Source organism: Ruegeria sp. CE9, assembly GCF_056537425.1.
This window is the reverse complement of the sequence record NZ_JBQFRO010000002.1, coordinates 442631-499234: the sequence shown is the minus strand read 5'-3', so window position 1 is coordinate 499234 and position 56604 is coordinate 442631. Positions and strand designations below refer to the sequence as shown.

The window sequence follows — 56604 nt, the reverse complement described above, 5'->3', positions numbered from 1 at the left end:
TCGGCTGTGGATTTCACGATCGACAGGCCAAGCCCGGTGTTGTCTTCACCTGATCCAGCGGTGCGGTTGAACCGGTCGCCCAACTGATCGGCGATGTTGGTGTCTGGCCCGGACCCGCAGTCGCGCACCCAAAGGATTGCACGGGCGTGGACGCGTTCCGCCCCGATGACGACAGGCGGTTTCCCGTGGCGAAGTGCGTTGCGCAGCAGGTTCTTGGCCGCCTCGCTGATCGAGAAACTATCCGCCAGCACCAGAACTGGGTCTTCGCCAATTTCCAGACGCACCTCGATCCCAGGCGCGATCAGCTCATGATCCCGCTCTTCCAGGATTTCCAGGGCGACCTCGCGCAGGTCGACCGGCAGGCGTGGGGCGCTGTCGATGCGGTGGATCACCATTGCGCGCGACAGAAGCTGATCCAGCAGCGTGCCCAGCGACCGGGTGCGTCCCAATAACCGGTCCAGCGCTCGTTTGCGTGCAGGCGCATCGGGGTCATCCTGCGCAATCTCGGCCTGCACACGAATGGCGGCAACCGGGGTGCGCAATTGATGCGCGGTATCTGCGATCAGGTTGCGCATGGTGTCCACCTGCCGGTCGAGCCGCCCCATAAATCGGTTCATCGCACCCAGCATCACCTGTAACTCTCGTGGTAGCCCATCGCTAGGCATTGGCGTCAGGTCATAGGGGTCGCGCCCTGTCAGATCGTCCGACAGCGCCTCAAGCGGGCGCAGGGCTGATCGGGTGACAATCCAGGACATGATCATCAGCAGGACGCCCGCGGCTGCCATGGGTAGCAAGGCATCCCGCATCAGACCGGCTGTCATCGATTGTCGCGCGCGCAGGGTCTGACCCACAAGGATCTCAACCTCGCCCGAGAAATCACGCTCGGCAAACAGGCGGGTGACACGCACGAAACGCGCAGTTTCCCCATTCAGATCGGCGGCAAAATACTGGGCCCCCGTCCCGCTTGGCTCGGGCAGCGGGATTATGGTTTCGCGATCCAACCCGGTAATGAATGGTCCACCCGGAACCTGTACAGCATAGTAGATGCGATCATCTGGCGCTTGTGCCAGCAGTTGAAAGGCCGAAACCGGTAGATCCACCACCGGCGCGCCATCCTGAATACGCACCGATTCCGCGATATCGCTGGCAGCACCCAGCAGCAACCTGTCATAGGCCTCGCGCGCGGCCAGACGTCCGTTGACCCAGATTGACAGGGCCACCAGCAACCCGCCTAACACCAGGATCAGGATCACCGCGCTCAGAACGCGGGCCGTCAGGCTGTGGGGCAGGTGCAGCCTAGCCATCCAGACCAATCCGATATCCGACACCGCGCTGCGTGGTGATATTGACGGCACTGTCCGAGAATCTTTTGCGCAGCCGAGCGATATACAGCTCGATCGCGTTCTCGCCAACATCGGCATCTTCGAAGCCGTATAGCGAGTTATAGAGTCTGGTTTTCGACATGTATTGCCCCTCATGCCGGATCAGTTCGTCCAACACAGCAGCCTCGCGCGCGGTCAGGTTCAGGCGTTTGCCGCTCAGCGTGGCGCTGCGATCCTTGGGGGCGTAGATCAGCGGGCCCAGCGTGATTTGCTCACTCTTACGGTCGGCATCGCGGCGCACCAGCGCGCGCAACCGGGCCTCAAGCTCGCGCTGATCAAAAGGTTTGCCCAAATAATCGTCCGCACCCTTGTCCAGCGCCGCCACGCGATCTTCGACCGATGTCAGCGCCGTCAGCATCAGCACCGGGGTGCGATCACCAGAGGCACGGATTTTACCGAGGAAGTTCAACCCCGACCCGTCCGGCAGGTTGATGTCCAGCAGCATGGCGTCATAGCTTTGCACCGCGCGGAAATCCTGGGCGGATTCGACCGTGGTCGCCAGATCACAAACCACACCGGACCGGGCGAGATGGGTCACAACGCCCTCGGCCAGATCCTCGGCATCTTCGATCATCAGTACCCGCATTGCCCCCACCCCCCCGTGACAGGTTCGTGACAGCATTATTCGGTAAAGACATTCAACCTGCAAGAAAAGGCCGCGTGCCCAAGACTTGCGGGGAACGGTTCCGGCTGCGCGCGTGCGGCCCAAAAAGACCTTGGAGGAGGAAGAAATGAAACTGTTCGGAACAGGCGGCGCAATTGCCGCTGCCGTCTTTGCCCTGTCTGGCGTCGCGGCCAGCGCTCAGGAATGTATTGCCCCGGCGAACCCCGGTGGCGGATGGGATTTTACTTGCCGTCAGGTCGGTAAGTCGCTGCAGGATCTGGGCCTGATTGACCAGACGATGCAAGTTGTGAACCTTGCCGGTGGCGGCGGCGGCGTGGCCTTTGCCGAGGTTGTGAACAAGCGCGGCGAAGACAATGAGTTGATCGTTGCTGCCAGCGCGGCCACCGCAACCCGTCTGGCACAAGGTGCCTATCCGGGCAACACTATGGATCAGGTTCGCTGGCTGGCCGCGATCGGCGCGGATTATGGCGTGATCGCCGTTGCCGCCGACAGCCCGGTTAACACGCTGCCCGAACTGCTGGACCAGATCAAAGCCGACCCGACTGCGGTATCGGTCGCTGGTGGGTCTGCTGTGGGCGGCTGGGACCACCTGAAGGTGCTGATTGCCGCAAACGCCTATGGCATCGAGGATGTCCGTTCGGTCAAATACATCGCCTTTGATGGCGGCGGCGAAGCGGTAACCCAACTGCTGGCCGGTTCGGTTCAGGCCTTCACCGGTGACATCTCGGAAGCCAAAGGCTTTGTTGACTCAGGCGATATCAAGGTGATCGCGGTTCTTGCGCCCGAGCGCCTGCCCGGTGAATTCGCCGATTTCCCAACCGCCAAGGAACAGGGCATCGACGCGATTGGCGCCAACTGGCGCGGGTTCTACGCACCCGGCGGCATGACCGATGAGGCCTATGGCGATTGGGTCGGCAAGATTGGTGATCTCTACGCCTCTGACGAGTGGAAAGAGGTCATGGCCGCGAATGGATTGGCCCCGCTGGACCTGCAGGGCGCAGATTTCCAGAACTTTGTCGCAGAATCAGTAGGCCAGATTCAAACCATCTCGAAAGAGATCGGAATCATCAAGTAATCGGCTCTAATGCAGGGTGTTTCGCTTGCGCGGAACACCCGACCCGTATTCAGAAGAATAGGAGACACCGATGAGTGACCGTATCTTCGGGGTCGTCGGACTGCTTCTCGCCATCGGATTTGCCTTTTCCGCACTGGCGATCGAAGAAAGCTTTTTGTCTGATGCCGTCGGACCCAAAGCCTTCCCGCTGATCATCGCCGCCATTTTGGGCCTGTCGAGCATCGTCATCGCCCTCCGCCCTGACGCCGAACCCGAATGGCCCGCCCTGGGCCGGTTTGTCGAGGTCGGCGCCGCTGTGGTCGTCATGATCCTCTACGCCGAATTCCTGCCAATAGCGGGCTTCGTCATCGCCACCGCATTCGCTGCCGCCTATCTGGCGTGGCGGCTGGGCTCTGGCCCGATCGAAAGCGTTATCGTTGGCGTTGGCACCTCACTGGGCATCTACGTTATTTTCCATCTGGTACTGGGCCTGTCACTGGCCCGCGGACCTTTGGGTTTCTGAGGAGCGAACATGGAAACTCTTGCCTCCCTCGGAGACGGCTTTGCCATCGCGCTGACATGGCAAAACCTGATGCTGGCCCTGCTGGGCTGTTTTCTGGGCACGATCATGGGTGCGTTGCCCGGTCTTGGCCCATCGAACGGTGTTGCAATTCTGATCCCGCTGGCCTTTACGCTGGGGCTGGGCGCGACACCCTCGCTGATCCTTTTGACCAGTGTCTATTACGGGGCAATGTATGGGGGACGCATCTCGTCCATCCTGCTGAACATTCCCGGAGACGAACCCGCCATGATGACCTGTCTCGACGGACATCCCATGGCCAAAAAGGGTTTTGCGGGTGAGGCATTGTCGCTCTCCGGTATCGCATCCTTTGTTGGCGCGTTTCTGGCTACATGGGGCCTGATCTTCCTTGCGCCTCAGCTGGTGAAGATCGCGCTGTTGTTTGGACCGGCTGAATATTTTGCCCTATTCGCCCTGGCCTTCATGACGCTGGGCGGTGTGTCGTCTACCAATCAGGCGAAATCCGCCTTTGCTGCAGCACTTGGCCTTGGTCTGGCAACGATTGGCGTCGATACCCAAACCGGTGTACCGCGTTTCACCTTTGGTGAAGTGCATCTCTATGACGGGCTCGACTTTCTTGTGGCCATCGTCGGCCTGTTCGCACTGTCCGAGGTGTTCATCTTCCTCGAACACCGTCACGGCGGGTCTGATGCCGAAGGCCGTAAGCTGAATATCGGGCGTCTTTATCCCCCGATATCAATGGTCAAGAAATGTACGCCCACCATGTTGCGGACATCCTTCCTTGGCTTCATCGCGGGGGTTCTGCCAGGTGCAGGGGCTTCGCTGGGCTCGTTCATCTCGTATTCGATGGAGAAACGGCTGGTCGACAAGGAAAACACCTTTGGCACCGGTGATCCGCGCGGCGTTGCGGCGCCCGAGGCCGGGAATAACGCAGCCGCTGGTGGGGCCCTTGTGCCGATGCTGGCGCTGGGCGTGCCGGGGTCTGGGACAACCGCCGTGCTGTTGGCCGTTCTGCTGGCGCTGAACATCACCCCGGGGCCTTTGTTGTTCACGCAGAACCCGGATGTGGTCTGGGGGCTGATTGCGGCTCTATTCATAGCCAATTTCATGCTTTTGGCGATGAATATTCCGATGGTTGGCCTGTTCACACGGGTGCTGATGGTGCCCTCGCGCATCCTGATGCCCATCGTGGCGATGGTCAGCTTCGTGGGCATTTACGGCATCTCGGGCTCTAGCTTTGATTTGCTGGTGATGATCGGATTTGGTGTCATGGGCTGGGTGCTGCGCAAGCTGGACGTTCCCTTGGTGCCGATCATCCTCGGCACGTTGCTGGGCAACTCGATGGAGAACAACCTGCGCCGTGCAGTTACCATCGACAATGGCAACTGGTGGACCCTGATCGACAGCCCGCTATCCATCGCTCTGTGGGCAATCGCCATTATCGGCTTCGTCCTGCCGCTGATCATTGGCGCGCGCGTCAAGGCCAAGATGCACCAGCGCCGCGACGAAGAAGGCGCGATCAGCGACTAAAGTCATTGGATGCCGCCGTCGGTTGTCGGTGGCATCTACACCTTGGACGACTAAACCGACCCTGGCGGGTTTGGGACGTCCAGATAGCGCTCGGCTGGAATCTTCACGAGACCTTTGAGACCCAAAGTCGCCCGATCCTCAGCACCCAGCTGGGCAATTGCCTGTTCAACCGCCGCAAACATCACGCCCGGATCATTGCCCTTTGCGGTGATCAGCGGCAGGCCGGGGGTCGGCTCCGTCCACGTCACCACCCTCAGAGACGTGGCGAACGCTTCGTGCTCTGCCATCAAACGCCACGAGACCGCATCCAGCGCGGCAATATCAGCGCGGCCTTCGGAGACCGCCTGCGCTGAATTCAAATGCCCATGGGTTTGCACCCGGTTTTCGAACCAGAATCCGCGCGGCTTCAGATGCCAATAAGGCGCGGCATAACCGGATTGCGAGAATGTTTGATTATAGGCAAACACCGCATCCTGAAACGCCACCAGATCGCTGCGCCGATCGTCGGCGCGCACCACCAATGCGCTGCGGTAATAGCCGGGCGGGCACCCGTCGAGGCCATAGTCGGGCGTGCCGACCAACGTGACCTGTTCATGCAGCCATGTTCGGTAGGGCATACCGCAGGTCTGGCTTAGCACCAATTCCGGATGCCGCCAGACCGCGAATTCCTCGGCGTCCTGCGACAGATTTTCGGGGGCGTTGATCCCTGCATCTCTCAGACTTGCGCGGATCAGGGCCCAGTATCGCTGATGCGCCTCATCTAGCTGTGGGCGCGCATACATCATCAGGTTTGCGATCATTGCATCTGCCCAAACAGTTCATACAGCTCAATCGTTGTTTTTACCCCAACCTTCTGCTGAATACGCCCGCGATGAATTTCCACGGTGCGGGGGCTGATGCCCAGTGCGGCGGCGATCTCTTTGCTGGAGGTACGCGACGGATGGGTCAGGATATGCTGCAACACCTGCTCCTCACGTTCTGTTAGAAGCCTGCGTTTGTCCGCAAGCATTTTGCGCCGTGACTTTTCGGTACGAAGCCCGGTGCCGATGTCAAATGCCGCCCGTATCCGTTCGATTAGTACGCTCAGGTCAAAGGGTTTTTCAAGAAAATCGATCGCGCCAGCCTTGGTCGCCCTTACAGATTCCGGAATGCCGCCATGCCCCGAGATAAAGACGATCGGAATGGTCGATTCGCGCCGGTTCAGATGATCCTGCAGCTCCAGCCCGTCCATTCCCGGCATGCCATAGTCCAGGATCAGGCAGCCATTGGCGTCCTCATGCACCTGGTTCAAGAAGGTCTGCGCATCGCCAAAATGTTCGACCCGCATGCCGCGTTTGCTGAGCGATCGCGACAGGGCGATGCGCACATCTTCGTCGTCATCGACAATATAGACGACCTGCGGCTCAAGGATCATGCGCGTTCTTCTCCTGACTGGTCGCGGCGTAACGTGAAACAGAAACGCGCGCCGCTCGCTTTGGTCGGCTCGTACCAGATCGTGCCTTCATTGGCTTTGACGATGGTTCTGCAGATGGACAGGCCCAACCCCATCCCATCAGATTTCTGAGTGTCAAATGTGTTGAACAAGGTGACATCGTCGCTGACCCCCGGACCGTTATCTTCCACGCGCACTTCGACCAGCTCATCGCTGATCACAGTGGTGATGGTGACTTGGCCCGTGCCATTCGGCTGGCGGGCCAGCGCGTCAATCGCGTTGCGCAACAGGTTGACCAGTACCTGCGCGATCTGTGTCCGATTTCCGATGACCGGGGGAATTTCGGTTTCTTCATATAGCAGCCTGATATTGTGCAGCTTTGCCTCGGACTCCATCAGGCTGACGGTTTGCCGGATCAGCCCGTTCAATTCAAACGGAGTCTGACGGCCACGGTCCTTGCGCACCACCTCGCGCAATGCTCGGATGATGTCGCCTGCGCGGCGTGACTGGCGGTCGATATCCGATAAGATCTCGGTCAGTTCAGGATCGGGTTCACCAATTTCATTCAGTGTCAGCTTGGCGGCGTCGACGTTATAGGAAATTGCGCTCAGGGGCTGGTTGAGTTCATGCGCCAGCCCGGATGCCATCTCGCCCATTAGGTTGACCCGCGCCACATGCGCTAGATCGCGGTTGAGACGGCTGGCCTCATCCTCGGCCTGTTTGCGGTCGCTCACGTTATCGATGATGGCAACCGAGTGGTCAGGCTTGCCGCTTTCGTCGCGGATCAGGATCGCGTTGACCCGTAGCCAGATCAGTGATCCGTCTTTTCGAACAAACTGGTTCTCGGCAATGAATTCGGAATCCTGCAACAGGGTTTCGCGGAATATGACCGCAATCTGCTGACCGTCTTCCGGTAGTATATCAGCCAGCGTCATCGTCTCCAGTTCATCCCGCTGATATCCCATGATGTCACACAACTGGTCGTTGGTGCGTAGAAACTGACCCGTCTCGGGCGAGAATTGCGCCATCCCGCGTGAAGCCAGATCGAAGGTGCGACCATAGGCTGTTTCGAACCGCTGCCGTTGCCGGACCTCCTGCGTCAGCGTCGCGCCGGTATCTTCCAACTCACGATAGGGGCTATGCAGGCCTTCTTCGGGGGTGATCTCTCCGCTGGACAGCTGTTGGCTCTGGCTGGCAAAGGTGCGGACTGGGGCGTAAATCCGGTCGGCCAGGGCGAGCCCGATTGCGCCGGTCAGAATGGCGATGGCCAACGCGATCCAGACGCCCTGGGTTCGGTTCTTCTTGATCTCGCCGATAAAATTGTCCTCGGCCGCATATAGCCCGATCAGCCAACGCAAACCTGGTTCCGAGACCTCGATCAGCATCGCCACGTAGTCCTGACCGTTCAACTGGAAATCGGTATGAACCGGACCCTGCGCATTGCTCAGACCGGTTTGCACCATATCTCCGAACGCCTTTTGCGCGATGGGGTCCGCGATCTGGTCCACAAGTGTCAACTCGGGCGCTTCCATATGCGCTTCCTGCCGGATCAACACGAGTGTTGGATGCGCCAATACCGCACCATTTTCATTCAGAACCAGCGCCGCCCCGCGCCGTTCCGACCAGATGTCCAGCAGGAACCCCGACAGGGCGTCAATCTGAATATCGACACCCAAAATGGCGCGGATATCTCCGTCATCATCCAATATCGGAACACTATAAGTGATACCCGGCTGGCGTGTGGTGAAGAAGATATAAGGCTCGGTCCATATCGGCGCTTTAGCCTCACTCACCATCCGGAACCAGGGCCGGTTACGCGCCTCATACGTATCGGTCTCGGTGGTGTCTGTCTCAAGCAGCGTGAACTGATCATTGCGCCATTGGAAATCGGCAGGATGCTCGGCAGTGCCCCGTGGGAAGGGCGGAACGTATTTGGTGCGATAGCGACCGGGCTCTTCCGCGCGCATGACATAGACAAACCTGCCCGTATCATCAGCCAGATACATGCCAGCAAGCTGCGGTGCGACCTGTAGCTGCTGGAAGAAATGGCTTTCCAGAATGTCAGGATTGCTGATATCCAGCACATCATTTTCAGCAAGCCGTCGGGTTGCATCCAAGGCCTGCCGCGCTGGATTCAGAAAGCTTTTGACCTGACCGATGACATTGACGCTGACCTCATTCAGCGATGTCCGCGATTGTCGCAGCAACGCGTTTTCCGAGCTGACGAAGGTAGACAGGATCACCGACAAGATCGCAATGAACTGCAACCCGCCAAGACACAAGGCCAACGTCGCACGCAGCGACCGGCGCCTGCGGGCAGGTTCGGCCTGTTCCTGGCGGAGTTCTTGTTGCCCTGCGTAGTTCAATTCCTGTCCAAACGACCTTTTGTCAGGGTCGGTGCCACAGCCCTGAACCGTGACCACTTACCCTCATTCCCCTATCTTTGAATCCAAGCCTATACGTAATCAACCGTATAGACACCTGCTGTTTGGTTTCGCTTTTCTCTTATTCATCGGGGGGCCTGATTCCAGTGCGATTTTTTCTGTTGTGTTCTGAACGGTTTCAGGCGCCCCAACAGATCAAAAAAAGACTGACAGCAGGAGTGTCAAAGTGTTCAAGAAAACTTCAATCACCGCATTTGCCGCGGCGGCCCTGATGGCACCAGCGGTATATGCAGAAGAGTTTATTACGATCGGAACTGGCGGCGTTACGGGTGTCTATTACCCGACGGGTGGAGCGATCTGCCGTCTGGTCAACAAGGGCCGGAAAGAGCACGGGGTCCGGTGTTCGGTGGAGTCGACTGGGGGGTCGGTTTACAACATCAACACCATTCGCGAAGGCGAGCTTGAGTTTGGTGTGGCACAGTCGGACTGGCAGTACCACGCGTTCAACGGCAGCTCGAAATTCGAAGAAGCCGGCCCGTTTGAGAACCTGCGTGCCGTGTTCTCGGTACACCCAGAGCCGTTCACGGTTGTGGCGCGTGCCGACGCGGGTATCTCGAATTTCGAAGACCTGAAGGGCAAGCGCGTCAATATCGGCAACCCCGGCTCCGGCCAGCGCGGCACCATGGAAGTGCTACTGGGCGAAATGGGCTGGACCACCGATGATTTCGAACTGGCGACAGAACTGAAAGCGGCTGAACAGTCCGCTGCTCTGTGCGACAACCAGATCGATGCGATGGTTTACACCGTTGGTCACCCCTCGGGTTCGATCCAGGAAGCCACCACCGCTTGCGACTCGGTTCTGGTGAATGTCAGCGGCGACGCGGTTGACAAGCTGGTGGGTGACAACTCGTTCTACCGTACTGCAACTATCCCTGGTGGCATGTACCGTGGCTCAGATGGTGACACATCTACCTTTGGTGTAGGCGCGACCTTCGTGACCTCAGCAGACGTTTCGGAAGATGCGGTTTACGCGGTTGTCAGCTCAGTCTTCGAGAACTTCGATGACTTCAAAAAGCTGCACCCGGCATTTGCCAACCTGAAACCGGAAGAGATGATTGCAGACGGTCTGTCGGCACCGCTGCATCCGGGCGCTGAGAAATACTACAAAGAAAAAGGCTGGATTCAGTAACCAGACCTGACGCGGGGCGCCTTTCGGGGCGCCCCGGCTCATATCCGGGCTAAACCGGAGACAAGACGGCCGCAAAAACCAAGGCCGAAGGACAGGGAGATACCAACATGAGTTCCGACACACAGGGCAATCGCCCTCTTTCCGAAGAAGAGCTTCAGGAACTGGTTGCCTCATCTGATGCAGGCGCGCGTGATCCGGCGGGAAATGTCGGGCTGTTTCTGGCGATCGTTGCGGTCTTGTGGTCGGTGTTTCAGGTCGTTCTGGCCTCTCCCTTGTCGAATTATCTGCTGCCGGGCAGCGTGGTGAACAACTCGCGCCAAATCCATCTGGCCTTTGCGATGTTCCTGGCCTTCTCGGCCTATCCGGCGCTTAAATCCAGCCCGCGGGACTACATTCCGATCCAAGATTGGGTCATGGGCATCGTCGGCGCGTTTCTGGCGCTGTACGGTTATTTCTTCTACCAAAAGATCGTCGATGCGGGCGGCCTGGCAGACGACACAGACAAGTGGTTTGCCCTTGTCGGCCTGTTGCTGCTGTTCGAAGCCGCGCGCCGCGCGCTTGGTCCGGCCATGGCGATCATTGCGACAATTTTCCTGGCTTATGTGTTCTTCGGTTCCTCCGAATGGGTGCCCGAAGTAATCCGCTGGAAGGGCGCAAGCCTGCAAAAGGCGATGAGCCATATGTGGATCACGTCCGAAGGCGTCTTTGGCATCGCGCTGGGCGTCTCAACAAAGTTTGTCTTCCTGTTCGTGCTGTTCGGTGCGCTTTTGGATAAGGCGGGCGCGGGCAACTACTTCATCAAGATGGCCTTTGGCGCGCTGGGCCACCTGCGTGGCGGTCCGGCCAAAGCGGCGGTTGTTGGTTCAGCAGCGACAGGCCTGATCTCGGGGTCATCCATCGCTAACGTTGTCACCACCGGTACGTTCACCATCCCGCTGATGAAGCGGGTAGGCTTCTCCAGTGAACAAGCCGGTTCGGTCGAGGTTGCCTCATCCGTGAACGGCCAGATCATGCCCCCGGTGATGGGCGCTGCGGCCTTCCTGATGGTGGAATATGTGGGCATTTCCTATGTCGAGGTGATCACTCACGCCTTCCTGCCCGCCGCAATCTCCTACATCGCGCTGGTCTACATCGTGCACCTTGAGGCGGTGAAGCGGAACATGCCGACACTGGGCGACCGCGTTGTTTCGATGGGTCGTACGATTGGCGGCATGGCGCTGTTCTTCGTGGGCTTTGCCGGGCTCTGCTATGGCATCCAATACCCGATCAAGGCAATCATCGCACTCATGCCCGATGCGTCCGGGCTGGTCCTGTCGGCGCTGATCGTTTTGGCCTATCTGTTCCTGCTATGGCTGGCTTCCGGAGTAGAGGACTTGGTTCCCGATGATCCCAACGCCAAAGAGGTCGAACTGCCGGTGATCGCCGAGATCTACAAGGCCGGTCTGCATTACCTGCTGCCGATCATCGTGCTGGTCTACTTCCTGATGATCGAGCAGAAATCGCCGGGCTTGTCGGCCTTCTGGGCGACCTCGCTGCTGTTCGTGATCCTGCTGACGCAGAAGCCGCTCAAGTCGATCTTCCGGGGTGAAAGCGACACTGCGAATGCCTTCATGGCCGGCGTTGTTGATCTGTGGAACGGTCTGATTGACGGCGCGCGCAATATGATCGGTATCGCGCTGGCCACCGCCACCGCAGGTGTGATCGTGGGCACCGTGACGCTGACCGGTGTCGGTCAGGTGATGGCCGATCTGGTCGAGTTCCTGTCGGGCGGTAACCTGATCGCCATGCTAGCGCTGGTCGGCCTGCTCAGCCTGATCCTCGGGATGGGGCTTCCGACCACGGCGAACTATATCGTCGTCAGCTCGCTGATGGCGGGTGTGGTTGTCGAACTGGGCGCGCAGGATGGGCTGATCGTGCCGCTGATCGCGGTGCACTTGTTCGTGTTCTACTTCGGCATCATGGCTGATGTGACACCGCCGGTGGGACTGGCGAGCTTTGCCGCCGCCGCTGTTTCGGGCGGGGATGCGATCAAGACCGGTTTCACCGCCTTCTTCTACAGCTTGCGCACCGTGGCACTGCCTTTCGTGTTCATCTTCAACACCGATCTGTTGCTAATCGATGTGGGCTGGGTACAGGGCATCTTGGTGGCCGTCTCTGCGACCATCGCGATCCTGATCTTCACCGCAGGTACCATGGGCTGGTTCCTGACCAAGAACCGCATCTATGAAAGCGTCGCGCTGATCCTGATCGCTTTTGCACTGTTCCGTCCAGACTTCTTCATGAACCGCATCGCACCGCCCTTTGCGCAGATCGAACCGGCACAGCTGACGCAGGCCGTGGGTGAGGCCGCGCCAGGTAGCACCATGCGGATCGAGGTCGCGGGCCCGGATTTTGACACCGGCAACATGACCGAAACCACCGTGGTTCTGGATATCCCGGAAGGGGATGATGGGGCGGCACGCGTTGATGCACTGGGTCTGATCACTCTGGTAGAGGATGGTTTGGTCAAACTGGACGAACCGCTGTTCGGCACACCGGTCGCGGATGAGCTGGACATGTTCGACTATTATGCTGACGATGCCGTTCGCATTACCAGCATTCAGGCTCCGCAAAGCCAGCCCGCGAAAGAGCTGATCTTTATCCCGGCGCTGATCCTGTTGGGTCTTGTCGCCTTCCTCCAGCGCGGCCGCGCCGCAAAACAGGGAGAACCCGCATGACCAAAGCTATTCTGTGCGCCGTGGATATCAGCAATGGCGATCTTGATGTTGCTGTCCTTGAACGCGCCGCAGCGCTGGCCGAAATGGATGGCGCGCGGCTGGATGTCGTGACCGTGACACCTGACTATGGAGAGGGGTTCGTCAGCAGTTTCTTCGAACCCCACCACCACGAAAAGGTGATTGAAGAGGCTCATGAAAAGCTGGTCGCCCTCTGCGCCGCCACACTGGGGGAAGAGCGCAACGCCAAGGTCCGCCATGTGGTAGCCACCGGCAGCGCCTATCAAGAGATCCTCAAAACAGCCGAAGGCGCGGGCTCGGACCTGATCGTGATCGGCGCGCATAAGCCTGATTTTAAGGATTATCTGCTTGGCCCCAACGCGGCCCGGGTGGTCCGTCATTCGCATGCGTCCGTATATGTTGTGCGATAAACCGAACGGACCTAAGGTAAGAGTCTGCCATTTGAATTTCGGTACTCAGTAGTTAATCACGCAAATCCTTACCGGGAGATTTTTATGATGAAAACTGTCATGAGAACCAGCGCCGCGTTGGCGCTGGCGGGAGTTGCGTGCGCGGCCCAAGCGCAGGACCCCGCACCAGAATTTGGCTATGGCTGGGAGGACAAAAACTCGGTGACCGGCACCGAGTTCATGGTCTCGGCCGCCAATCCCATTGCTGCTAAAGCCGGATATGATGTGCTGGCCGCAGGTGGCACAGCCGCAGATGCCATGATCGCTGTTCAGTTGATGCTCAATCTGGTCGAGCCTCAATCCTCGGGGATCGGTGGTGGTGCGTTCATGCTGTATTGGGATGCCTCGGCCAAGACGCTGACAACATTCGATGCGCGTGAAAAGGCTCCGGCCAAGGCCACGCCTGAACGGTTCTTGCTGCCGGATGGGGAAAAGATGCCGTGGCCGGAAGCTGTGGTCGGGGGTCAATCGGTCGGCGTACCTGGCATTCTGCGCCTGATGGAAGTCACTCATAACCTCTATGGCAAGAAAGACTGGGCCTCGCTGTTCCAATCCACCATCGATCAGGCCGAGCAGGGGTTTGAGGTTTCGCCCCGCATGGCAAACTCGATCCAAAGCACGATTGAACGTGAGCGCTCAGTCGGTGTGTTCCCGGCGGGCAAAGCGTATTTCTTCAACGAAGATGACACGCCGCTGCAGGTTGGAACCTTGCTACGGAACCCCGAGTTTGCCGAAACCCTGCGCATTCTGGCCGATCAGGGCGCAGGCGCCTTCTATAGCGGCCCCATCGCCGAAGATATCGTGGCCGCAGTGGATGCCACATCCAAGGTGGAAAACAACATCACGCTTGAAGATCTGGCCGACTACCGCGTCAAAATCCGCCCTGCTGTCTGCGCCGACTATCGCGGATATGACGTTTGCGGAATGGGTCCGCCCACCTCGGGTGGTCTGACCGTGGGGCAGATTCTGGGGATACTCAGCAACTTCGACCTCGAAGGCACCGGTTGGAATGCCGAGATGGCGCATCTTTATGCAGAGGCCGCCAAGCTGGCTTATGCCGACCGTGCGCTTTACATGGCCGACAGCGATTTTATCGATGTGCCGGTCAAGGGCCTGTTGGACACGGATTATCTAAAGCTGCGCTCGGAGATGATCGACCCGGCTGCGGCCAGAGAAAAGCGTCAGGCAGGTGAGCCGCCGCGTGATCACACTGCCCTGTTTGCACCCTCGCAAAACCCGGGTCGCCCCGGCACCAGCCATATCGTGATCCGGGATCAGTACGGCAACGCGCTGTCGATGACGACCACCATCGAGACCGCCTTTGGCAGCCGGGTTTTCGTGCGGGGCTTCCTGCTGAACAACGAACTCACCGACTTTGACCGCGCGCCCATGGATGGGGATCGTCTGGTCGCCAACCGTGTCGAAGGCGGCAAACGCCCGCGCAGCTCGATGTCGCCAACCATCGTGATGAAAGATGGAGAGCCCTATCTGCTGATCGGCTCGCCCGGCGGCAGCCGCATCATCAACTATGTGGCCAAAACGATCATCGCGGTTCTGGACTGGGATATGGATCCGCAGGATGCCATCGAAACGGGGCATTTCGTGCATCGCAACGGGTCTTCGATGGATCTGGAGCAGGGAACATCCGCTGCCAAATTCGCTGATGCCCTGACCGCCAAGGGGCATGAGGTGAAAGAAGTCGATCTCAACAGCGGGTTGCATGCCATCCTGATCAAGGACGGGCAGCTGATCGGTGCCGCTGATCCACGTCGCGAAGGCGTGGCACTGGGTCAATAAATCCAAACTGGAAAGGGGCTGTCGGTCAATTGTACCACGCAGCCCTTTTCTCTTGCTTTATCAGCATACTCGTCCGATAGGGCGGTATGTTCAAAAACCGGGCCATAACCTTTATCCTGATCACATTGATGATCGATGCCATCGGTATTGGCATCGTGTTCCCGATTATGCCCGATCTGATGAATCGCGTTGGCGCGGGTGACACTGGGCAGGGTGCTTTTTGGGGCGGACTGTTGATGGCCGCTTATGCCGGGGCCTTGTTTCTTTGCGGCCCTATCGTGGGCAGCATTTCCGATGCGATTGGCCGCAGGCCGATCCTGATCGCGGCGCTGACCATGTTGGCGCTGGATTATGTGATCATGGCGCTGGCCGAAACATTCTGGCTGCTTCTTCTGGGGCGAACGCTCGCGGGGCTTGCGGGGGCGACCTATATCACCGCCACGGCTTACATCGCTGACATATCCTCACCGACTGAGAAGGCGGCGAATTTCGGTCTGATCGGGGCGGCCTTCGGGATTGGGTTTGTGCTTGGCCCGGCCATCGGCGGCATTGCTGCCGGGATCAGTATCACTGCGCCGTTCTGGATTGCCGCGGTCTTGTCCGCCGCCAACGCCCTGTTCGGAGTATTCGTCCTGCCCGAAAGCCTGAAACCAGAAAAGCGCCGCCCCTTTGGCAAGCGTGACCTGAACCCGTTCAAATCGATCTTTGACGCCTTCCGCTTTCCGGGGCTGGCGGTGCCGCTGCTGTGCATTTTCATCTTTGAATTTGCCAACATGGTCTACCCTACCCTCTGGGCCTTCTGGATTCGAGAGGTGTTTGGCTGGTCCACGCTGTATATCGGCCTGTCACTGGCCGCATACGGCGTGCTGTTGGCCTTCGTCCAAGCCGGACTGATGCCGGTCTTCATTCGCTGGATCGGCGATTACCGGACCCTGCTGCTGGGGATGGTATCGGCATTGGTCGGAATGATCGGCTTTGGGTTTACCGTAACGGTTACGGCCCTTGTCACCTTTATTCTGCTGGCCGCGCTGTCCGACCTAGTGCCTGCCTTGATCACGGCTATGGCCTCGAACCAGGCGGACGAAGACCGGCAGGGCGTGGTGCAGGGAGTCATCGCGTCACTGTCTTCTGTCGCTGCGGTTCTGTCGCCTTTGGTGATGACCGGAATCTTTCAGGCGTCGGTCGATGGCGAAGGCACTTATCTGCCCGGCGCACCGTTCTTTTTCTCGGCGGCTCTGGTCTTGGTGATGATGCCGTTGGTGTTCCGTCTGCGCGGGCACGCATCGGTCTGAAACGAAAAACGCACCCGCAACGGACTGCGAGTGCGTTGAATTTTCAAGGCACGAAGCGCTTACTGAATTTCACCCATGCAGAGATACTTCATCTCAAGGAAATCTTCGGTCCCGTACTTCGAACCCTCGCGGCCCAGGCCGGATTGTTTGACACCACCGAACGGAGCGACCTCGGTTGAGATCAGGCCGGTATTGACGCCAACCATGCCCGATTCCAGCGCCTCGGCCACACGCCAGACGCGCGCCAGATCGCGGCTGTAGAAATACGAAGCCAGACCGAACTCACTGTCATTGGCCATCGCGATCACGTCGTCTTCCTCTTCGAACTTGAACAGGGGTGCAACAGGGCCAAATGTTTCGTCCTTTGCCACTACCATGTCGCGGGTCACGCCGGTCAGAACGGTGGGTTCAAAGAATGTCCCGCCCAGAGCCGAACGTTTACCGCCCAATGTGACCGTTGCACCTTTGGAAACCGCGTCCGAGATATGTTCCTCGACCTTGGCAACCGCCGCGTCGTTGATCAGCGGGCCTGTGGTGATGCCATCGCCAAAGCCGTTGCCAACGTTCAGGGCCTTGGTCTTTTCGGCCAGCTTGGCAGCGAACTCATCATAGACGCCTGCTTGCACATAGATGCGGTTGGCGCAGACGCAGGTCTGACCGTTGTTGCGGAACTTGGCGATCATCGCGCCATCTACAGCAGCATCCACATCGGCGTCGTCGAAGACGATGAACGGCGCATTACCACCCAACTCCAACGACATCTTCTTGATCGTGCCTGCGGCTTGACGCATCAGGATCTGACCCACGCGGGTTGAGCCGGTAAAGGTGATCTTGGCAACCTTGTCATTGGTGCACAGCTCGTTGCCCACGCCGGAACTGTCAGTGCCCGGGATCACGTTGAACACGCCTGCCGGAATGCCCGCACGTTCGCCCAGAACCGCCATCGCCAGTGCCGAAAGCGGGGTCAGAGTTGCAGGGCGCGCCACGAAGGTGCAGCCCACGGCCAATGCCGGGCCAACCTTGCGGGCGATCATTGCGTTGGGGAAGTTCCACGGCGTGATTGAGCCCACAACGCCAACGGGCTGTTTCAGCACCACGATGCGCTTGTCGCGCTGATGGCCGGGGATGACGTCGCCGTAAACACGCTTGGCTTCTTCCGAGAACCACTCGATGAAGGACGCACCATACAGGATTTCACCGCGTGCTTCGGGCCAGGGTTTGCCCATTTCGGCGGTCAGGATGGTGGCCAGATCGTCGGCGTTTTCGACCATCAGATCGAACCACTTGCGCAGGATCGCAGCGCGTTCCTTGCCGGTCTGTGCAGCCCACTCCTTCTTCGCGGCATAAGCCGCATCGATGGTCTGTGCGGTGCCTTCGATGCTGACATCGGTCACGTTGGCGATCAGATCACCGGTAGCAGGATTATAGACGGGAAAGGTTGTCTCACCCTCAACCCATGCGCCGTTGATATAGGCGCGTGTTTCCAGAAGGCTGGGATCTTTCAGCTCCAGCTTGGTCACTTTGGTATCCAGCATGTTCAGGCTCCTTTGGCAGCGTCGATCGAGGCTTCGAGGATATCCATCGCCTCGGCGAAGATCTCGTCCTGCACCGTCAATGGCGCAAGGAAACGGATTACATTCCCATATACGCCACATGTCAGCAGGATCAATCCACGCTTCAGTGCCTCGGCGCGCACGGCGTTTGCCATATCGGGGTTCGGGGCGCTGCCATCTGCGGTGTTGAATTCGGCCGCGATCATGAAACCCGGGCCGCGAATGTCGACGATTTCCGGCGTGCGCGCCCGGATCGATTCCAACCGCTGTTTCAGGCGCGAGCCCAGCTCATTGGCGCGGGCGCATAGGTCTTCTTCTTCGATTGCGTCAATCACCGCATGGGCAGCGGCAATGCCTAGCGGGTTGCCGCCATAAGTGCCGCCCAGACCGCCGGGATGTGCGGCATCCATCAGCTCGGCACGTCCTGTAACAGCGGCCAGTGGCAAGCCACCGGCCAGACCTTTGGCCATGGTGGTGATATCCGCGGCCACGTCATAGGCCTCCATCGCGAACAGATTGCCGGTGCGGGCAAAACCAGTCTGCACCTCATCGGCGATCAGAACGATGCCGTGTTCGTCACACAGGCTCCGCAGGCCCCGCATCAGTTCCGCAGGCGCAGGGTAGAAACCACCTTCGCCCTGCACCGGCTCGATAATGATCGCAGCAACACGACCCGGATCGAGATCGGCCTTGAACAGCTTGGTCAGCGCACCAAGAGAATCATCGACCGAGGTGCCGTGCAGCTCAATCGGGAACGGGACGTGATAGGTGTCGGGCATCATCGCGCCGAAACCTGCCTTATAGGGTTGAACCTTGCCGGTCAACGACATGCCCATGAAGGTCCGACCATGGAACCCGCCACCAAAGGCAATCACCGCCGGGCGGCCCGTGGCAGCGCGTGCGATCTTGACCGCGTTTTCAACCGCTTCGGCTCCGGTGGTGACAAAGACGGTTTTCTTGGTGAAATCACCCGGCACCTTCTCGTTCAGGCGTTCGCCCAGACGGATGTAGTTTTCATATGGCAACACCTGATGGCAGGTATGGGTGAAATTGGCGGCCTGTTTTTGCACCGCTTCCATCACCTTGGGATGGCAATGCCCGGTGTTCACAACGGCGATACCGGCGGCGAAATCGATGTAACGCGTGCCCTCGACATCCCAGACCTCAGAGTTCACGGCACGGTCCACATAGACCTGTGTTTGCATCCCCACACCCTGCGCGATTGAGGAATTACGGCGTTCAGCAATCTGAGCGTTCAGCATCTTGCGTCCTTTCCGGTTATCGGGCGCTGAGCCCGTAAGTTTGACTGCGTGACTGTAGTGTCTGCACCTACAAGCGAAAGCCTGTTTCTTGTGATTTATAAGCCGTTGATTTACCGTCCCGACACGATCAAGTGTTGCGGATACTGAACATGAAAAACACCAGCCAAGAGGATCTGACCCTTGGGTTGCGCCTGCGGACCCTGCGCGAACGGGCGGGCCTGTCGCAGCGGGCGTTGGCCAAAAAGTCGGATGTGCCGAACTCGACCATTTCGCTGATCGAGTCCGGCAAGATGAACCCTTCGGTTGGTGCGCTGCGCAGGATTTTGCAGGGGATACCGATTGGCATGTCTGATTTCTTTTCCTTCGAAATCGAGCCTGAGCAGACCGTGTTTTATGCCGCTGAAGAACTGACTGAGATCGGCAAAGGCGGGTTGTCTTTGCGGCAGGTGGGCTCAAACCTGCACGGTCGCGCGATGATGATCCTGCAGGAAACCTATGATCTGGGCGCTGATACCGGCCGCGTGATGTACGGGCACGACGCCGAAGAGGGCGGCGTGGTAATCTCAGGCCGGGTCGAAGTCACCGTAGGGGATCAGCGCAAAGTTCTGGGGCCGGGTGATGCCTATTACTTTGACAGCCGCACACCGCACCGATTCCGTCAGGTCGGGCCTGAGGTCTGCCGGATCGTCAGCGCCTGCACACCGCCTACTTTCTAAGCACTCGCAACGAAAACGCAGCACTATGCATCATAGTGTTGCAGTATCTTCTGGTTTGATCCACAGTATGGTGCATAGTGCAGGAATTGCCCTGCATATCCTTAGGGCAGCCCCCGGCCCAATTCGGAGAGTACCGGAATGAAAAAGAAACCTGCCACTCTGCCACGTGGCTATCGCACTTGCACTGCGTCGCTTGCCGTTTCTGACGTGCCCGCTGCGTTGGCTTTTTATAAGGCTGCCTTTGGCGCCAAGGTGCAGGCATCGGACGATGATGAAGCCACCGGTTTTGCCTCGATCAAAATCGGCAATTCAATGCTGTTTGTCACCGCTGGTTGGGGTGCGCATGTCCCAATGGTGCCGGGAACGGTCGCACCGGTTGGGCATCACATGTATGTCGAAGATACCGACGCCACATTGGCAACCGCGCTGGAAAGCGGCGCGCGCCTGATCGCCGAACCATCTGATACCTATTGGGGCGAACGCTGCGCCACGATTGCCGATCCGTTCGGTCATGTCTGGACGCTGGCAACCCGTCTTGAAAACCTCAAACCAGCAGAGATCAGTGAGCGGCGCAAAGCGCTGGACAACGCCACACAGCCCGAGGCTGCATGAGCGACGCCCCGCTTCCTACTTTCACGATACGCCAAAACGATCTGGCCATCCTCGCGGCTGAGGGTCGCATCGGCGACTATCCTGTCGCTGTACGCACCGCGCGAGAGGTAGTCAGTGGCGGCTTTGCCAACCACTCGGCCCATCCCAATACCTGGACAGTGTATTTTCTGGTCGATGGCCAGTGGGCGCTGGTGGAATCCACGCGTGGGCTGCGGCGCGAATGGTCCAGCCTCGACCGGCTTGAGAAATGGCTGCGCAGTTGTGGCTTCCGCTTCTTCTGGGTTCGCAATGACATCGATTTTGTTGAACCGCTAGCAGACGATGCGACGGAGGAAGCGGCTCTATGAAGGCTGATTTCCCGAAAAATCATGGCCTGAGGATAGCAGGCTTGCGTGAGCACACGGTTTTGTGTTCCGATGAAGAGCGCCAGATCAAAGCGGCGTTCGCAATCGGCAAGAAAATGAGAAGAAACAAGAAATGACCCCTTTTGCGATAACCGGAATCCAGATGCATGTCGGTGCATTGCAGTCGAATGTCGACGCGATGTTGCACCGGATCGACATCATGATGGCACGGTTCCCCTGGACCCAGATGGCCCTGTTCAGTGAGCTGGCGCCGCACGGTCCGCTTGATCGGTTTGCACAGTCCTTCCCAAATGACGACGTGTCGCGCTTTCAGGACGCGGCGCGGCGGTTTGGAATCTGGCTGATCCCCGGCTCGATGTTCGAAAAGCGCGAAGACGGGCGGATCTTCAACACCTCGGTGGTGATCAACCCCGAAGGTGAGATCGTCTCGAAATATTCCAAGATGTTCCCGTTCAAGCCTTATGAACAGAACATCGCCTCGGGCACGGAATTCTGCATCTTCGACGTGCCGGATGTGGGTCGGTTTGGTCTATCGATCTGCTATGACATCTGGTTTCCCGAAACCACCCGCCACCTGACCAGCCAAGGGGTCGAGGTTCTGTTGCATCCGGTTCTGACCGGCACAACCGACCGCGAGGCCGAGTTGTCGATCGCCAAGGCCACCGCTGCGCAGTTCCAATGCTACGTGTTCGACGTAAACGGGCTAGCAGCCGGGGGCGTAGGCCGCTCGTTGGTTGTTGATCCTTCGGCCACCGTGCTGCACCAGTCTGCGGGGCAAGAAGATATCTTCCCGATCGAGATCGATCTGGATCAAGTCCGTCGACAGCGTGAGGTAGGGCTGAAAGGTCTGGGTCAGGTTCTCAAAAGCTTCCGCGACCGCGAGGCAGAATTCCCTGTTTATGACCGCTCCAGCGGCGCAGATGCCTATCTGCACACGCTCGGCCCGCTCCGCATTCCGCAGAAAGGCGACGTCGCGGGCGTTGCCGCATCTGATCCCAGAACTGCGCTGGGATATACCGAAGACGCCACGACCAAACCTGACAATCTGTTTCTATACAAAGGGCGCTCTGGCACAGACTGATACCGAAGCAGCTTTTCGGTATCGGCAGAAAGGAAAAATTTCATGCACGGCATTTCCGATAGCGAAAAGCTCCACACTATCTCGGACTACTACAGCGCCTCACAGCTGAGAGCAGACCGATGGAGCGCGCTGCGGGAAACAGCCGAATCTCTGGATCAAAGTGCAAGTGACAAGGATCGAGACCGCGCGCGGCAATTGTTGCAGGCGCTGGCCCCGATAGAGGTGTATTTCGCTTTTCCTGGGGGGTCGGCCTTCGACTATCTGCGCCGGTTGCTGGACCATGGCAATTTCGGCGATTTTTCAACCGCCGTGCGCAGGGTGTCGCGTGCACTTACATCGGGCGCGTATCGTCGCCGTTCGATCCCGCTGATCGCGGATGAAACCGAAGGCGATGAGTTCGAGGATGAAGCGGCCCAAAGCCATGAGGCGCGCGCGCTGGGCCGTCCCTATTTCGAGGTGATGATCGTCGACAATGTCAACGAGCATCAGGAACGCTTCCTGCAATCCAGCCTGCAACGCATGCGCCGCAGCGAAGACCCGTTCATTTATGAAACCGTTGTCGTTCCCAGCGTCGAGGACGCCCTGATCGGGGTTTTGTTCAACCAGAATGTACAGGCGGTCATTGTCCGCCCGGGCCTGAGCCTGAAATCCAAGAATGAAACCAATGTGTTGGGGCGTTATATCAGCCTCTATGGCGAGGGCGCTGACCTTGATGCGCTGTCGCCCTCTGAATACGGCCCTGAAACCTGCCGCCGTATCGGTATGCTGCGTCCGGAACTGGATGCATACCTCATCACAGATCGCTCAGCCGAGGATATTGCCGGCCTTGATCTGGGCCTGTGTCGGAGGGTGTTCTACAATCAGGAAGACTTTCTGGAACTGCATCTGAACATCCTGCGCGGGGTGCAGCGGCGGTACAAGACGCCGTTCTTCACCGCGCTCAAAGAGTATTCCAAACAGCCCACAGGCGTGTTCCACGCCATGCCGATCAGCCGGGGCAAATCGATCAGCCGCAGCCACTGGATTCAAGACATGGGGGCGTTCTACGGATCGAACATCTTCATGGCCGAAACCTCGGCCACCTCGGGCGGGCTGGATTCGCTGCTGGAGCCGCGCGGCCCAATCAAAGAGGCGCAAGAGGCTGCCGCCCGCGCTTTCGGCTCTAAACAGACGTTTTTCGCCACAAACGGCACCTCAACCTGCAACAAAATTGTGGTACAGGCGCTGGTCAGGCCGGGTGACATTGTGCTGGTCGACCGTGATTGCCACAAATCGCACCATTACGGCATGGTGCTGGCGGGGGCGAGCGTGGTCTACATGGACAGCTACCCGCTGCACGACTACTCGATGTACGGCGCGGTGCCGATCCGTGAAATCAAACATAAACTGCTGGCCTTGCGTGCCGAGGGCAAGCTGGACCGCGTGCGCATGGTGCTGCTGACCAACTGCACCTTTGACGGCATCGTCTATAACGTCCAGCGGGTGATGCAGGAATGTCTGGCGATCAAGAAAGACCTCGTGTTCCTGTGGGATGAGGCGTGGTTTGGTTATGCCCGCTTTGCGCCCAATACCCGCGTGCGCACCGCCATGCGCTCGGCCAATATCCTGCGCGAACAGTTCCGAACGGCCGACCATGCCGAGGCTTATGCCGCCCAGCAGGCCGAGCTAGCGGGCGCGGATGATGAGACCTTGCTCGACACCCGCCTGATCGCACCCCCAGATGCGCGGGTTCGGGTCTATGCAACGCAATCCACGCACAAAACGCTGACCGCGCTGCGGCAGGGCTCAATGATCCACGTCAATGATCAGCAGTTCAAAGGCGCGGTCGAAGAGGCCTTTCACGAGGCCTATATGACCCACACCTCAACCTCGCCGAACTACCAGATCATCGCCTCGCTGGATGTGGGACGCCGACAGGTTGAGATCGAGGGTTATGAATTCGTCCAGCGACAGGTCGAAAGTGCCATGGCCATCCGCCGGGCGGTGACGACCCATCCGCTGCTCAGGAAGTACTTCAAGCTGGTCACGGCGGGCGACATGATCCCCGAACAGTACCGCGAAAGCGGCATGACCAGCTATTTCGATCCCGATCAGGGCTGGGCCGATGTCTGGGATTGCTGGGCCAAGGACGAGTTCGTGCTGGATGCCACGCGCATCACTCTGCATGTGGGCGCGACCGGCTGGGATGGCGATACGTTCAAGACCAAGATCCTGATGGATAAATACGGCATCCAGATCAACAAGACCTCGCGCAATACCGTGCTGTTCATGACCAATATCGGCACCACGCGCAGCTCGGTCGCTTATCTGATCGAAGTTCTGGTCGAGATCGCCAAGGAATTGGACGACCTGATGGACGATGCATCCAAGATGGAAAAGCGCGCCTTTGACAAGCGGGTCAGAAACCTCAGTGAACACCTCCCGCCTTTGCCCGATTTCAGCCGCTTCCACGATGCGTTCCGCTGTGAAACAGGCACCGAGGCTGGGGATATTCGCACCGCCTTCTTCCTGTCTTACGACGAAGACAATTGCGACTATGTCGAACCCGACAACGAGATGCTGGAAAGGCTGGAAGCCGGAGAGGAAATGGTCTCGGCCACTTTCGTGATCCCCTATCCTCCGGGTTTTCCAATTTTGGTGCCAGGGCAGGTGATCAGCCCCGAAATCCTGAAATTCATGCAGGAATTGGACGTCTCGGAAATCCACGGATTCCGCGCCGATCTTGGCCTGCGCATATTTACCGAAGACGCTTTGAAGTCAGTCAAAAAGAAATAAGGGGCTGGGAGGAACACATGCCAAAGAAGGTTCTCAAGAACATTTCGGAAATCCGCCGGTATTTCCACACCAACAAGGACCCGATCTATTTCGTGTCGGCGACCAATTTCAACCTGTTGGGGCTGGATGAATGGGTGATGAATTTCACCTATATCTGCTACATGGATTGCTTTGACGGGCGACATCCGAACGTGTTCGTGCCCTCTGAGATGCCGCATGACGAATTCCAGTCGATAGAAGACATCAACAACTATCTGTTGCAGCACAAAGAGGTCATCGATCTGGTCAAGCGGCGTGGTGGAAAGCCCAAGTTTGTATTCCTGATGTTTGATGAGACGACTGAAAAGCTGGTCAAGGAACTGGGCGGTCAGCTGTGGTTCCCCAAGGCCAAACTGCGCACCAAATGCGACAACAAGATCGAAACGGTTCGCATTGGCAACAAAGCGGGTGTGCCCTCGGTGCCCAACACGCTGAGTGTGGTCAAAGGCTATGATCACCTGCGGAAAATCTGCGACAAGGCCGGGCTGGGCCACGATCTGGTGCTGCAATCCGCCTTTGGCGACAGCGGCCATACGACGTTTTTCATCAAGTCCGAAGCTGATTTCAACAAGCACAAAGACGAGATCATCGGCGAAGGCGAGATCAAGATAATGAAGCGGATCGATTGTCGCGGGGCGGCAATCGAGGCTTGCGCGACCTCGGAAGGCACAATTGTTGGCCCGCTGATGACCGAGCTTGTGGGCTTCAAAGAGCTTACCCCATACCGTGGTGGCTGGTGCGGGAATGAGATTTTCTCGACCGCCTTTCCGCCCAAGGCCCGCGAACAGGCGCGGCAATTGACCTTCCAATTCGGGGAAGAGCTGCGCAAATCCGGCTATCGCGGGTATTTCGAGCTCGACTTCCTGATCGACAAGAAAACCGATGAGTTGTGGCTGGGAGAGCTGAACCCCCGCATCACCGGCGCCAGTTCGATGACCAACCATGCGGCCTTTGCCCATGCCGACGCGCCGCTGTTCCTGTTTCACCTGTTGGAATTCTCGAAGAAACCGTTTGAGCTGGATGTCGAGGAACTGAACGCCCGCTGGGCCGACCCAGATATGATCGACAGCTGGTCGCAGATGGTGATCAAACACACCGATGACAGCGTGGATCGCATCACGCAGGCCCCACAATCGGGCATCTACAAGATGCTGGAAGATGGCCGAGTGGTGTTTGACCGCTTCGACTATCACCGCCGTGCGGTAGGCGAGAATGAGGCATTTTTCCTGCGCATCTCTAACGTGGGCGATTACCGCTATGAAGGCGCTGACCTCGGAATTCTGGTAACGCGCGGGCGGTCGATGACTAAGGGCTTCAAACTGACCGACAAGTCGAAGAAGTGGATTCACGGCATCACCTCGGCCTACGCCGCTGAACCGCTGCCTGCCGCGCAACCGATGCAAGACCCTGCGTTCAAAATCATGTAGAAAGCCCTATGACGCTTGTTTTTCGCTCAATCGACGAAGCGCAGCCCGGTCCCAAGCTGGCCGGGCTGTTTGCCGAATACTGGCCCGCCTATCGGAAATGGTGGGCGCAAGAAGGGTTCACGGCCCGTCCCACCTATCGCGAATGCCTGCGTGCCCTGCAAAAACACATGCCCGAGCTGTTGCCGCTGTATGAAGAGGTCGTTGAACTGGTCGGCGGCAGCGATAGCCAGGCGCGGTTTCTCAGCTTCTACTGCCCGCCAAAATACCTGTCGGGCTGCAGTCAGGCGATCTGGCGGGGCAAGACCCCGTTTCTGGTGCGCAACTATGATTACCATCCGAAAACCTTTGATGCCGCCCTGCTGAAAACCCACTGGAACGGGCGCGGGGTGATCGGGATGAGCGACGGCGTATTGGGCTTGCTCGACGGCATCAACGATGCCGGTCTGACGGTCTCGCTCACCTTTGGCGGGCGGCGCGAGGTCGGCGACGGCTTCGGCGTTCCCTTGATCCTGCGCTATGTCCTGCAAACCTGCGAGACAACGGCCGAGGCGGTCGACGCACTGTGCCGCATCCCCTGCCATATGAGCTATAACGTCACCGTTCTGGACGCCAAGTACAACCACAGCACGGTGTATCTAGCCCCAGATCGGCACCCGCAAATCTCGGACCAGCCGGTGGCGACCAACCATCAGGGCCATGTCGAATGGTCCACACATGCGCGCTTTACGGCCACTGTTGAGCGTGAGCGTTTTCTGCTCAACCGTCTCAACCAGCACTCGGAAAGCGAAAAGCGGTTTATCGATGCCTTCCTGCGTCCGCCGCTTTATTCGACGGCGTTCAAATCGGGTTTCGGCACGCTGTACACCGCGGTCTATCGGCCTGCGAAGAAGCAGCTGCAACTGCTTTGGCCCGGTGCGGGCTGGGATCTGTCCTTCGATAGCTTCAAAGAGGGTGAGCTGAACCTGATGTTGCCCGACGAGGCCGAGCCTGCAGTCTGACAGGCGCAACTGCCCTTCTAAACATCTTGCTCTTGGACGGGTGACGCAATAATTGGGGCGCGTCGCGCGGCGGTTTCAGATCAGACCCGGCGGGATCAACACCACATATTTCTATGACGCGATAGGACCACGGACAGCATGACCGGTACTTCCCCAAATTGGCTAAGATCGCTTCCTTACATCGCCACCGCATTGGTGATGGTTCTGGTATGGTCCTGGTATCTGACCGATCTGGGGGTGGGGAACATCTATCACTATGATGAATTCTACACCTATGACCGCAGCACCGGGTTTGCGCGCAACGGCGATTGGCTGGCCGTCTATTCCAATAACGAGCCCAGCCTGAAAAAGCCGCCCATGCAGTACTGGATGTCAGCGCTGCTGATGGAATTCGGCGTGTCCGATATCTTGGCCCTGCGCCTGCCATCGATGATCTTTGCGCTGGGCGCGCTGATGGCAACGGCTGTGCTGGCGCGGGTGATGATCCCCGACAGCCCTTTGGCCATGTTGCCCTCGGTCCTGTTGGTGGCCACGTCACTGCAGTTCTGGCAACATGCGACATCCGCGATGCTGGATACCGGCGCGGTGTTCTTTTCGACCCTCGGAATTGCGGCCCTGCTGGCGGCGTTGGAAAAGCCGAAATACTGGCCCTATTTCGGCGCGACCCTCGTGCTGGCCGCACTGCAGAAAAGCCCAACCCCGCTGGCCTTTCTGGCGCTGGCGCTGCTGACGCTGAAGCTGACCAACAGATGGCAGGCGGAACCATTCAGCGAGGTCTGGCAGAACCGCACGTTTCGCCGAACGCTTAAGATCGCGATCCCGCTGGCCTTCGCCTGGCCAATCCTGCAAGAGCTTCGATTTCTCTTTGGCGACTCGCTCGATGGGAACATCAAAGGCGAGATGCTGGATCGCTTTCGTCCATCGCTCAGCGATCGCGGATTCGGGAAGCTCTATGATCTGATCTTTGCGGGCGAACCCTGGTTGCGCCTGCTGGGCTTTGTCGGCATCTGTGCGCTGCCGTTCTTGCAAAAGCGGCCACGGCTGCTGGCCGCGACTGGGATTGCTGCGTTCTTCGTCATCATGATGTGGGCTGCTGCGGGCAAGGTCTATGCACGCTACACCTTGTTGATCCTACCGATGTTGATGGTGGCAGCCACCGGTCTGCTGTTTTCGGTTAAACGCCTGCGCTGGGCGGGGATGGTCGCAGCGCTGGGTCTGGTTTTTGTGTCAGGCGGCGTGTTCTATGACCGCGACGCCACCGATTTGGGTAAGGGCCGCGTGCGTCTGGGCGTGCCCGAGGCCGAGATTCTGACCCCGCTGGGTGCGATGCTGCAACCGGATGAAACTCTGCTGCTCTGCGCCCATGACCGCAAGTTGCGCGTACCGCCCGGTGCCGCATCGGTTTTTGCCTCAAATGGTAGGCGGTTTGTCTATCTCAGACGGCTTGAGCTGCACAGATACCTCGAGAGGTTCGGCTATACCTCTGGGCCATTGCGTGGGCTTTGTTCGGAAGGCGAGCTGTCCCAGCTAGCCCCGGATCTGATTGGGCTTGAGACGCAGCCAACAGCGGTTGAAGGACTGGTCTACTGGTCCGCAACCGGCATTACACCCACCTCTGAATAAGCGCGCGGCGTATTCCGTGCCATCGCAGCACCATGCCCTGCCAAGTTGCGCAGATGTTGGCTTGCACTGCGGTGGCCACTTGAATTTTTGCCGTTGATCCCGCAAAAGCCCTGAGACTGAAACAATTAAAGTTATCCGCCATGCCCGCTGATCACGATGCCAACGCTGACGCTCGACCGACTGTGTCGATCGTGATTCCCATGCATAATGAGCAGGGCGCGGTTTCCGGTCTCATTCAAGGTATCAGCGCTGCCGCTGCTGAACTGCTCGCGTTCGAGATCATTGCGGTGGATGACGGATCGACCGATGGCACTTTTACAGCCCTGCAAGAGATGCAGAAGGAGTGTCCGCAACTGCGCATCCTGCAGCACAAAACAGCAGGCGGCCAAAGCGCTGCGGTGCATTCCGGTGTCAAGGAAGCACGCGCCGATATCTGCTGTACGCTGGATGGTGACGGGCAGAATCCGCCGGAAGAACTGCCAAAGATCTGGGCGCCGCTGGTGTCGGGCGACGATGCCTCAATCGGCCTTGTGGCGGGGCAGCGGGTTGGCCGCAAAGACACCGCGTCGAAAAAGCTCGCCTCGCGCTTTGCCAATGCACTGCGGGGCTGGATGCTAAAAGATGGCACCCGCGACACTGGTTGTGGCTTCAAGGCGTTCCGCAGACAGGCCTTTCTTGATCTGCCCTTCTTCAATCACATGCACCGCTACCTGCCTGCGCTGTTCAAAGCCTATGGCTGGAATATCGCGCTGGTGGATGTGGCGCATCAGCAGCGCCTGTCGGGCGAATCCAAATATACCAATTTCGGGCGGGCCATGGTCGGTATCTGGGATCTGTTCGGCGTTGTCTGGCTGACCCGTCGCGCCAAGTCCGTTTCGGCAACCGAGGCGTCGCGGTCATGAAAGAGACTATTCTGGAAATCCTGCACGTAGACAGCCCGACCGAGGCGCTTTGGGTCTTCATCGGTCTGGCCGGGCAGCTGATGTTCAGCGCCCGCTTCATCGTGCAGTGGATCACCTCGGAACGGGCCAAGAAATCCGTCATCCCGATGGCGTTCTGGTATCTGTCGATTGGCGGTGGGTTGATCCTGCTGAGCTATGCGATCTACCGCCGCGATCCGGTCTTTATCCTGGGTCAGTCGATGGGCCTGTCGATCTACCTGCGCAATATCTTCTTGATTCGCGCCGAAAACCGCTAGGCAATCAGGCACATTTACCGATCTGTCAGCCTGTGTCAGCGGGTCGTGGCCGATGCACATTTTGTGTGAACAACCTCTTATTGTTTCTGAAAATTTCGTGCTAGTATCGGGCGAATAGATTTTCAGATTTGTATTCGAAGGATGTGTTCTCTTGCCCGATAGCTCACCCCGGCTGTTCAGACTGCGCCCCCTGGAAAAAGCGGACCTGGGGACCGTTGCGCGTTGGTTTCAGGATATCCAGGACCTGGCCCTGTTTGATCGCACCACGCGCATCCCTCAGAACCTGGTACAGACCGAGCAGTATTGGGAGGAGGCGATCAGCGGCTCAAAAGATTGCTGCAAATGCTGGTTCGCAATCGAATCCGACAGCGGCGATTTGGTGGGAATAACGGGGCTCGAAGCGATTTCCAACGTCAACCGCGATGCCGTGGTTCCAATATTTGTCGACAAATCCATCCGGCGACATGGCGTGGCGGTGCGTTCGGTTGCCTTGATGCTGGACTTTGCATTCCGGCAATTGGGAATGAACCGCATCACGTCGTACTACCGGGCCGACAATCACAGCAGCCGTGATCTGATTCAGCGGATCGGTTGCGAGATTGAAGGCACCATGCGTCAGGCCTGGTTTGCGGATGGGCAGTTCCACGACATGGTCGTTGTTGGCATGTTGCAGCAGGATTGGCGGGTCCGGCGAGAGGTTTTGGCAAAAGAACTGGGCCCTGAAACCGTGGTCAGTTTTGACGCTTCTGGCTGGTCCTGGCCGCCGGATCCGGCGTAGGTACCTAAAATGTTACGTATTTCGAGATGTTTTTTGCTAAAACAGTTGTGTCGGATTCGACATGACAACACAATTGAGTATTGCCAGTGAACACGACCGGTTTGGACACATCAATCAAGCAGAAACTTGGCGCGGTGCTATTCGCCGATGTCGTCGGTTATTCCCGCCTGATGAGCGAGAATGAGATTGATACGTATAATGCGTTGAAATCCTTGCTTTCGCAGCTTGAATCCGTGTGTTCGAAATACCAAGGCAAGATCATCGAAGTGCGCGGTGACGGTGTACTTGCGATGTTCGACACAGCGACCAGCGCAGTTGAATTCAGCATCGAATTGCATCGGATCGCAGCCGAGCACAATCAGACACGGGACGATGAGCATAAAATCAAGTTCCGCGCCGGCGTCCACATGGGCGAAGTTCTGATGGACGAACGCGGCATCCATGGTGACAACGTCAACATCGCCGCCCGCCTTCAAGAGATTGCCGAGCCCGAGCGGGTTTACGTCAGCGCCGCCGTGTATGAACAGATCCGCAACCGCCTGCGCTATGGCTATGAATTCCTCGGTCCCAAACAACTGAAGAACATCCTGTCTCCGGTTGCCACCTATTGTGTCCGCACCGAGGTTGAAGGTGCCACTATGGCCGCCACCTTGCGCCCGGAGATGCAGCTTGAGGTGTTGGAACGGCCCGATATTCCATCGGTTGCGGTGCTGCCCTTCACCAGCCAGGGCGGGGATGAAGATGACAGTTGGGTCGCCGAAGGGCTGACCGATGACATCATCATGAACCTGTCCAAGTTCCGGAACCTGTTCATCATCGCTCGGAACTCATCATTCTTTTTCAAGGCCCAGTCGATGCCGCCGAAAGAGGCCGCGCGGCGCCTGAACGTACGCTACATCGCGCGCGGCAGCGTGCGTCGCTCATCCAGCCGCATCCGCATCACGGCCGAGCTGATTGACGCCAACACCGAACGCACCATCTGGGGCGAACGGTTTGACCGCAAGATCGACGATATCTTCGACATTCTTGACGAAGTGACCGAATGCATCGTCGCGGCCACCGCAGTGATGATCGAGTCGCACGAGAAGCAGCGTATGGTGCAAGCCATCCCGTCAGACCTGCGGGCCTATGGCTCGGTCCTGCAGGGGCAACACCATATTTTCAAATACACCCGCAACGACAATCGCAAAGCGCAACATTGCTACGAATCAGCGCTGGAACGCGACGGCGGGTATGCACGGGCCGCGGCGGCCTTGTCGCGCACGCTCAACATCGATTGGCGCTATTCCTGGACCGAAGATCCAAACAGCGCTTTGGACAAGGCCCTAAAGCTGGCTCAACGCGCCGTGGAGCTTGATCCGACTGACGCGCGCGGGTTCGGGGAATTGGGCTACGTGCAGCTCTATCGAAAAGAGCACGACTCGGCGATCGAATCCTACAAACGCGCGCTGCAGCTGAACCCCAATGATGCGGATATGCATTCGGACTACGCCGATGCGCTGGCCCATTGGGGCGACAACGAAACCGCCATCAAGCATCTGCAGCAGGCCATGCGCCTGAACCCCTATTTCCCTGATCAATATCTGTGGCATCTGGGCGGGGCCTATTACAATCTCAAACGCTATGACGATGTGATCTCATGCGTGAACAAGATGAACAACCCGACCGAAGGGCAGCGCGTGCTGGCCGCCAGCTATGCCCATAAGGGCGAATTGGACATGGCCCGCCAGATCGCCGATAAACACCGCGCGGTGCATCCCAATTTTTCACTGTCGCGGTGGGCCAAGGTCCAGCCAGACCGCCTGTCCGACGACACGCAGCATTTTGTCGAGGGGCTGAAGAAGGCCGGGTTCTAAGCGGCTATTTGATATTGCCCGCTCTTGGTGCTGCCCACAAAGTCAACTTGTCTGTTCACGGTCGAACTGCATGCGCAATCGCCTGACCTCATCCATTTGTTCATGCGACCAGAAGACAAGCGGTTTCAGCATTTCAAGCAAGCTTCGACCCAAAGGTGTCAATTCATAGGACACGGCTACTGGCGGTCCGGGATCGACGGTGCGAGTCAGGTAACCATCCCGCTGTAACCCGCGGAGGTTTTCGGTCAGCACACTTTGTGTAATATCTCCGATGCAGCGCTTAAGATCGCCGAAGCGTTTCGGCTCATCTTCCAGCGCAAGGATGATGATCATCCGCCATTTGCCCGTCACATTGGACAGTACGGAACGGATTGAGCAGTTGGAAGCTTCTGCCTTGCTGGCAACGCCGATTGGTAGCATCTCAGTCTCTGGTATTGTTTCGAAACTTAATCGCACAGTAGCGCGACCTTGGTCTCGGCACAACTCCCTCAATAACAAGCTGGTAGCCTCAAGCGTACCAGGTTAGCTCAAAGTACGTAATTGCAATGTGGTATGGATTTGCTACCACGTATCCAGTAGATACGAATCAGAGGAATTCAACATGTCCCCCAAAGAACTTGTCATCGCCCTATTCACCGCGGCCTTTGCCGAACATGACCCGCAAGCTGCGCTACAGCTCGTTACCCCGGACTATATTCAGCACAACCCGCGAGTCCCGACCGGAGCCGAAGGCCTGGCTGGCTTGATCCCGTTGGTTGAACAATCCGGGATGTCCGCAACTACCCACCGGGTCATCACCGAGGGCGATATGGTCGTGTTACACAGCACGTTTGACAACGCGGACGCTTTCGGCGCACCGAGCCTCGCCGCCTTTGACATTTTCCGGGTCGAGGACGGCAAGGTTGCCGAACATTGGGATAATTTGCAGCCCGTTCCCGAAACGACAGTGTCGGGCCGTGGCATGACAGATGGACCGACCGAGATCACTGACCTCGATAAAACCGAAGAAAATAAGGCGCTGGTTCTCGGGTTTGTGCGCGACGTTCTGGGCGGTGCCGCGCTCGAGAAAGCTCCGATGTATTCCGAGGTCTACATGCAGCACAATCCAATGCTTGCCGATGGGATCGATGGCCTGATCGAGGGCACCAAAGCCTGGGCAGAGCAGGGGAATGTGATCACCAAGTTCGAGCCGCAAATTGTGGTGGCCGAAGGCAACTTTGTCTTTGTCGCCTCAGATGCCACCGTCAGCGGGAACCCTTGGGCCTTCTTCGACCTATGGCGCGTCGAAGATGGAAAGATCGTTGAACATTGGGACGTTGTTTCGCCTACGCCAGCCGAAATGGCGCACGAAAACGGCAAGTTCTGATCTTCGAAAGGGATGGCGGGTCAGGCATAAATGGCCCGCCAACCCAAAGCAGACGTTGGAATAAAACCAAACGTCAATCGGTCAGGATCATTTCAGCCTTCCTATTCACCACGTGCCTTTGCGCCGCTGACTTTGGCACCTGACACCTTAGCACCGGATACCTTGGCCCCGCTGACCTTCGCGCCCGAGACCTTGGCCCCGCTCACCTTGGCGCCCGAGACCTTGGCTCCGGACATCATCGGGGCGTCATATTCGAAGTAGACGTCCAGCAGCACGTCTTCGATCTGACCCGCTGCGATATCCATGCGGATGGTGTAATCGGCCTGATCGTAGTTCCAGACGCGGATGTCGTTGGCCATCTGATAGTCCGCTGCCGCGACACCCGAAACCGAGGGGTTCATCGGCGCACGCGCGGCCTGTTGCGTGGTGTCCGGCGCGTCGGCATCATTGCTGGTTTGCAGTTTGAAGCCGTGGGGCATGTTGCCACCCGTGGCGCTCTCGCCTTCGCCATGAACAAGGAAGATCGTGGGCTCGGGCATCTCGTAGTAAGTGCCGTCGTAGGCGAAGCCGTAGATCCGGGCCAGCCGTGCATCGCCTCCGAACTGGTCCCCGATGAAATTATTGACGCCGCGACCCCTCCGGCGGCCATCTTGTTCGATGAACAACTGCTCTGAGTGCCGGTTGGCGACCTGTTGCCAATGGGTGTGTTTGAACTGACGACCCCGACGGATATAGACCAACGAGTCGTGCGGGGCCTTCTTGCGCTTGTCGAATCTGTACTTGTCGCCGTCCTTGACGACCTTGTAGATGCCCGACTTTTCGTTCGCCGCATCCCCGACCTGCACCAGAACGCGATCGTCTTCGCGCACATGCACGCCGTCGATTTTCGTGAATTTCTTACTGAAATCATGGTCTGCGTCGACCTCTTCGGCCAGACGGACCGAACGCTGTTTCAGTTTTAAATCGTTTAACTCTCGCCCAAACAGTAATACCTCGGAAAAACTGAGTAACGACTCAGACATATCGCTTTCTCCCTATCGGGGTTTGACGCTGCCGATTGCCTCGCCTGTCCCGGTTTGCGCATTCAGTGCGCGTTGATTGTCACTCTTATCACCCCGTGCGCACAACCTGCCATAATACTGAGGCGAAAACAAAGACTTTAAGGGTCTTCGACCTCGGGTGACAATGTTCGAACTGACGCTGCGTGGCTTGATCCATCCGGCTTGGTTAACCGAGGTCCCGGCGATGTCAATCCGATGTCTCGCATGCGGAAATTGCCTTCGATGATTTGTCGGAATGCCCCGCCAGTGACCTCGTGATCAACCATGACCAAAGCACGCTCGACGCCAAAGTAACTCAGCATGTCGGGGTCCAGCTTTTCCCACGCATCCGCAAGGTAGGATCCCAGCAGGTCCCGCGCTTCGATCAGGGCAACGCGAAAGCCCTCGGGGTCAGCGGCATAGTGTTCGTCGAACAGGTCCTGCATGATCGCGTTATATTCGTCGGATCCCTCCAGCTCGTCCGATAGCTCTTCCATCTCTGGGTCAATGACATCATGGGCGACCAGCCGTTCGTGGTAGATATCGACCAGTATGTCGAACATCGCCCCGGTCAGCGGTTCCGACAGGGCGTGTTCACTGGACCAGCCATGCGAGAACTCGGACAGGGTCCGGTCATTGGCGGCGATGCGGATTTGTGAGTTCTGCGACAGCTCGGCAAAGCGGCTCAGGCGGTTATAGGTATAAAGGTTGCCGCGCGTGTTTTTCAGCAGCTCATCCACGACCGAGCCGAAATGCAGCGACGCCAGCAGCGCGACCATATCGGCTGCGGATTCATGAAAGCCGTAATATTCGCCGGTCGCATCCTCGTCTGATGGCATGCCGACCACGCTGTAGATGATGGCATGGCCGATCTCATGCGCGACCACGTCAAAGTTCAGGCTGTAGGGGCGGTATTCGTCACCGATATCGCGGGTGCCGCCGGTTTCCAGAAACCCCCACCCGATATGCGCGTTGTCGAGGCTGGGCAGCAGCGATAGCTCAAGCCGCTCAAAGTCACGCGCGAAATGCCAGGGGATCGGACGATTAAAGTAGCCCTCCCACACATCCATGGTGAAATGAGCGGCGCCAAACAGATGGGCGGCTTCAAAGGCCGGATCATCTGGATCGATATGGATGAAATTGCCGAACTCATCCGGCTCGGGCGGTGGCAGGATATAGCCGTCCCAGGCAGGCAGATACATCTCGGGGCCGTCCTCACCCTCGATCATCGCGCCATACGGGGTGGTCTTGTCGACCGGGTACATCGCATACATGCGCGGCCCGGACGGGCCCGGACCGATAGTGCCTTGCGGGGCCGAAATCTCAACCAGTTCAGGCTTTGAATTCGGCTCTAAATAGGGCGATTGCGGGTACAACAGGAACCGCGTACCGGGGGTTTCATTCTCTGAATAGTCGGGCCAGATCGCCAATTTTCCCTCCCGTTATCCACCGGCGCGCAGGCTTGTTGCCAAGCCGGGCATCCGATCAACCGGATCGTGACCGGCGTTGCAAAATATGAACTCGGCTTCGATCAGATTCAGAAACGCCTCGCGCCCTTCCAGGCCAAGCCCGATTGCGTACGAGTCAAGATCATCCGGCACCGCCTGGTCAAGACGTGTTTCAAAATACCAGATCAGAGCCTGCGTTCGGGTCGTAGACCTGTTGGGTGTGTTCCGCCCAGCAAGCTGCGCGGCCTTGCGACCGGCACGCTCGCGCAATGTGCTGTAGTTGCCTGTGTGCCGCAGCTCGGCCAGCAATGCGGCATCCAAACCTTCGGCCAGGGCCGCGATTGCCAGTTCGACGCGGGACCGGTCGGTCAACAGCGCCTCGTATTGCGCCAAGGTCAGGTCGTTTTCTTTCAGCCATTCGATCAGATCAGAATGGCGCGGCAGTCGGGCGTCCAGGCGATGTTCGTTCATCTGCCGCACCACAGCGTCCTTGTCGGGGTCCAGCCCCTGCCGACGGGTCTCGTCCTGCGCCAGCAGGTTCAACGCCGCGCGGTCGCGCAGTTCAGCATAAAGATCAGGGTTCAGCCGCAGCTCATCCACCAATGCCCTCGTCTCTGAATCCTGCGATACGGTTTCGGCATCTACCCGTGCCTGCAGCTCACGCCAGACCAGTGTACGTTCCACCCGGGGCCCAGTGGGCGCATCAGAGCCCGCCGCCAGATATTGCGCCATCTGCGCCAGCATTTCCCGGGCGTCATCGCCCTTGGCGTCAACCTGCCCGCCGGGCAGCCAGTTCTGAAATTCTTCCAGCGCCAAGCCGTTGCCAACTGCCGCAATCACATTATCCCAAACCCGTTCGCGATAGTGCAAGGTCTTGGCAGCGGTCAGCAAAGCCCGCGCTTCCGTGTCAGTTACCACCTTAGCCATCTGCGCCTTAGATAGCGTTGCACGGATCGAAACCATCGGCTCGCTTAGTGGCATAAAGCCCAGCTCTGCCGGGCCGTGCAGCACCGCAACTTCATCGTCATCTGCAATCGCGCCGCTCAGATAATCCTCGAAAACTTGCCCGACGCCAATCATCCCGAAATCGGACAGTTCTGCCGCCCGCAACGCGCCCATGCTGGCGCTGCCAAAGACCGGTATGCCCTGCTCTAGCGCCCACAGGATTTCCTTGTGCCAGACCGAGGGCACGCCGTCGAAATACCCATCAATGATGCCAATTGCCCGCGGCCTGTCACGCACCGCTCTATACACGTCGCCCTGCTGAACAGGCGGCAGAATGGTCGCGTCCAGAAGGCCCCGAACCGTCTCGGCCCGCAGGGTGGGGCCAACGAAGATAACAACGCTCATGCCGATACCGCCCTTGCCCTTGGACCCGCGACATAATCAGGGTCGTCATGCGGCGCCTCCAACCCCGGAATGATCGCGCGGACTACGGCGATGTCGAAGTCCGGCCGGGACAAGTCAACCGTTACCACCTGATCCATTCCGGCGATGGACAGGCAGGATCGCAGCAGATCAAGGTCTTCTTTAAACGACTCGGTCACATGCGACGGACAATCGGTAAAGCGGCCTGTTACCTCAGCGCCGTCAATCAGTTCGCGGATATAGCGGCTGCGCCAAGTGCGGGCCTCGTCCGAAAATTCCTGAGGATCCAGATCATCCCGCGCGCCCGAGATATAGGTCAGCCGTGTCTGCGCCGCTTCGGTCAGCGCGCGCAGCAAGGCGATGGCGCGGTCAGGATGGCAGCCATCACCGATGCCGATATGGCCATTTGCCTCTCCGGACTCGCAGATCACGCAGCGAAAGCTGGCAATACCGATATCCGAAGTCGTGTCCCAGATCCCCAGATCCAGCCCCGCTGCCGAAATCTGCTCCATCGCCTGAAGGCAGCGCGGATCATCCACCGTTTCAGGGTCGACGCGCGGCGTCAGTCCCCGATGATGCCACAACGTAGTCGCATCCCGCTCGATCAGCTCGCAGATCGCATGGCAACTAGCCTCGGTCACGTCGTTGCCCGAAGCTAATCCATTCGTCGTGCGCGGAAACGCCCTCTGACCCGCGACCGGAGAGGTCGTGTAATCGGTATCCACCATCTCATAGGGCACCCAACAGGCCACATCCGTCTGAAGGTCGCGCCCCTGCACCCACAGCATCGCGCCATGCAGATCAAATTGCCCGCCGGTCACGCGGGGCAGGCGGTTCACATCGACCACATGACCCTGTTCCAGATCAGCATGGCTGCACAGCCGCAGCGGCAGCTCGATCCGCTCGGCGTGCCACGACTCGATCGCCTCCATCACGCCCGAGGCCTGGGCCGCACTCAGCGACAAACCCTTGCCCAACGACACCGCAACCGAGCGCGAGTTCGGCCGCGTCACCATCACAGTTGGAAGCCCGATCCGGTCCAGCCCCGTCAGGTTGGCAATCCGGGTGATGCCCATCTGCTTGAGGAAGGGTTTGACGATGGCCAAAGTCTCTTCTGGGTCGCGCAGCCGGTGGGTATCCAGCACATAAGACTTCTGCGAATTCCCGGACATTCAAATGACCTTGCCAAACATATGATAAACACCGCTACCCGCCGCGCGGATTAGATCGGAGTCAAGATGCGGGATGAACGAGAAGGGGTCAACAGCGCAAGCCAAGCGATCCGCACTTGCATGGCCTGCCTCCTGCCGCTAAACGATCTTCCGCGTCGCCTCAATAGCTCAGATGGTAGAGCAGGTCCTTCGTAATTAGCGGGTCCCCGCGAGAATGACTTGCGAAACCAAAGGGTTCGAGGCGCAGGAGTAGAACTAGTAGGGCCATAGTAGGGCCAACGCAGAGAAGAATGCCGCTGTAGCTCAGCTGGTAGAGCACGTCATTCGTAATGATGGGGTCGTAGGTTCAAGTCCTATCAGCGGCACCATTCTTCTCAGAAGATCTCCATATCCGGCAGACCCTTGATAAAGTCGAAAGAGCCGGTCCTTCCCCGCTCCCTGAAGAGAAGAAGAGCCACAAGTGTATGGGTTGCATAGGGGGTATAGATAGTTAAAATTTATGCCAAAGGCGCGGCTTAGCGGGGCGGCAAGCACCACCCCGTTTGCCTATATTGCCCACATTAAAACGGCTCTTTTCGATCCCGTTTGAAGTCGCCGTAGTCCGGTGCTGGATCAACGTCTCCGAGCCATTCCGCGGTGGTGTCGGACCAGGGTATTTCCTGACCGATGTATAACTCGAAGCTCTCCCGACATGCGGTGAGTGGCGGGAAATGATATCGGGTTGAACGCTCAAGAACCGGATCGCCGGATCGCAAGTACCCTTCCACGAACTTTCCATTTTGTGCCGTCCGAAGGTTTGGAAATATCTTCCGCAACTCCCGACCAAACATGGTCCGCTGCACGTACTGTGCGGGTTGGGTTCGACGCAATTCCGAATACATCGCTGCGATGGTGGTCACGCCCGGTCCGTTCCCCGGAGCATCGGGCTGCGGCAGGTAACCAGCATCCAAGATTTGATAGACGTATTTCTCTATCGGTCCCTGTGCTTGGATGATCTGATCAAACAATTCTGGCGTCTTGATCGTCACCCGAGGGTCGGGACCCAGGGAGGTATCACGTCGGAGCAGGTCGTAGAGCATACCCTTGCATTGGTGTGATGTGCCGTCACTGGTGGCAGATCATTTCGCCATTGCCATCTTGGTGAGGCACAAATACTGCTGTGCTGGTCCGGCCACCTGACAAAACACCTGTCGCGTAAATTGGTTTCAGAAATGCGCTCGGTTTGGTAGATGCTCGTGATCAGGAGTATCTGACTGCGATGCTGGCCTCAGACGGGCTGTGGATCGGCGCCATTTCTCGTGGCGACGTGAGCGGAGTTGATCGGGCCGCGCCTCGCCGCCTCGGCAGTCCCGAACGCACAAGGCTCACGAAGATCGGATCAACGCGGTTTCATTCTTCATGTGGCGTCGCAGCAGGGTCTGGATCTGCCTGCCGCGCTTTGGAATCCGACGCGCTGCCACAGGCTGATGATTAGAGGCCATTAGCTCTGGGAAAAGTGCGGCAATCTCAGCACGGGCATCGGGGTGAATACCTTTCAGGGCCTGTTCACCGATATAAAGGCTTTCTGATGGCGCCCCTTCCGCCAACACAATCTCGTGCCGGTCAAACAGAATGTGGTAATAGGTGACGCTTTGCGCCGCCTCTTCGACCGTAATCCCGGGGATGCCGACCAGTTTGTGGGCAGGCACCAGAACTTCTTCGCTGTCAAACATCCGCACCGCGATGGTTGAACGGATCACCATGCGATGTTGGGGCGAAACCAACAGATCACGGCTTGGCAGGTCGCTGCCCAGGCTACCGGCGGCGATCCGGATCGGGCGCAGCTTGGGTTTGTTTGCCAGATCAGCGGCCTCTAATGTTCGCGCACCGATCCATCGAATGCTTTGCGGTCCGTGATCCAAAGTCTGCACTTCGTCACCAACTGCAAGCGTCTCGATTGCGCGCGGGCCCAATGCGGTATCAATCAACGTTCCAGCGCAAAAGCAGGGCACGACGGTGTCAACCGGAATGTCAGGGCCATTGTCGGTCAGTTCGATGATCGTCAATGTCGAGTTTAGTGGGGGGATAGTTCCACCGATAAATCCAAGAAAATAGCCCTGCTCGGCTGAGGAAGTGTTTATCTGGCCGCTGTTGTTGATATCCCAATCCATGATCCCGATTTCATGCGTGTTCCCATCTTCGTCACGAACACGAATGGTGTAATCCCAGTCGAACGCGCGGCCCAGATACGTTTGAGTCGGGTCATTTGGGACTTCGTTGACCTGATCGTCGCCATCGATAACCGTGGGATCGGCACCATCTGTTATGGTGATCTGGCTATATTGTGAGATCTGGAAAGTGGTGTTGACCTGATACAGCTGCGCCTGAAAGTCTGTCATGGTCGAGTCAGAACGAAACGCACCATAAATATTGATTGCCATACTTATTACCCGTTAGACCTGAGTTACCCACAAGCCGAGATGCACAGCTCGGCCAATTTCTGTTTTTTGACCCTATGGATCAAGGTTTTCAAGGCGGTTATTCGATCAAACTATGGGGTTATTGGGGCAAAAGGGCGTTTCAAAGGACGGTATCACCAATACGGTATCCGTGGGGCGTTGCAATTCAGCTTGCCGGACGATTGACGCCACTCTTTGGCAGTGTTGACATTCGTTGAGGCACCAGAGCGATCCAGCCCTGATTGTTAGTACACTAGCTAAACTGCGCATAGAGAGCGCAATGCGCGAAGACATAACCCCATATGGGGTTTCGATGCTCTAGCCACAGCAGCACACACGGCCCGTCCGTCAACGAGGGCATACTGCGTATTTACTATTCTTTAGTTGATCTGCGCTTATTAATCATGGTGCTTACAGTCTTCTTCATGCTGATCTTCGGTCTCAAGCCGGGTTGATCCGATTAGACCGTTGCCCCTTTGCGGCGAATGGCAGTGCCGAGGCTGCCAGCGCAAAGGCCGACTATTACTGCGATCAACAGCGCCATTGTTCCCACATGGGAAAACTGCCAACCGGCAAAAAGCAGGGGCGCGATCAGGCCAACCAACCCGCCCATCAAGGCACCTAGCCAATATTGGCGGGTCATCATGCCCAGTGCCAGACCAAGAATACCGGGCAAGCCCAGTACGTTGCCACCGATGGTTCCAAGTATCTCTAACATATCTGCCCCCACCTTAATCAGAGCTTTTGTTCAAGAACGCGCGGATGTCGTCACCTGATGCGGCTGCGTGCTCTTGCAGAACTTCACCACCCACCTCTTTCGCGATCTCCTGATACGTTTCCAGATAATTTGGCGGTAGGCTATGGGCGATGCCTTGGTGGCAATCGATGCAGGTCATGCCTGTGTCAATCGCACGCTGGTGTTCGTTGGCGGCACGGGTTTCCTGAAGGGTGAAGTCCATATAGTCAAAGTTGTGACAGTTGCGGCACTCGCGGCTGTCGGATTCCTTCATCTTCTTCCACACGGCGGAGGCCATGGCGAGGCGATGATCCTCGTATTTCTCAGGCGTGCTAATCGTGCCCGCCAGTTCGTGATAAACATCCTTCACGGCCATGATCTTGGCCTTGATCTTATGGTTCCACTCGTCCGGGACGTGACAATCCGAACAGATCGCGCGCACGCCCGAATGGTTGTTGTAGTGAATCGTCTCGCGGTATTCACCCAGATTGACTTCCATCGTGTGGCACGAGGTACAGAACTCTTCTGTATTCGTCAGTTCCAGAGTCCAGTGGAACCCACCCCAGAACAGGATGCCTGCCAGGAATCCGGCCAGCAAAGTGAAACCAACGCTGAGGACAGCGATCGGGCTCCAGAACCAGGTCCAGAGGCGTCGGATGAGCCCTTGTTTTTCTTGGGAGTCGGACATGGCGCGCTCTCCTTTTCGACCTGAGTTCAGTTTCCGGAGGAAGGTTGAAACGTGTTGTCGACCAGCGGCAGCGCGTCGGCCTGCGGTACGTGACACTGGTTGCAGAAATACCGTGTGCCTGCGATCTGATCCAACTCGCGCCCTTCGCGGTCCAGATAGTGCGTCATCGACAGCGTCGGCGCGTTGCGTTCACCGGCTTTGGTCCAGTCGTGGCACGATAGGCATTGGTTGGTTCGCAGATCGATCTGGTACTGTTCGATCGAGTGCGGGATCAATGGTGGTTGCTGGCGATAGTTGCGCTGCATGCGACCCTCAATCGTATTGTGAACTTGATCAAGACGAACAGGTTCATCCACCTCGGCACCGCGAAGGCTGGTGACCCCGGCAGATTGCGCAAGGGCCAGGCCACAAAGGAGCAGCGGCGGGATCAGGGCAAGGCCCACTAGGATCGGCTTTTTCATCTTCTCACTCCTTCAAAAAGGTCTTGAGGCGCGCGGCTGTGGCGCGGCGGTTGGTTCCGGTGGCGCGACGGTCAGGGCGTCGAACCGATGGGTGAATTTGAACACGTCTTCGGCGCAGATATCGATGCAGCGGCCGCAATTGGTGCAGTCGGGTGACAGGATCAGCGGCGTGTCATTGCCTTTCAGTGCCGGAGAGATCACGTGGTTTTCCGGGCAGACCGCATAGCAATCCATGCAGTCGTCACAGGCGGTGCGATTGAAGGCGCTGACCCGCAATAGCGCTTTGGGTCCGATCAGTCCATAGAACGCGCCCACGGGGCAGACATGGCCGCACCAACCGTGGCGCGAGACAAACAGGTCGAAAAGAAAGATCGCGGCGATCATCGCCCAGACGAAGCCCATACCAAATATCAGTCCGCGATGCAGCATGGTGATCGGGTTGACCAGTTCCCACGCGATGGCACCGGTCAGGCCAGAGACGATAAGCACCGTGATCATGATCCACAAATGCGTGCCACGTTTGGGTTGCCAGCCTTTTTGCAGGCCCAGCTTGCGGTGCAGCCAATGCGCGCCGTCCGTCACCGGATTAATCGGGCAGACCCACGAGCAATAGACGCGACCGCCGATCAACGCGTAAGCAACCAGAACGATGGCGGCACCGATGGCGGCAGTCAGTTCGGGCCAGTGCCCGGCTATCAGGCTTTGCAAAAAGACAAACGGATCGGTCAAGGGCAGCACACCCAGCGTTAGCGACCCGGCCAGAGTCCCCTGCACGATCCATATCCCGAACCAAGGACCCAGCAGGAACAGCATCAGAAAGAATAGCTGGCTAGCCCGCCGTAGTAGCAGGTACTTGTGGGCACCCAGCCAGCCTTTGGCGGCGATGGCCTCTTGCCCCAGCGGTATGTCTGTGCGGGCGGTCATTGGGTGACCTCCGGAAGCTTAAAGCTGGGCTCAAACCCGCCCGGTGCGACAAGGTTATCGGTGCCCGGTCCCGGTAGGCGATCAGGCAAATCGATGATGCCTTCGACGAGGGGCGCGCCTTTGGCTTCTTTCTCTTCCCAGCCCTTGCGGTAGTGATCTGCGCTGCTGCCACGGGCTAAACGAGCGGGCAAAACCTTAATTGCGGCTTCAGGCAGAACGCAGCTTTTTTCGCACATGCCACAGCCGGTGCAGTGATCGGCGTGAACGGTCGGAATGAAGATCGCGTGACGGCCCGAACGGGCGTTGTGCTCGGCCTCCAGTGTGATTGCGTCATCGATGACGGGGCAGACCCGATAACAGACATCGCACCGCAGGCCGAGGAAGTTCAGGCAGTTTTCCTGATCGACTAGAACGGCCACACCCATCTTGGCGTCGTCTATGTTGTCTAATGCGGGGTCTAGCGCCCCGGTCGGGCAGGCCGCGACGCAGGGGATATCGTCACACATCTCGCAGGGAATATCCCGCGCGATGAAATAGGGCGTGCCGGTGGCCACCGCATCAACACCCAGTTCCGCCAGTTTCAGTGTGTCATAGGGGCATTCCCGGACGCACAGTCCACAACGGATGCAGGCGGACAGGAAGTCTTTTTCAGACAAGGCTCCGGGGGGGCGCAATGCCTCGGCCGGTAACGCCCGCGCATCTCGTGCCAGCCACGCCAGCAAGGACCCGGCCGCCACGCAGCCGCCCGCTGCACGCGCCGAGTCCTGCAGGAACCGGCGCCGCTGCGGCGAGAGAGGAGAGCCAACACGAGACATGGGTTTTACCTTTGCCTTGCCTGCCCCTTACGCGCGCTCGACCTTACAGGCGCATTTCTTGAAGTCTGTCTCTTTCGACAGCGGGCAGGTCGCGTCCAAAGTCAGCTTGTTGGTCAGCTGGCCCTCATCAAACCATGGCATGAAGACCAGACCGCGCGGAACTTTGTTACGGCCGCGGGTTTCGACCCGGCTATTGACCTCACCGCGGCGGGTAGACAGAACGATCTCCTGCCCGCGCCGCAGACCACGCTCGCGCGCATCGTCCGGGTGCATGTAGACAACGGCGGCGGGATAGGCGCGGTGCAGTTCGGGCACGCGGCGGGTCATCGAACCTGAGTGCCAGTGTTCCAGCACGCGACCAGTGCAGAGCCACAGGTTGAATTCCTCATCCGGTTCCTCAGGGGCGGGTTCGTATGGGGCAAAGATGATCTTGGCCTTGCCATCCTTATGGCCATAGAACTTCACATCCGCACCTTCGGGCACGTAAGGATCATAGCCTTCGCGGAAGCGATACAGGGTCTCTTTCTCGTCTACGACCGGCCAGCGCAGGCCGCGTGCCTGGTGGTAGATTTCAAACGGGGCCAGATCGTGTGCATGGCCACGGCCAAACTCGGCATATTCCTCGAACAGACCTTTCTGGACGTAGTAACCAAAGTGCTCGGATTCGTCGTTGTCGAACCCTTCGGCGGTCTCGGACAGCGGGAACTGATCGACGGTGCCGTTGGCGTAAAGCACATCGTACATGGTTTTGCCGCGATGTTCGGGCATGGAGGCCAGCAGCTCCTCGCCCCAGACCTCTTCGACGGTGAAGCGTTTCGAGAATTCCATCAGCTGCCACAGGTCCGATTTCGCCTCACCGGGTGCCTTGACCTGTTGCCGCCAGAACTGGGTGCGACGCTCGGCGTTGCCATAGGCGCCTTCCTTTTCGACCCACATCGCGGTGGGCAGGATCAGGTCGGCGGACAGAGCCGTCACGGTCGGATAGGGGTCGGACACGGTAATGAAGTTTTCCGGGTTGCGGTATCCAGGGTAGCCTTCTTCGTTGATATTCGGGGCCGCCTGCATGTTGTTGTTGCACTGCACCCAATAGGCGTTCAGGTCGCCGTCTTTCAATTTACGATGCTGCAATACGGCGTGGAAGCCGGGCTTGGGCGGGATAGTGCCCGCAGGGATTTTCCACGCGGTCTCACAAATCTCGCGGTGCTTGTCGTTCGCCACGACCATGTCAGCGGGCAGGCGGTGGGCAAATGTGCCAACTTCGCGTGCCGTGCCACAGGCCGAGGGCTGACCTGTCAGAGAGAAGGGTGAGTTTCCGGGTTCCGAGATCTTACCAACCAGCAGGTGCACGTTGTACATCAGCGAGTTCACCCACGATCCGCGCGTGTGCTGGTTGAAGCCCATTGTCCAAAGGCTCATGACCTTGCGGTTCGGGTCGGCATATTGCTGCGCCAGACGCTCAAGCTGGGCCTCTGGGACGCCGGAGAGTTCCGAGGTGTATTCCAGCGTGTATTCCGAAACTGCTTCGGCGTATTCGTCGAACGAAATCTCTTCCAGCTTGCCCGAGTCCGGGTTCGCGGCCTCTTGCTGCAGCGGGTTGGTCTCGCGAAGGCCGTATCCGATATCGGTCGCGGTTTTGGTGATGTTGACGTGATTCCGAACAAAGAATTCATTCACCGCGTTATTTTGGATGATGTAGTTGGCAATGTAGTTCAGGATCGCCAGATCGGTCTGCGGCGCAAATACGATGCCGTTGTCGGCCAGTTCGAACGAGCGGTGTTCGAAGGTCGACAGCACGTGCACTTCACAACCCGGTTTGGTCAGACGCGTATCCGTCAGGCGCGACCACAGGATCGGGTGCATTTCCGCCATGTTAGAGCCCCAAAGCACAAAGGTATCCGCGTGCTCAAGGTCGTCATAGCAGCCCATTGGTTCATCAATGCCAAATGTTCGCATGAAGCCGACAACGGCCGAGGCCATGCAGTGGCGCGCGTTCGGGTCGATATTGTTTGACCGGAAGCCAGCCTTCATCAGCTTGGATGCGGCATAGCCTTCCCAGACAGTCCACTGACCCGAGCCGAACATGCCGACACTTGTCGGGCCTTTCTTGGCCAACGCCTCTTTCCATTTGGCAGCCATGACGTCGAACGCTTCGTCCCATGACACAGGCTCAAACTCGCCGTTCTTGTCATATTCGCCGTTGGTCTTGCGCAGCATCGGTGTCGTCAGGCGGTCCTTGCCGTACATGATCTTGGACAGAAAATAGCCCTTGATGCAGTTCAGCCCGCGGTTCACCGGCGCATCCGGATCACCCTGAGTGGCGACTACGCGCCCGTCTTTGGTGCCGATCAGGACCGAACAGCCGGTGCCGCAAAACCGGCAGGCAGCCTTGTCCCAGCGGATATCAGGGTTGCCGATCTGTGCACCGGCTTGGCCGGTTGCAAGCGGCAGACCAGCTGCCGAGGCGGTCGCAGCAGCGGCAGTTGATTTCAAAAAGGTCCGGCGGGATTCAGAGATGGTCATGACATGGGTCTCCGGCTTTAGATCTGGCGAGAAGCGTTAAGATGCGGACGGGTCTCCGCGAGGTCTTCGAAATGGTGATAAGTCAGGGTCAGAGAGATCACGCCCGGGATCTGGTGCAGATCCATGATCGTCTCGGAGGCCATTTTCTCAGGCGTATCCTCGACCACAACAACAAGGCGCCCATCTTCGGCTGCTGCGTGCACCTCTGCCCCGTCTGTGCGCGCGATCACATCTTGCGCGCTTTGCGTCGTTTCGGGCGTCACATGGACAAGGCAACCACAGATGTTCATAAGGCAACCTGCTGGGTTTGTGATGTTTGGCGTGTGAAGCTGACCGATCCGGCAGGGCAGGCGCTGGCGCAAGCACCGCAGCCGGTGCAGCTATCGGCATCTAGCTGGGGTTCGGCGCGACCGCCGAATTGCAGTTTGAAACGGATCGCGCCCTGATCGCAGACGTCCTGGCAGATACGGCAACTGACGCCGTTCATTGACAGGCACGATGCAGTCACTAAGGCGCGCCATGGCCACTCAGCTACAAGTTCAGGCACTAGTGCACCGGCCGGACAAGCATTGGCGCAATCGCCGCAGAAGGTGCATGGGCCTGCGCTCAGGTCAACAACGGGCCAGCCTTGTGCATCGAAATGGATGATATCCTCGGGGCAGGCATCGCGGCAGTCGTCGCACTGGGTGCACAGATCATAAAGCTCCACCTCCATCGCGCCGGGGGGGCGGATGGCTGATCTGTCCTCACGCAGCATTTTGCCACGCAGGAATGCGCGTCGGCTTGCTAGCTTGTTCATGCGCTTGCGACCTCAGAGTACCCGGCAGGGGTTGGCCTGCCTGACTCGGGTGTTAGCGTAGCACAGGTAACAAGAAATTGATTTATATCATTTCAGCATCGCTTAGTTTTTCAGCACGAACGCTGAATAACGCCAAGAAATCGGGCGATATCAAGATACTGGAGCGTCAGATCATGGATAGGTCAGGCGCGTTTTTCACCAATAGACGTCACGCCCAGAACCGACAGCACTCTGGCTTCGATCTGCTCGGCATTCATGCCCGCCACCGCATACATATCTGCTGGGCTGGACTGATCGATGAAGATATCCGGAAGCACCATCGAGCGGTACTTGAGACCCCGATCAAATACGCCTTCTTCGGCCAGAAGCTGCGCCACATGGCTGCCAAACCCGCCAATCGCGCCTTCCTCGATTGTGATCAGTGCCTCGTGATTCTCAGCCAGATCAAGGATCAGGTCACGATCCAACGGCTTAGCAAAGCGGGCATCGGCGATGGTCGGGGTGATCCCGCGCGCCGATAAAGCCTCGGCCGCCTTTTGAACCTCGGCCAGTCTTGTACCAAAGGATAGCAGCGCCACACGTGAACCGGCTTGAATCAGGCAGCCCTTGCCGATTTCCAGCACCTCGCCCCGCTCGGGCAGATCGACTCCAGCGCCCTCGCCACGCGGATAGCGGAACGCAATGGGGCCATCATCATGCGCGACCGCGGTTGCAACCATGTGCATCAATTCGGCCTCATCCGCCGCGGCCATCACGACCATGCCCGGCAGGTTGGCCAGATAAGCGATATCGAAAGACCCTGCATGGGTGGCCCCGTCCGCCCCGACCAGCCCCGCACGGTCGATCGCAAAACGGACCGGTAGCCGTTGGATGGCCACATCATGCACCACCTGGTCATAGCCGCGTTGCAGGAAGGTCGAATAAATCGCACAGAACGGCTTCATCCCCCCTGCAGCCAAGGCGGCCGAAAAAGTTACGCCATGCTGCTCGGCAATTGCCACGTCAAAGCACCGCGAGGGGTAGCGTTCAGCAAACAGGTTTAACCCGGTGCCATCCGGCATCGCAGCAGTCACCGCGACGATCTTGTCATCCCGGGCTGCTTCTTCGACCAAAGTCTTGCCGAAGACCGACGTATAAGACGGCGCGTTAGAGGGTGCCTTTTTCTGCTCGCCCGTCACCACATCGAACTTGGCGGTCGCATGGCCCTTGTCGCGGGCTTGCTCGGCAGGAGCGTACCCTTTGCCCTTCTTGGTCAGCACATGGATCAGTATCGGGCCGGTTGCCTTTGCCTTGACCGTGCGTAGAACCGGCAGCAACTGATCCAGATCATGCCCGTCGATGGGACCAAGATAAGAAAAGCCCAACTCTTCAAAAAGCGTTCCGCCCATGGCCATGCCTTTCAGCATGTCCTTGGCGCGCTTGGCGCCTTCACGAAAGGGTTCCGGCAGCAGCGACACCGCACCTTTGGCTGCGGCTTTCAGATCATGAAACGGCTCTTCCGCATAGATGCGCGACAGATAGTTGGACAAAGCGCCAACCGGCGGCGCAATGCTCATCTCATTGTCGTTCAGGATTACGATCAGGCGCTTTTTCAGGTGGCCTGCGTTGTTCATCGCCTCAAAAGCCATGCCCGCAGACATCGAGCCATCGCCAATCACTGCAATCGCATCGCCCAGCCCTTCGGGCGTCACACCGCCCAGATCGCGGGCTACGGCAAAGCCCAATGCCGCACTGATCGACGTGCTGGAATGGGCTGCGCCAAATGGGTCATAGGGGCTTTCGCTGCGTTTGGTAAATCCGCTTAATCCGTCCTTCATGCGCAAGGTGCGGATTCGGTCGCGGCGTTCGGTCAGGATTTTGTGCGGATAACACTGGTGGCCTACGTCCCAGACGATCTTGTCGCGCGGTGTGTCAAATACCGCATGAAGCGCTGTGGTTAGTTCAACCACACCCAAGCCTGCGCCCAGATGTCCACCTGTGACGGACACGGCCGAGATCGTCTCGGCGCGCAATTCATGTGCGATCTGATGCAGTTGCGCGTCCGAGAACTGTTTGAGGTCCGCAGGGCGGTTCACAAGATCCAGCAGAGGCGTATTCGGACGGTCAGACATTCGGCGTTCCTGGCTTAGCTGTCCCGGGCAATAACGAAGCGGGCAGCCTGCTTCAAGGTTTCTGCCGCAGGGCCATATTCGCCCAGTGCATCGCAAGCCTGATCCACAAGCTCAAGCGCACGGGATTTGGCGGCGTCCAGACCCATCAGCGAGACAAATGTCGCTTTGCCTGCTTCTGCATCTTTCTGCAGCCGCTTTCCGGCCTTTTCGGCATCTCCTTCGACATCCAAAATGTCATCAGCGATCTGAAAGGCAAGCCCAAGCGCTTGGGCATATTGGCGCAAGGGGGCAGGATCGGCCTGCGCCAATCGCGCGCCTGCACAAGCCGACCATTCGATCAACGCGCCGGTCTTGCCTGCTTGCAACTGCGTAATCTCATCCAGTGTTAGCGGTTCTGCTGCGGTCTCTGCCCCGATATCCAGCGCTTGACCCAGTACCATACCCTGCGCACCGCCTGCTTTCGCCAGTGTTAGAGCCAGATTTGCGCGAATTTCAGCATTTCCAACCTCTGGCCTTACGCAGAGCTCAAACGCAAGTGTCTGCAGCGCATCCCCGGCCAGAACGGCCGTCCCGTCATCCCATTTCACATGAACCGTGGGGCGCCCGCGCCTCAGGTCATCATCATCCATGCAAGGCAGGTCGTCATGAACCAGCGAGTATGCATGCAACGCTTCGATCCCCGTCGCTGGCCAGATTGCCCGAGCTATATCGATGCCATGCAACCGCGCGCTTTCCAAAACCAGAAACCCGCGCAGGCGCTTGCCGCCTTCGGTGGCATAGGCCATCGCTCGCGTCACATCCAGATCATCCAGCGCCCCCAGGGCCAGATCAAAATGGCTCTGAATCAGCGCGGCATCCTGCGCCAGCTTTTCACGAAACATTTACTGACCTTCGACAGGTGTCGTCCCGGTTGGTTGGCTGCCTGCGTCCAGAGTGATCGCGGCCACCTTTTCTTCGGCACGCTTTAACTCATCCTCACAGCGTTTCTTCAACGCCGCACCCCGCTCATACAAAGCGATCGACTGATCCAGCGCCACATCCCCGCGTTCCAATTGGCCGACCACGGCCTCAAGCTCTTTCATCGCCTGCTCAAAGGTCATCTGTTCGACTGGAGTATCGGTCATCGTGCTGCCTTCATCAGTTCTTCCACATGGGCGCGTGTAGCCTCGGCCAATGCGTTCAGATCATACCCGCCTTCCAGAGTCGAGACGATACGGCCATCACAAACTTCATCAGCAATCTTGCACAGCTCCGCCGTGATCCAGGCGAAATCGCCGGTGGACCAGTTGAGATTGGCCAGCGGATCATCCTGATGCGCGTCAAACCCGGCGGAGATGATGATCAGTTCCGGCCTGAACGCCCACAGACGCGGAAACGCCTGCGTCTCATAGGCCGCCCGCATCTCGGCCCCACCGGTGCCGAGGGCCAGCGGTATGTTCAAAACAGTCTCATAAGCCCCGGTTTCATCCGGGCGGCCAGAGCCTGGCCACAACGGCATCTGCTGGCTGGTAATCACCAAGGCGCGTTTCTCGTCCCACAGCAAATCCTGTGTTCCATTGCCGTGATGCACGTCGAAATCCACCACGGCCACGCGTCTAAGCCCATGATGATCCAATGCATGTTTCGCAGCCAGCGCAGCGTTCCCAAATAGGCAAAACCCCATAGCCGTCTCAGTCTCGGCGTGGTGTCCCGGTGGTCGTATGGCGCAAAACGCATTTGGCGCTTCTCCGCCCAGCACCAGATCAACCGCACGTACTACTGCGCCCGCCGCGCGATATGCCGCGTCGACTGAGCCCGGTGACATGAACGTATCCCCGTCAATCTGCTTGAACCCATCCGAGGGCTGGTGATCAAGTATATCACTGATATGGCTCTGCGGATGAACCCGTAGCAGATCATCATCCGCGGCCAGCGGTGCAGTCACACGCCGCACATCCAGCCCTTCAAGCGCATGCAGGATATGTTCCAATCGCGCCACGCGTTCGGGATGCCCCTCCGGCGTCACATGGTTCAGACAATCCGCATGGGTCAACAAGGCAGTTTTCATCAGGATCCCATCTTCATCTGGCTAAAAATATCCTCGCCGAAGGCAAGAAATCGCCGCGCAGCGGCTATATCAATCCGGCGCCAGCATATAGCCGGCACCGCGAACGGTCTGTAGGTACCGGGGCTGTTTCGGATCCTGCTCCAGCTTTCGCCGCAGGCGTGTGATCTGTACGTCCACTGCGCGTTCCTGCGCCTGGCCCTTGTCACGACCCAAATCCTCGACCAGCTTGGCCCGGCTGATCGGTTCACCGGGTTGAGCCGAGAATATCTTCATCAATTGGCTTTCTGTTGCGGTCAGGCGCACCGGGTCTTCGCCCTGCCACATCTCGCCGCGTTCGATATCATAGCGAATGGGCCCAAGATTGAGGATCTTCGCCGCTGTATCCTGCGCGGGCGTTTCCGGCATGCGGCGCAGGATGGCATTGATCCGCAAAAGCAGCTCTTTTGGCTCGAACGGCTTTGCCAGATAGTCATCGGCACCCGCCTCAAGCCCGGCGATCCGATGTTCGGTCTCGCCTTTGGCGGTCAGCAGCAGGATCGGGGTCGTATGCGTATCGCGCAAGGCACGGGTCAGGCTTACGCCGTCCTCTCCGGGCATCATCACATCCAGCACTATCAGATCGAAATCCAGCCCGGACAAAACCCGCCGTGCATGGGCTGCATCCCGTGCAGACGTCACCAGAAACCCGCTGCGCATCAGGAATTTCTTGAGCAAATCGCGAATGCGCTCGTCATCGTCGACGATCAGAAGATGGGCGTCCATTTCGCTCATGAAGTCGTATCCCGCAGTTTCGTATATGCACGACGCATATCAGCATCCATCATTGCTTCAAGCACTTTGCGAAACCCAGCCACCGCTTCGGGGCCCGCATCTTTGTAGGCCGCGCGCATTCGGGCGCGCTGGGCGTCCGAGAGTTTGGCCTCTAACGCCTTGCCCTTATCCGTCAAAAATAGGTGGCGTTCGCGTTTGTCCACCGTACCGACCCTGCTTTCGACCAACCCATCATCAATCAGGCTGCGCAATACGCGGTTTAGAGACTGTTTTGTGACCCCCAGGATCGCCAGCAGATTATTCACCGTGGTCCCGGGTGCACGGTTGATAAAGTGGATCGCCCGATGATGGGCCCTGCCATAGGCCATTTCGGTCAGGATGCGATCGGGGTCTGCGGTAAACCCGCGATAGGCAAAGAACATGGCCTCGATGCCTTGCCTCAGTTGCTCATCTGTCAGAAACAACAGGCTTTCTCCGCCGAAGACCGGGGCGGGACGGATGTCGGACATGTCGGGCCTCATTACTCGATATGGTTTGACTTTATGTCAGCCTTATTGACATTCCAAGAGCGCGCAGGTATCGAATCGCAGTTTTTGCGCAACATTATGTCCGATGCGGACCTAATCGACGCAACATTCGGAAATATTGCCCGGTTCAGGAGGTTTCGCATGGCGGGATATGACGATCGCGACGGTGTCATCTGGATGGATGGCGAACTGGTGCCCTGGCGCGAGGCCAATGTGCACATTCTGTCCCATGCAATGCACTACGCGTCCTCGGTGTTCGAGGGTGAGCGCGCCTATGATGGTAAAATCTTCAAAAGCCGCGAACATTCGGAACGCCTGATCGCCTCGGCCGAGGCTCTGGATATGCCGATGCCCTACACTGTTGATCAGATCGAGGCAGCCAAGGATGAGGCACTGAAAGCCAGCGGTCTTCAGGACGCTTATGTGCGGGCGCTGGTCTGGCGTGGCTCGGGCGAGGATATGGGTGTCGCTTCCGCCAAGAACCCCGTTCGGATGGCGATAGCTGTCTGGCCATGGGGTGCCTATTACGGTGATGCCAAGATGCAGGGCGCTAAACTGGACATCGCCGAGTGGAAGCGCCCCAGCCCGGAAACCATTCCGGTGCATGCCAAGGCAGCGGGTCTTTACATGATCTGCACCATCTCGAAGCATAAGGCCGAGGCCAAAGGCTGCTCGGACGCGTTGTTCATGGATTACAATGGCAATGTGGCCGAGGCGACGGGTGCGAATGTTTTCTTCGTTAAGGATGGCGAAGTGCACACCCCGTTGGCCGATTGCTTCCTGAACGGCATCACGCGCCAGACGGTCATTCAGATGTTGAAAGACAAAGGCGTCACCGTCCATGAGCGCCGCATCAGACCCGAAGAGATGGCCGATTTCGAACAATGCTGGCTGACCGGCACCGCAGCCGAGGTCACTCCGGTCGGGCAGATCGGCGACTATACGTTTGAGGTCGGAGATCTGACCCGCGAGATCGCTGAAGACTACGAAAAGCTGGTCCGCGCCTAAGTTGAAAGCCTCTCAACCCCCGCTCAGGCGGGGGTTTTGATTGCAGATCGTGCGATTTTCCATGCAAATCGTCCGATGATATGGACGTTGCCGTGCCAAACCGTATCCTTGGTGCATGTTGGATCTTCTTAGCGATATTCTCACGCGCCTGTCATTGCGCGGCACGTTCTATTTTCGAACCTCCTTTACTCCTCCGTTTGGAGTTCAGGTGCCGGGGTTCGAAAACGTGGCGCGATTTCACTTTGTTCAACGCGGTGAGCTGAAGGTCCACCTGTCTGCGACCGGTGACACGCTGCGATTGCGGCAAGGTGATCTGATCCTGATCCCCCATGGCGCCCCACATGCGTTACTATGCAACGAGGTCAAACCCTTTGATGCCTTGCCGCTTGAGCAGGTCTTGGATCAATCCGGTTATCAGGGCGATGGGGTATTGGTTTACGGTGGTGCAGAGGAAGAGCGTGACACGCAATTGATTTGTGGCCACTTCTCGTTCAGCGGCCCCGCCGGGCGGAATGGAACAGGGCACATGCTGATCGATAGGTTGCCGCCCTTTATCTTGATTCAGAACTATGGCGAAGAGGCGGGATCGTGGATCGAAGCGACTCTGCGCATGATCGGATCAGAAGTGTCAGGTGCCCGCATTGGCGGCGACCTGATCGCGATGAAATTGTCCGAAGTGCTGTTTGCCCAAGCGATCCGCGCCTATCTTGAACATCAAAGCCCGGATGACGCAGCGCTGGCCGGATTTGCCGATCCGCGCATATCACGGGCTCTCACGGCGTTTCATCAATCCCCGGCGCAGGATTGGAGCGTTGCGACACTCGCCCGCGAGGCTGCGATGTCGCGCACGGCATTTGCGCAGCTCTTTTCCCAAAAGATGGGAACGACGCCGATGCAATACCTGACAGATTGGCGCATGCAGATTGCCTGTCATGGGCTGACCGAAAGCCGCTGGAATATCGCGAATGCCGCCGCCGAGGTCGGGTATGCATCAGAGGCTGCATTCTCTCGTGTGTTCAAGAAACAGGTTGGCGTGTCGCCAGCCGCTTATCGGGCGATGCACTGATCGTTCGCAAAAGGTGTACGATCTGCAATGTTCGCTAAACGATCTGGAATTCAACGTACAGGATCTACTCCTTAGTCTTTGATCATCACTGATTGAAGAAAGGAAGTTCTCATGTCTCTGCGTTTTGTTACCCGATCGGTCCACGCCTATCTCGACTATCCTGTTGCCGTCGCGCTAATGGTCCTACCCTTCGTGCTGGGGCTGGGCCAGTCAAACCCGCTGGCGCTGTGGCTGTCGGTCGTCACAGGTGCCGCGGCCTTTGTGCTGACCGTTCTGACGGATCACCACCTTGGGATCTGGCGGGTGCTGCCCTACAAGTTCCATTTGGCAGTTGATCTGCTTGTCGGGATTACGTTTCTGTTTGCACCCAGCCTATTCGGATTCTCGGGTCTTGATGCCCTGTTCTACTGGGTTAACGGGGCCGCTGTTGTCGCGGTTATATCACTCAGTGCGCCCGAGCAGGATGCTGTTGTGTAAGGACATAATAGGATCACAGCAAATGATCGGGCCATGCAAAATTTTGCATGGCCCGATCTATATCAGACACTAAATATGGAATTTCGTGCAAAACCGCCTCAGCTTTTTTTAAATTGAAAATTCTGATAA

Annotated in this window: 54 protein-coding genes and 1 tRNA gene (2 of these 55 only partly in view); 26 read left to right on the top strand and 29 right to left on the bottom strand. The window is 58.2% G+C overall.

From position 1 onward, the window contains the following. Nucleotides 1-1304 carry the 5' portion of a sensor histidine kinase N-terminal domain-containing protein gene (locus ACR0B3_RS07090; RefSeq protein ID WP_480808442.1) on the bottom strand. It extends 94 nt beyond the left edge of the window, so only the first 1304 of its 1398 coding nucleotides appear in the window; it begins with the start codon at nt 1302-1304; its stop codon lies off the left edge, out of view. Beyond that, nucleotides 1297-1968, bottom strand: coding sequence for a response regulator transcription factor (locus tag ACR0B3_RS07085; protein ID WP_480808441.1), 672 nt, complete (start codon nt 1966-1968; stop codon nt 1297-1299). Before ACR0B3_RS07085 ends, ACR0B3_RS07090 begins: the two co-directional genes overlap by 8 nt. Before the next feature lie 145 nt (nt 1969-2113). On the opposite strand from ACR0B3_RS07085, the gene ACR0B3_RS07080 reads away from it, so the two are divergent. The 3 genes from ACR0B3_RS07080 to ACR0B3_RS07070 all read left to right on the top strand — a co-directional run bounded on the left by ACR0B3_RS07080 (nt 2114) and on the right by ACR0B3_RS07070 (nt 5132). Beyond that, nucleotides 2114-3082: a Bug family tripartite tricarboxylate transporter substrate binding protein gene (locus ACR0B3_RS07080; protein ID WP_480808440.1), complete on the top strand. Its 969-nt coding sequence runs from the start codon at nt 2114-2116 to the stop codon at nt 3080-3082. 70 nt (nt 3083-3152) lie between these two features. Continuing rightward, entirely contained in the window at nt 3153-3584 is a 432-nt protein-coding gene (locus ACR0B3_RS07075; RefSeq protein WP_480808439.1) for a tripartite tricarboxylate transporter TctB family protein, read from the top strand. 9 nt (nt 3585-3593) lie between these two features. Further along, complete coding sequence (locus ACR0B3_RS07070; RefSeq protein WP_480808438.1) at nt 3594-5132, top strand: tripartite tricarboxylate transporter permease; 1539 nt, start codon at nt 3594-3596, stop codon at nt 5130-5132. Between the two features lie 50 nt (nt 5133-5182). Here the strand turns inward: ACR0B3_RS07070 and ACR0B3_RS07065 are convergent, their stop codons facing one another. Genes ACR0B3_RS07065 through ACR0B3_RS07055 form a run of 3 tightly spaced genes read right to left on the bottom strand, consistent with a single transcriptional unit; the run spans nt 5183 to nt 8987 of the window. After that, complete coding sequence (locus ACR0B3_RS07065) at nt 5183-5932, bottom strand: phosphate/phosphite/phosphonate ABC transporter substrate-binding protein (protein WP_480808437.1); 750 nt, start codon at nt 5930-5932, stop codon at nt 5183-5185. Next, complete coding sequence (locus tag ACR0B3_RS07060; protein WP_480808436.1) at nt 5929-6546, bottom strand: response regulator transcription factor; 618 nt, start codon at nt 6544-6546, stop codon at nt 5929-5931. The genes ACR0B3_RS07065 and ACR0B3_RS07060 overlap by 4 nt, the downstream gene beginning before the upstream one ends. Next, nucleotides 6543-8987: an ATP-binding protein gene (locus tag ACR0B3_RS07055; protein WP_480808435.1), complete on the bottom strand. Its 2445-nt coding sequence runs from the start codon at nt 8985-8987 to the stop codon at nt 6543-6545. The genes ACR0B3_RS07060 and ACR0B3_RS07055 overlap by 4 nt, the downstream gene beginning before the upstream one ends. A 187-nt stretch (nt 8988-9174) precedes the next feature. Between ACR0B3_RS07055 and ACR0B3_RS07050 the strand changes: the two genes are divergently transcribed. The 5 genes from ACR0B3_RS07050 to ACR0B3_RS07030 all read left to right on the top strand — a co-directional run bounded on the left by ACR0B3_RS07050 (nt 9175) and on the right by ACR0B3_RS07030 (nt 16410). Beyond that, complete coding sequence (locus ACR0B3_RS07050; protein WP_480808434.1) at nt 9175-10137, top strand: TAXI family TRAP transporter solute-binding subunit; 963 nt, start codon at nt 9175-9177, stop codon at nt 10135-10137. 107 nt (nt 10138-10244) lie between these two features. After that, the gene (locus ACR0B3_RS07045; RefSeq protein WP_480808433.1) at nt 10245-12854 is read left to right on the top strand and encodes a TRAP transporter permease; all 2610 of its coding nucleotides are present in this window, start codon (nt 10245-10247) and stop codon (nt 12852-12854) included. Beyond that, nucleotides 12851-13282, top strand: a complete 432-nt coding sequence (locus ACR0B3_RS07040; RefSeq protein ID WP_480808432.1) for a universal stress protein — start codon at nt 12851-12853, stop codon at nt 13280-13282. The genes ACR0B3_RS07045 and ACR0B3_RS07040 overlap by 4 nt, the downstream gene beginning before the upstream one ends. An 84-nt stretch (nt 13283-13366) precedes the next feature. Continuing rightward, nucleotides 13367-15118 carry a gamma-glutamyltransferase gene (gene ggt, locus ACR0B3_RS07035; protein ID WP_480808431.1) on the top strand — a complete coding sequence of 584 codons (1752 nt, stop codon included), beginning with the start codon at nt 13367-13369 and terminating at the stop codon, nt 15116-15118. Nucleotides 15119-15204: 86 nt separating this feature from the next. Then, on the top strand, nt 15205-16410 hold the full coding sequence (locus tag ACR0B3_RS07030; protein WP_480808430.1) for an MFS transporter: 1206 nt from the start codon (nt 15205-15207) through the stop codon (nt 16408-16410). A gap of 59 nt (nt 16411-16469) precedes the next feature. On the opposite strand, the gene ACR0B3_RS07025 is transcribed toward ACR0B3_RS07030, so the two are convergent. Both ACR0B3_RS07025 and ACR0B3_RS07020 read right to left on the bottom strand, forming a co-directional pair. Continuing rightward, a complete protein-coding gene (locus ACR0B3_RS07025; RefSeq protein WP_480808429.1) occupies nt 16470-17945 on the bottom strand; it encodes an NAD-dependent succinate-semialdehyde dehydrogenase in 1476 nt (491 codons plus the stop codon). A gap of 2 nt (nt 17946-17947) precedes the next feature. Further along, a complete protein-coding gene (locus tag ACR0B3_RS07020) occupies nt 17948-19225 on the bottom strand; it encodes a 4-aminobutyrate--2-oxoglutarate transaminase (RefSeq protein ID WP_480808428.1) in 1278 nt (425 codons plus the stop codon). A gap of 149 nt (nt 19226-19374) precedes the next feature. On the opposite strand from ACR0B3_RS07020, the gene ACR0B3_RS07015 reads away from it, so the two are divergent. The 13 genes from ACR0B3_RS07015 (at nt 19375) to ACR0B3_RS06955 (ending at nt 32693) form a co-directional block, all read left to right on the top strand. Continuing rightward, complete coding sequence (locus ACR0B3_RS07015; protein WP_170722561.1) at nt 19375-19941, top strand: cupin domain-containing protein; 567 nt, start codon at nt 19375-19377, stop codon at nt 19939-19941. Nucleotides 19942-20079: 138 nt separating this feature from the next. Then, entirely contained in the window at nt 20080-20553 is a 474-nt protein-coding gene (locus ACR0B3_RS07010) for a VOC family protein (protein ID WP_480808427.1), read from the top strand. Next, nucleotides 20550-20900, top strand: coding sequence for a hypothetical protein (locus tag ACR0B3_RS07005; RefSeq protein WP_480808426.1), 351 nt, complete (start codon nt 20550-20552; stop codon nt 20898-20900). The genes ACR0B3_RS07010 and ACR0B3_RS07005 overlap by 4 nt, the downstream gene beginning before the upstream one ends. After that, nucleotides 20897-21034: a hypothetical protein gene (locus ACR0B3_RS07000; RefSeq protein ID WP_480808425.1), complete on the top strand. Its 138-nt coding sequence runs from the start codon at nt 20897-20899 to the stop codon at nt 21032-21034. The genes ACR0B3_RS07005 and ACR0B3_RS07000 overlap by 4 nt, the downstream gene beginning before the upstream one ends. Continuing rightward, nucleotides 21031-21999, top strand: a complete 969-nt coding sequence (locus ACR0B3_RS06995) for a carbon-nitrogen hydrolase family protein (protein ID WP_480808424.1) — start codon at nt 21031-21033, stop codon at nt 21997-21999. The genes ACR0B3_RS07000 and ACR0B3_RS06995 overlap by 4 nt, the downstream gene beginning before the upstream one ends. 42 nt (nt 22000-22041) lie before the next feature. After that, nucleotides 22042-24774 carry an aminotransferase class I/II-fold pyridoxal phosphate-dependent enzyme gene (locus tag ACR0B3_RS06990; RefSeq protein WP_480808423.1) on the top strand — a complete coding sequence of 911 codons (2733 nt, stop codon included), beginning with the start codon at nt 22042-22044 and terminating at the stop codon, nt 24772-24774. A 17-nt stretch (nt 24775-24791) separates the two neighbouring features. Then, complete coding sequence (locus tag ACR0B3_RS06985; protein WP_480808422.1) at nt 24792-26240, top strand: biotin carboxylase; 1449 nt, start codon at nt 24792-24794, stop codon at nt 26238-26240. Between the two features lie 8 nt (nt 26241-26248). Continuing rightward, entirely contained in the window at nt 26249-27238 is a 990-nt protein-coding gene (locus tag ACR0B3_RS06980) for a C45 family autoproteolytic acyltransferase/hydolase (protein WP_480808421.1), read from the top strand. A gap of 138 nt (nt 27239-27376) precedes the next feature. Beyond that, nucleotides 27377-28861 (top strand): ArnT family glycosyltransferase, encoded by a 1485-nt coding sequence (locus ACR0B3_RS06975; RefSeq protein ID WP_480808420.1) that lies wholly within the window; start codon nt 27377-27379, stop codon nt 28859-28861. A 140-nt stretch (nt 28862-29001) separates the two neighbouring features. Continuing rightward, nucleotides 29002-29763 (top strand): glycosyltransferase family 2 protein, encoded by a 762-nt coding sequence (locus ACR0B3_RS06970; RefSeq protein ID WP_480808419.1) that lies wholly within the window; start codon nt 29002-29004, stop codon nt 29761-29763. Next, nucleotides 29760-30059 carry a lipid-A-disaccharide synthase N-terminal domain-containing protein gene (locus ACR0B3_RS06965; RefSeq protein ID WP_039542759.1) on the top strand — a complete coding sequence of 100 codons (300 nt, stop codon included), beginning with the start codon at nt 29760-29762 and terminating at the stop codon, nt 30057-30059. Before ACR0B3_RS06970 ends, ACR0B3_RS06965 begins: the two co-directional genes overlap by 4 nt. Nucleotides 30060-30210: 151 nt before the next feature. Next, the gene (locus ACR0B3_RS06960) at nt 30211-30837 is read left to right on the top strand and encodes a GNAT family N-acetyltransferase (protein ID WP_480808418.1); all 627 of its coding nucleotides are present in this window, start codon (nt 30211-30213) and stop codon (nt 30835-30837) included. An 86-nt stretch (nt 30838-30923) separates the two neighbouring features. Next, nucleotides 30924-32693, top strand: a complete 1770-nt coding sequence (locus ACR0B3_RS06955; RefSeq protein WP_480808417.1) for an adenylate/guanylate cyclase domain-containing protein — start codon at nt 30924-30926, stop codon at nt 32691-32693. A gap of 42 nt (nt 32694-32735) precedes the next feature. Here ACR0B3_RS06955 and ACR0B3_RS06950 read toward each other — a convergent pair whose 3' ends face one another. Beyond that, nucleotides 32736-33113 (bottom strand): winged helix-turn-helix transcriptional regulator, encoded by a 378-nt coding sequence (locus tag ACR0B3_RS06950; protein WP_480808416.1) that lies wholly within the window; start codon nt 33111-33113, stop codon nt 32736-32738. A gap of 181 nt (nt 33114-33294) precedes the next feature. Between ACR0B3_RS06950 and ACR0B3_RS06945 the strand changes: the two genes are divergently transcribed. Beyond that, entirely contained in the window at nt 33295-34059 is a 765-nt protein-coding gene (locus tag ACR0B3_RS06945) for a nuclear transport factor 2 family protein (protein WP_480808415.1), read from the top strand. Between the two features lie 101 nt (nt 34060-34160). On the opposite strand, the gene ACR0B3_RS06940 is transcribed toward ACR0B3_RS06945, so the two are convergent. The 4 genes from ACR0B3_RS06940 to ACR0B3_RS06925 all read right to left on the bottom strand — a co-directional run bounded on the left by ACR0B3_RS06940 (nt 34161) and on the right by ACR0B3_RS06925 (nt 39087). Beyond that, nucleotides 34161-35081, bottom strand: a complete 921-nt coding sequence (locus tag ACR0B3_RS06940) for a pentapeptide repeat-containing protein (protein ID WP_480808414.1) — start codon at nt 35079-35081, stop codon at nt 34161-34163. 137 nt (nt 35082-35218) lie between these two features. Further along, nucleotides 35219-36529, bottom strand: coding sequence for a gluzincin family metallopeptidase (locus ACR0B3_RS06935; RefSeq protein WP_480808413.1), 1311 nt, complete (start codon nt 36527-36529; stop codon nt 35219-35221). Between the two features lie 12 nt (nt 36530-36541). After that, a complete protein-coding gene (locus ACR0B3_RS06930; protein ID WP_480808412.1) occupies nt 36542-37897 on the bottom strand; it encodes a TfuA-like protein in 1356 nt (451 codons plus the stop codon). Then, a complete protein-coding gene (locus ACR0B3_RS06925) occupies nt 37894-39087 on the bottom strand; it encodes a YcaO-like family protein (protein WP_480808411.1) in 1194 nt (397 codons plus the stop codon). The genes ACR0B3_RS06930 and ACR0B3_RS06925 overlap by 4 nt, the downstream gene beginning before the upstream one ends. 292 nt (nt 39088-39379) lie before the next feature. Here ACR0B3_RS06925 and ACR0B3_RS06920 point away from each other — a divergent pair. Then, nucleotides 39380-39455 (top strand) — tRNA-Thr (locus ACR0B3_RS06920). Nucleotides 39456-39647: 192 nt separating this feature from the next. Here ACR0B3_RS06920 and ACR0B3_RS06915 read toward each other — a convergent pair. The 16 genes from ACR0B3_RS06915 to ACR0B3_RS06840 all read right to left on the bottom strand — a co-directional run bounded on the left by ACR0B3_RS06915 (nt 39648) and on the right by ACR0B3_RS06840 (nt 53906). Then, nucleotides 39648-40115 carry a hypothetical protein gene (locus tag ACR0B3_RS06915; protein WP_480808410.1) on the bottom strand — a complete coding sequence of 156 codons (468 nt, stop codon included), beginning with the start codon at nt 40113-40115 and terminating at the stop codon, nt 39648-39650. Nucleotides 40116-40451: 336 nt separating this feature from the next. Beyond that, entirely contained in the window at nt 40452-41507 is a 1056-nt protein-coding gene (locus tag ACR0B3_RS06910) for a Hint domain-containing protein (protein ID WP_480808409.1), read from the bottom strand. Between the two features lie 478 nt (nt 41508-41985). Next, nucleotides 41986-42243 (bottom strand): hypothetical protein, encoded by a 258-nt coding sequence (locus ACR0B3_RS06905; RefSeq protein ID WP_170684545.1) that lies wholly within the window; start codon nt 42241-42243, stop codon nt 41986-41988. Between the two features lie 13 nt (nt 42244-42256). Further along, complete coding sequence (locus ACR0B3_RS06900) at nt 42257-42949, bottom strand: NapC/NirT family cytochrome c (protein WP_170761008.1); 693 nt, start codon at nt 42947-42949, stop codon at nt 42257-42259. 26 nt (nt 42950-42975) lie between these two features. Further along, on the bottom strand, nt 42976-43410 hold the full coding sequence (locus tag ACR0B3_RS06895) for a nitrate reductase cytochrome c-type subunit (RefSeq protein WP_170761010.1): 435 nt from the start codon (nt 43408-43410) through the stop codon (nt 42976-42978). A 12-nt stretch (nt 43411-43422) separates the two neighbouring features. Further along, on the bottom strand, nt 43423-44334 hold the full coding sequence (gene napH, locus ACR0B3_RS06890; RefSeq protein WP_480808408.1) for a quinol dehydrogenase ferredoxin subunit NapH: 912 nt from the start codon (nt 44332-44334) through the stop codon (nt 43423-43425). After that, on the bottom strand, nt 44331-45149 hold the full coding sequence (gene napG, locus ACR0B3_RS06885; protein ID WP_480808407.1) for a ferredoxin-type protein NapG: 819 nt from the start codon (nt 45147-45149) through the stop codon (nt 44331-44333). The genes napH and napG overlap by 4 nt, the downstream gene beginning before the upstream one ends. Nucleotides 45150-45176: 27 nt before the next feature. After that, nucleotides 45177-47669, bottom strand: coding sequence for a nitrate reductase catalytic subunit NapA (napA, locus tag ACR0B3_RS06880; RefSeq protein WP_480808406.1), 2493 nt, complete (start codon nt 47667-47669; stop codon nt 45177-45179). A gap of 17 nt (nt 47670-47686) precedes the next feature. Continuing rightward, nucleotides 47687-47959: a chaperone NapD gene (locus ACR0B3_RS06875; protein ID WP_480808405.1), complete on the bottom strand. Its 273-nt coding sequence runs from the start codon at nt 47957-47959 to the stop codon at nt 47687-47689. Next, nucleotides 47956-48468, bottom strand: coding sequence for a ferredoxin-type protein NapF (napF, locus tag ACR0B3_RS06870; RefSeq protein WP_480808404.1), 513 nt, complete (start codon nt 48466-48468; stop codon nt 47956-47958). Before napF ends, ACR0B3_RS06875 begins: the two co-directional genes overlap by 4 nt. A 182-nt stretch (nt 48469-48650) precedes the next feature. Continuing rightward, nucleotides 48651-50579, bottom strand: a complete 1929-nt coding sequence (gene dxs / locus ACR0B3_RS06865; protein ID WP_480808403.1) for a 1-deoxy-D-xylulose-5-phosphate synthase — start codon at nt 50577-50579, stop codon at nt 48651-48653. Between the two features lie 14 nt (nt 50580-50593). After that, nucleotides 50594-51460, bottom strand: a complete 867-nt coding sequence (locus tag ACR0B3_RS06860) for a polyprenyl synthetase family protein (RefSeq protein ID WP_480808402.1) — start codon at nt 51458-51460, stop codon at nt 50594-50596. Then, on the bottom strand, nt 51461-51703 hold the full coding sequence (locus ACR0B3_RS06855; protein ID WP_480808401.1) for an exodeoxyribonuclease VII small subunit: 243 nt from the start codon (nt 51701-51703) through the stop codon (nt 51461-51463). Then, the gene (locus tag ACR0B3_RS06850; RefSeq protein WP_480808400.1) at nt 51700-52626 is read right to left on the bottom strand and encodes a histone deacetylase family protein; all 927 of its coding nucleotides are present in this window, start codon (nt 52624-52626) and stop codon (nt 51700-51702) included. Before ACR0B3_RS06850 ends, ACR0B3_RS06855 begins: the two co-directional genes overlap by 4 nt. 69 nt (nt 52627-52695) lie before the next feature. Beyond that, nucleotides 52696-53397 carry a response regulator gene (locus ACR0B3_RS06845; protein WP_480808399.1) on the bottom strand — a complete coding sequence of 234 codons (702 nt, stop codon included), beginning with the start codon at nt 53395-53397 and terminating at the stop codon, nt 52696-52698. After that, nucleotides 53394-53906, bottom strand: coding sequence for a MarR family winged helix-turn-helix transcriptional regulator (locus ACR0B3_RS06840; protein ID WP_170761027.1), 513 nt, complete (start codon nt 53904-53906; stop codon nt 53394-53396). The genes ACR0B3_RS06845 and ACR0B3_RS06840 overlap by 4 nt, the downstream gene beginning before the upstream one ends. A 159-nt stretch (nt 53907-54065) precedes the next feature. Here ACR0B3_RS06840 and ACR0B3_RS06835 point away from each other — a divergent pair, with 159 nt between their 5' ends. The 3 genes from ACR0B3_RS06835 to ACR0B3_RS06825 all read left to right on the top strand — a co-directional run bounded on the left by ACR0B3_RS06835 (nt 54066) and on the right by ACR0B3_RS06825 (nt 56475). Continuing rightward, nucleotides 54066-54932, top strand: a complete 867-nt coding sequence (locus ACR0B3_RS06835; protein WP_480808398.1) for a branched-chain amino acid aminotransferase — start codon at nt 54066-54068, stop codon at nt 54930-54932. Nucleotides 54933-55047: 115 nt separating this feature from the next. Next, on the top strand, nt 55048-55998 hold the full coding sequence (locus ACR0B3_RS06830; RefSeq protein ID WP_480808397.1) for an AraC family transcriptional regulator: 951 nt from the start codon (nt 55048-55050) through the stop codon (nt 55996-55998). A gap of 111 nt (nt 55999-56109) precedes the next feature. Further along, a complete protein-coding gene (locus tag ACR0B3_RS06825; protein ID WP_480808396.1) occupies nt 56110-56475 on the top strand; it encodes an SPW repeat domain-containing protein in 366 nt (121 codons plus the stop codon). 13 nt (nt 56476-56488) lie between these two features. Here the strand turns inward: ACR0B3_RS06825 and ACR0B3_RS06820 are convergent, their stop codons facing one another. After that, nucleotides 56489-56604: the 3' portion of a hypothetical protein gene (locus ACR0B3_RS06820; RefSeq protein ID WP_480808395.1), read on the bottom strand. Its footprint extends 223 nt past the window's final position; 116 of the gene's 339 nt are visible here — the last part of the coding sequence; its start codon lies beyond the right edge, outside the window — the gene reads right to left on this strand; its stop codon occupies nt 56489-56491.

Bases quoted from the DNA above. Each gene is read 5' to 3' on its own strand.
- ACR0B3_RS06930 (WP_480808412.1), bottom strand. From the start codon at position 37,897: ATGAGCGTTGTTATCTTCGTTGGCCCCACCCTGCGGGCCGAGACGGTT.
- ACR0B3_RS07045 (WP_480808433.1), top strand. From the start codon at position 10,245: ATGAGTTCCGACACACAGGGCAATCGCCCTCTTTCCGAAGAAGAGCTT.
- ACR0B3_RS06835 (WP_480808398.1), top strand. From the start codon at position 54,066: ATGGCGGGATATGACGATCGCGACGGTGTCATCTGGATGGATGGCGAA.
- ACR0B3_RS06910 (WP_480808409.1), bottom strand. From the start codon at position 41,507: ATGGCAATCAATATTTATGGTGCGTTTCGTTCTGACTCGACCATGACA.
- ACR0B3_RS07070 (WP_480808438.1), top strand. From the start codon at position 3,594: ATGGAAACTCTTGCCTCCCTCGGAGACGGCTTTGCCATCGCGCTGACA.
- napG (WP_480808407.1), bottom strand. From the start codon at position 45,149: ATGTCTCGTGTTGGCTCTCCTCTCTCGCCGCAGCGGCGCCGGTTCCTG.
- ACR0B3_RS06905 (WP_170684545.1), bottom strand. From the start codon at position 42,243: ATGTTAGAGATACTTGGAACCATCGGTGGCAACGTACTGGGCTTGCCC.
- ACR0B3_RS06900 (WP_170761008.1), bottom strand. From the start codon at position 42,949: ATGTCCGACTCCCAAGAAAAACAAGGGCTCATCCGACGCCTCTGGACC.
- ACR0B3_RS06980 (WP_480808421.1), top strand. From the start codon at position 26,249: ATGACGCTTGTTTTTCGCTCAATCGACGAAGCGCAGCCCGGTCCCAAG.
- ACR0B3_RS06945 (WP_480808415.1), top strand. From the start codon at position 33,295: ATGTCCCCCAAAGAACTTGTCATCGCCCTATTCACCGCGGCCTTTGCC.
- ACR0B3_RS06925 (WP_480808411.1), bottom strand. From the start codon at position 39,087: ATGTCCGGGAATTCGCAGAAGTCTTATGTGCTGGATACCCACCGGCTG.
- napF (WP_480808404.1), bottom strand. From the start codon at position 48,468: ATGAACAAGCTAGCAAGCCGACGCGCATTCCTGCGTGGCAAAATGCTG.
- ACR0B3_RS07075 (WP_480808439.1), top strand. From the start codon at position 3,153: ATGAGTGACCGTATCTTCGGGGTCGTCGGACTGCTTCTCGCCATCGGA.
- ACR0B3_RS06950 (WP_480808416.1), bottom strand. From the start codon at position 33,113: ATGCTACCAATCGGCGTTGCCAGCAAGGCAGAAGCTTCCAACTGCTCA.
- ACR0B3_RS06940 (WP_480808414.1), bottom strand. From the start codon at position 35,081: ATGTCTGAGTCGTTACTCAGTTTTTCCGAGGTATTACTGTTTGGGCGA.
- napH (WP_480808408.1), bottom strand. From the start codon at position 44,334: ATGACCGCCCGCACAGACATACCGCTGGGGCAAGAGGCCATCGCCGCC.
- ACR0B3_RS06825 (WP_480808396.1), top strand. From the start codon at position 56,110: ATGTCTCTGCGTTTTGTTACCCGATCGGTCCACGCCTATCTCGACTAT.
- ACR0B3_RS07005 (WP_480808426.1), top strand. From the start codon at position 20,550: ATGAGCGACGCCCCGCTTCCTACTTTCACGATACGCCAAAACGATCTG.
- ACR0B3_RS07015 (WP_170722561.1), top strand. From the start codon at position 19,375: ATGAAAAACACCAGCCAAGAGGATCTGACCCTTGGGTTGCGCCTGCGG.
- ACR0B3_RS06975 (WP_480808420.1), top strand. From the start codon at position 27,377: ATGACCGGTACTTCCCCAAATTGGCTAAGATCGCTTCCTTACATCGCC.
- ACR0B3_RS07040 (WP_480808432.1), top strand. From the start codon at position 12,851: ATGACCAAAGCTATTCTGTGCGCCGTGGATATCAGCAATGGCGATCTT.
- ACR0B3_RS07085 (WP_480808441.1), bottom strand. From the start codon at position 1,968: ATGCGGGTACTGATGATCGAAGATGCCGAGGATCTGGCCGAGGGCGTT.
- ACR0B3_RS07065 (WP_480808437.1), bottom strand. From the start codon at position 5,932: ATGATCGCAAACCTGATGATGTATGCGCGCCCACAGCTAGATGAGGCG.
- ggt (WP_480808431.1), top strand. From the start codon at position 13,367: ATGATGAAAACTGTCATGAGAACCAGCGCCGCGTTGGCGCTGGCGGGA.
- ACR0B3_RS06970 (WP_480808419.1), top strand. From the start codon at position 29,002: ATGCCCGCTGATCACGATGCCAACGCTGACGCTCGACCGACTGTGTCG.
- ACR0B3_RS06895 (WP_170761010.1), bottom strand. From the start codon at position 43,410: ATGAAAAAGCCGATCCTAGTGGGCCTTGCCCTGATCCCGCCGCTGCTC.
- ACR0B3_RS06855 (WP_480808401.1), bottom strand. From the start codon at position 51,703: ATGACCGATACTCCAGTCGAACAGATGACCTTTGAGCAGGCGATGAAA.
- ACR0B3_RS06840 (WP_170761027.1), bottom strand. From the start codon at position 53,906: ATGTCCGACATCCGTCCCGCCCCGGTCTTCGGCGGAGAAAGCCTGTTG.
- ACR0B3_RS07020 (WP_480808428.1), bottom strand. From the start codon at position 19,225: ATGCTGAACGCTCAGATTGCTGAACGCCGTAATTCCTCAATCGCGCAG.
- ACR0B3_RS07010 (WP_480808427.1), top strand. From the start codon at position 20,080: ATGAAAAAGAAACCTGCCACTCTGCCACGTGGCTATCGCACTTGCACT.
- ACR0B3_RS06830 (WP_480808397.1), top strand. From the start codon at position 55,048: ATGTTGGATCTTCTTAGCGATATTCTCACGCGCCTGTCATTGCGCGGC.
- ACR0B3_RS07080 (WP_480808440.1), top strand. From the start codon at position 2,114: ATGAAACTGTTCGGAACAGGCGGCGCAATTGCCGCTGCCGTCTTTGCC.
- napA (WP_480808406.1), bottom strand. From the start codon at position 47,669: ATGACCATCTCTGAATCCCGCCGGACCTTTTTGAAATCAACTGCCGCT.
- ACR0B3_RS06985 (WP_480808422.1), top strand. From the start codon at position 24,792: ATGCCAAAGAAGGTTCTCAAGAACATTTCGGAAATCCGCCGGTATTTC.
- ACR0B3_RS07025 (WP_480808429.1), bottom strand. From the start codon at position 17,945: ATGCTGGATACCAAAGTGACCAAGCTGGAGCTGAAAGATCCCAGCCTT.
- ACR0B3_RS06860 (WP_480808402.1), bottom strand. From the start codon at position 51,460: ATGTTTCGTGAAAAGCTGGCGCAGGATGCCGCGCTGATTCAGAGCCAT.
- ACR0B3_RS06990 (WP_480808423.1), top strand. From the start codon at position 22,042: ATGCACGGCATTTCCGATAGCGAAAAGCTCCACACTATCTCGGACTAC.
- ACR0B3_RS07060 (WP_480808436.1), bottom strand. From the start codon at position 6,546: ATGATCCTTGAGCCGCAGGTCGTCTATATTGTCGATGACGACGAAGAT.
- ACR0B3_RS06850 (WP_480808400.1), bottom strand. From the start codon at position 52,626: ATGAAAACTGCCTTGTTGACCCATGCGGATTGTCTGAACCATGTGACG.
- ACR0B3_RS07000 (WP_480808425.1), top strand. From the start codon at position 20,897: ATGAAGGCTGATTTCCCGAAAAATCATGGCCTGAGGATAGCAGGCTTG.
- ACR0B3_RS07030 (WP_480808430.1), top strand. From the start codon at position 15,205: ATGTTCAAAAACCGGGCCATAACCTTTATCCTGATCACATTGATGATC.
- ACR0B3_RS06995 (WP_480808424.1), top strand. From the start codon at position 21,031: ATGACCCCTTTTGCGATAACCGGAATCCAGATGCATGTCGGTGCATTG.
- ACR0B3_RS06845 (WP_480808399.1), bottom strand. From the start codon at position 53,397: ATGAGCGAAATGGACGCCCATCTTCTGATCGTCGACGATGACGAGCGC.
- dxs (WP_480808403.1), bottom strand. From the start codon at position 50,579: ATGTCTGACCGTCCGAATACGCCTCTGCTGGATCTTGTGAACCGCCCT.
- ACR0B3_RS06965 (WP_039542759.1), top strand. From the start codon at position 29,760: ATGAAAGAGACTATTCTGGAAATCCTGCACGTAGACAGCCCGACCGAG.
- ACR0B3_RS06875 (WP_480808405.1), bottom strand. From the start codon at position 47,959: ATGAACATCTGTGGTTGCCTTGTCCATGTGACGCCCGAAACGACGCAA.